Annotated in this window: 64 protein-coding genes and 1 pseudogene (2 of these 65 cut by a window edge); 38 read left to right on the top strand and 27 right to left on the bottom strand. The window is 62.9% G+C overall.

All coding sequences use genetic code 11. The annotated features are described in order from the left end of the window. The 4 genes from NKH49_RS00645 to NKH49_RS00630 form a co-directional block, all read right to left on the bottom strand. Positions 1–89, bottom strand: partial view of a hypothetical protein gene (locus NKH49_RS00645; RefSeq protein ID WP_352472894.1) — the 5' end (the start) only. The gene continues 91 nt to the left of window position 1, outside the view; only the first 89 of its 180 coding nucleotides appear in the window; its start codon is at positions 87–89; its stop codon lies beyond the left edge, outside the window. 125 nt (positions 90–214) lie between these two features. Beyond that, positions 215–373 carry a hypothetical protein gene (locus NKH49_RS00640; RefSeq protein ID WP_023716639.1) on the bottom strand — a complete coding sequence of 53 codons (159 nt, stop codon included), beginning with the start codon at positions 371–373 and terminating at the stop codon, positions 215–217. A gap of 148 nt (positions 374–521) precedes the next feature. Then, positions 522–959, bottom strand: coding sequence for a GFA family protein (locus NKH49_RS00635; protein WP_352472893.1), 438 nt, complete (start codon positions 957–959; stop codon positions 522–524). Between the two features lie 26 nt (positions 960–985). Beyond that, positions 986–1204, bottom strand: a complete 219-nt coding sequence (locus NKH49_RS00630) for a hypothetical protein (RefSeq protein WP_352472892.1) — start codon at positions 1202–1204, stop codon at positions 986–988. 134 nt (positions 1205–1338) lie between these two features. Between NKH49_RS00630 and NKH49_RS00625 the strand changes: the two genes are divergently transcribed. Continuing rightward, complete coding sequence (locus tag NKH49_RS00625) at positions 1339–3639, top strand: FdhF/YdeP family oxidoreductase (protein ID WP_352612134.1); 2301 nt, start codon at positions 1339–1341, stop codon at positions 3637–3639. Positions 3640–3705: 66 nt separating this feature from the next. On the opposite strand, the gene NKH49_RS00620 is transcribed toward NKH49_RS00625, so the two are convergent. Both NKH49_RS00620 and NKH49_RS00615 read right to left on the bottom strand, forming a co-directional pair. After that, the gene (locus NKH49_RS00620) at positions 3706–4053 is read right to left on the bottom strand and encodes a response regulator (protein ID WP_352612698.1); all 348 of its coding nucleotides are present in this window, start codon (positions 4051–4053) and stop codon (positions 3706–3708) included. A gap of 8 nt (positions 4054–4061) precedes the next feature. Then, complete coding sequence (locus NKH49_RS00615; protein WP_352612133.1) at positions 4062–7166, bottom strand: CheR family methyltransferase; 3105 nt, start codon at positions 7164–7166, stop codon at positions 4062–4064. A 166-nt stretch (positions 7167–7332) separates the two neighbouring features. Here NKH49_RS00615 and NKH49_RS00610 point away from each other — a divergent pair, with 166 nt between their 5' ends. Both NKH49_RS00610 and NKH49_RS00605 read left to right on the top strand, forming a co-directional pair. After that, on the top strand, positions 7333–7530 hold the full coding sequence (locus NKH49_RS00610) for a hypothetical protein (RefSeq protein ID WP_352472888.1): 198 nt from the start codon (positions 7333–7335) through the stop codon (positions 7528–7530). 1 nt (position 7531) lies between these two features. Further along, the gene (locus NKH49_RS00605; protein ID WP_352612131.1) at positions 7532–8128 is read left to right on the top strand and encodes a response regulator; all 597 of its coding nucleotides are present in this window, start codon (positions 7532–7534) and stop codon (positions 8126–8128) included. A 24-nt stretch (positions 8129–8152) separates the two neighbouring features. Here the strand turns inward: NKH49_RS00605 and NKH49_RS00600 are convergent, their stop codons facing one another. After that, complete coding sequence (locus NKH49_RS00600; protein ID WP_352472886.1) at positions 8153–8422, bottom strand: hypothetical protein; 270 nt, start codon at positions 8420–8422, stop codon at positions 8153–8155. Between the two features lie 271 nt (positions 8423–8693). Here NKH49_RS00600 and NKH49_RS00595 point away from each other — a divergent pair, with 271 nt between their 5' ends. The 9 genes from NKH49_RS00595 to NKH49_RS00555 are packed head-to-tail and all read left to right on the top strand — an operon-like array spanning position 8694 to position 17954. Further along, a complete protein-coding gene (locus NKH49_RS00595; RefSeq protein WP_352612129.1) occupies positions 8694–9800 on the top strand; it encodes an NAD-dependent epimerase/dehydratase family protein in 1107 nt (368 codons plus the stop codon). Then, positions 9797–10873 (top strand): NAD-dependent epimerase/dehydratase family protein, encoded by a 1077-nt coding sequence (locus NKH49_RS00590; RefSeq protein WP_352612127.1) that lies wholly within the window; start codon positions 9797–9799, stop codon positions 10871–10873. Before NKH49_RS00595 ends, NKH49_RS00590 begins: the two co-directional genes overlap by 4 nt. Beyond that, on the top strand, positions 10870–12162 hold the full coding sequence (locus tag NKH49_RS00585) for a TIGR04295 family B12-binding domain-containing radical SAM protein (protein WP_352612125.1): 1293 nt from the start codon (positions 10870–10872) through the stop codon (positions 12160–12162). The genes NKH49_RS00590 and NKH49_RS00585 overlap by 4 nt, the downstream gene beginning before the upstream one ends. Continuing rightward, entirely contained in the window at positions 12147–13247 is a 1101-nt protein-coding gene (locus NKH49_RS00580) for a glycosyltransferase family 4 protein (RefSeq protein ID WP_352612123.1), read from the top strand. The genes NKH49_RS00585 and NKH49_RS00580 overlap by 16 nt, the downstream gene beginning before the upstream one ends. 2 nt (positions 13248–13249) lie before the next feature. Beyond that, on the top strand, positions 13250–14380 hold the full coding sequence (locus NKH49_RS00575; protein WP_352612121.1) for a CgeB family protein: 1131 nt from the start codon (positions 13250–13252) through the stop codon (positions 14378–14380). After that, a complete protein-coding gene (locus NKH49_RS00570) occupies positions 14377–15471 on the top strand; it encodes a CgeB family protein (RefSeq protein ID WP_352612119.1) in 1095 nt (364 codons plus the stop codon). Before NKH49_RS00575 ends, NKH49_RS00570 begins: the two co-directional genes overlap by 4 nt. Continuing rightward, a complete protein-coding gene (locus tag NKH49_RS00565; protein WP_352612118.1) occupies positions 15468–16577 on the top strand; it encodes a CgeB family protein in 1110 nt (369 codons plus the stop codon). Before NKH49_RS00570 ends, NKH49_RS00565 begins: the two co-directional genes overlap by 4 nt. 23 nt (positions 16578–16600) lie before the next feature. Beyond that, a complete protein-coding gene (locus NKH49_RS00560) occupies positions 16601–17647 on the top strand; it encodes a UDP-glucuronic acid decarboxylase family protein (RefSeq protein ID WP_352472879.1) in 1047 nt (348 codons plus the stop codon). Then, a complete protein-coding gene (locus tag NKH49_RS00555) occupies positions 17595–17954 on the top strand; it encodes a hypothetical protein (RefSeq protein ID WP_352472931.1) in 360 nt (119 codons plus the stop codon). The genes NKH49_RS00560 and NKH49_RS00555 overlap by 53 nt, the downstream gene beginning before the upstream one ends. Here the strand turns inward: NKH49_RS00555 and NKH49_RS00550 are convergent. After that, entirely contained in the window at positions 17891–19723 is a 1833-nt protein-coding gene (locus NKH49_RS00550) for a hypothetical protein (RefSeq protein ID WP_352612116.1), read from the bottom strand. The two genes, NKH49_RS00555 and NKH49_RS00550, sit on opposite strands and share 64 nt — an antisense overlap. 152 nt (positions 19724–19875) lie before the next feature. Between NKH49_RS00550 and NKH49_RS00545 the strand changes: the two genes are divergently transcribed. The 10 genes and pseudogenes from NKH49_RS00545 to NKH49_RS00500 all read left to right on the top strand — a co-directional run bounded on the left by NKH49_RS00545 (position 19876) and on the right by NKH49_RS00500 (position 28466). Further along, entirely contained in the window at positions 19876–20979 is a 1104-nt protein-coding gene (locus NKH49_RS00545; RefSeq protein WP_352488477.1) for an inositol-3-phosphate synthase, read from the top strand. After that, positions 20976–21572 carry a histidine phosphatase family protein gene (locus tag NKH49_RS00540; protein WP_352612114.1) on the top strand — a complete coding sequence of 199 codons (597 nt, stop codon included), beginning with the start codon at positions 20976–20978 and terminating at the stop codon, positions 21570–21572. Before NKH49_RS00545 ends, NKH49_RS00540 begins: the two co-directional genes overlap by 4 nt. Positions 21573–21586: 14 nt before the next feature. Continuing rightward, positions 21587–22690: a CgeB family protein gene (locus tag NKH49_RS00535; protein ID WP_352472875.1), complete on the top strand. Its 1104-nt coding sequence runs from the start codon at positions 21587–21589 to the stop codon at positions 22688–22690. Next, positions 22690–23490: a nucleotidyltransferase family protein gene (locus tag NKH49_RS00530; protein WP_352612112.1), complete on the top strand. Its 801-nt coding sequence runs from the start codon at positions 22690–22692 to the stop codon at positions 23488–23490. Before NKH49_RS00535 ends, NKH49_RS00530 begins: the two co-directional genes overlap by 1 nt. A 2-nt stretch (positions 23491–23492) precedes the next feature. Next, positions 23493–24254 carry a TIGR04290 family methyltransferase gene (locus NKH49_RS00525; RefSeq protein WP_352612110.1) on the top strand — a complete coding sequence of 254 codons (762 nt, stop codon included), beginning with the start codon at positions 23493–23495 and terminating at the stop codon, positions 24252–24254. Next, positions 24247–25179 (top strand): glycoside hydrolase 5 family protein, encoded by a 933-nt coding sequence (locus NKH49_RS00520; RefSeq protein ID WP_352502177.1) that lies wholly within the window; start codon positions 24247–24249, stop codon positions 25177–25179. Before NKH49_RS00525 ends, NKH49_RS00520 begins: the two co-directional genes overlap by 8 nt. A gap of 20 nt (positions 25180–25199) precedes the next feature. After that, positions 25200–26264: a glycosyltransferase family 4 protein gene (locus NKH49_RS00515; protein WP_352612108.1), complete on the top strand. Its 1065-nt coding sequence runs from the start codon at positions 25200–25202 to the stop codon at positions 26262–26264. 7 nt (positions 26265–26271) lie between these two features. Further along, on the top strand, positions 26272–27261 hold the full coding sequence (locus NKH49_RS00510) for a GNAT family N-acetyltransferase (protein WP_352872149.1): 990 nt from the start codon (positions 26272–26274) through the stop codon (positions 27259–27261). Further along, positions 27258–28022 (top strand): annotated as a pseudogene (locus tag NKH49_RS00505) (class I SAM-dependent methyltransferase); the annotation flags it as partial. The gene NKH49_RS00510 and the pseudogene NKH49_RS00505, both read left to right, overlap by 4 nt. A gap of 225 nt (positions 28023–28247) precedes the next feature. After that, positions 28248–28466 carry a hypothetical protein gene (locus NKH49_RS00500; protein ID WP_023676213.1) on the top strand — a complete coding sequence of 73 codons (219 nt, stop codon included), beginning with the start codon at positions 28248–28250 and terminating at the stop codon, positions 28464–28466. A 188-nt stretch (positions 28467–28654) separates the two neighbouring features. Here NKH49_RS00500 and NKH49_RS00495 read toward each other — a convergent pair whose 3' ends face one another. Both NKH49_RS00495 and NKH49_RS00490 read right to left on the bottom strand, forming a co-directional pair. After that, complete coding sequence (locus tag NKH49_RS00495; RefSeq protein WP_352502174.1) at positions 28655–28783, bottom strand: hypothetical protein; 129 nt, start codon at positions 28781–28783, stop codon at positions 28655–28657. A gap of 50 nt (positions 28784–28833) precedes the next feature. Then, positions 28834–29397 (bottom strand): sigma-70 family RNA polymerase sigma factor, encoded by a 564-nt coding sequence (locus NKH49_RS00490; RefSeq protein WP_352488584.1) that lies wholly within the window; start codon positions 29395–29397, stop codon positions 28834–28836. A gap of 317 nt (positions 29398–29714) precedes the next feature. Between NKH49_RS00490 and NKH49_RS00485 the strand changes: the two genes are divergently transcribed. The 3 genes from NKH49_RS00485 to NKH49_RS00475 all read left to right on the top strand — a co-directional run bounded on the left by NKH49_RS00485 (position 29715) and on the right by NKH49_RS00475 (position 30716). Beyond that, positions 29715–29918 (top strand): hypothetical protein, encoded by a 204-nt coding sequence (locus NKH49_RS00485; RefSeq protein WP_292657608.1) that lies wholly within the window; start codon positions 29715–29717, stop codon positions 29916–29918. A gap of 118 nt (positions 29919–30036) precedes the next feature. Beyond that, complete coding sequence (locus NKH49_RS00480) at positions 30037–30384, top strand: DUF982 domain-containing protein (protein ID WP_352612104.1); 348 nt, start codon at positions 30037–30039, stop codon at positions 30382–30384. Between the two features lie 41 nt (positions 30385–30425). Further along, positions 30426–30716, top strand: coding sequence for a DUF982 domain-containing protein (locus NKH49_RS00475; RefSeq protein WP_352612102.1), 291 nt, complete (start codon positions 30426–30428; stop codon positions 30714–30716). Positions 30717–30757: 41 nt separating this feature from the next. Here NKH49_RS00475 and NKH49_RS00470 read toward each other — a convergent pair whose 3' ends face one another. The 4 genes from NKH49_RS00470 to NKH49_RS00455 form a co-directional block, all read right to left on the bottom strand. Next, the gene (locus NKH49_RS00470) at positions 30758–31255 is read right to left on the bottom strand and encodes a hypothetical protein (RefSeq protein WP_254818816.1); all 498 of its coding nucleotides are present in this window, start codon (positions 31253–31255) and stop codon (positions 30758–30760) included. Between the two features lie 82 nt (positions 31256–31337). Next, entirely contained in the window at positions 31338–31973 is a 636-nt protein-coding gene (locus NKH49_RS00465; protein ID WP_352476452.1) for a LysE family translocator, read from the bottom strand. 4 nt (positions 31974–31977) lie between these two features. Continuing rightward, positions 31978–32136, bottom strand: coding sequence for a hypothetical protein (locus NKH49_RS00460; protein WP_352612099.1), 159 nt, complete (start codon positions 32134–32136; stop codon positions 31978–31980). Between the two features lie 118 nt (positions 32137–32254). Next, positions 32255–33085, bottom strand: a complete 831-nt coding sequence (locus NKH49_RS00455) for an SIR2 family NAD-dependent protein deacylase (RefSeq protein ID WP_352612097.1) — start codon at positions 33083–33085, stop codon at positions 32255–32257. A gap of 215 nt (positions 33086–33300) precedes the next feature. Between NKH49_RS00455 and NKH49_RS00450 the strand changes: the two genes are divergently transcribed. The 10 genes from NKH49_RS00450 (at position 33301) to NKH49_RS00405 (ending at position 42684) form a co-directional block, all read left to right on the top strand. Further along, on the top strand, positions 33301–34080 hold the full coding sequence (locus NKH49_RS00450) for a heme-binding protein (RefSeq protein ID WP_352612095.1): 780 nt from the start codon (positions 33301–33303) through the stop codon (positions 34078–34080). A 104-nt stretch (positions 34081–34184) separates the two neighbouring features. Continuing rightward, positions 34185–35942, top strand: coding sequence for a methanol/ethanol family PQQ-dependent dehydrogenase (locus tag NKH49_RS00445; protein ID WP_352612696.1), 1758 nt, complete (start codon positions 34185–34187; stop codon positions 35940–35942). Between the two features lie 16 nt (positions 35943–35958). After that, positions 35959–36792 (top strand): substrate-binding domain-containing protein, encoded by an 834-nt coding sequence (locus NKH49_RS00440; protein ID WP_352612093.1) that lies wholly within the window; start codon positions 35959–35961, stop codon positions 36790–36792. Continuing rightward, positions 36789–37322, top strand: coding sequence for a c-type cytochrome (locus tag NKH49_RS00435; RefSeq protein ID WP_254818823.1), 534 nt, complete (start codon positions 36789–36791; stop codon positions 37320–37322). Before NKH49_RS00440 ends, NKH49_RS00435 begins: the two co-directional genes overlap by 4 nt. A gap of 38 nt (positions 37323–37360) precedes the next feature. Continuing rightward, positions 37361–38335, top strand: a complete 975-nt coding sequence (gene coxB, locus NKH49_RS00430) for a cytochrome c oxidase subunit II (RefSeq protein WP_352612091.1) — start codon at positions 37361–37363, stop codon at positions 38333–38335. Continuing rightward, positions 38332–40308 (top strand): cytochrome c oxidase subunit I, encoded by a 1977-nt coding sequence (gene ctaD / locus NKH49_RS00425; RefSeq protein ID WP_352612089.1) that lies wholly within the window; start codon positions 38332–38334, stop codon positions 40306–40308. The genes coxB and ctaD overlap by 4 nt, the downstream gene beginning before the upstream one ends. Further along, the gene (locus NKH49_RS00420; RefSeq protein WP_352612087.1) at positions 40305–40910 is read left to right on the top strand and encodes a cytochrome c oxidase subunit 3; all 606 of its coding nucleotides are present in this window, start codon (positions 40305–40307) and stop codon (positions 40908–40910) included. The genes ctaD and NKH49_RS00420 overlap by 4 nt, the downstream gene beginning before the upstream one ends. 1 nt (position 40911) lies before the next feature. Then, positions 40912–41253 (top strand): hypothetical protein, encoded by a 342-nt coding sequence (locus tag NKH49_RS00415; RefSeq protein ID WP_352612694.1) that lies wholly within the window; start codon positions 40912–40914, stop codon positions 41251–41253. Next, complete coding sequence (locus tag NKH49_RS00410; protein ID WP_352612085.1) at positions 41250–42134, top strand: cytochrome c oxidase assembly protein; 885 nt, start codon at positions 41250–41252, stop codon at positions 42132–42134. Before NKH49_RS00415 ends, NKH49_RS00410 begins: the two co-directional genes overlap by 4 nt. Further along, entirely contained in the window at positions 42115–42684 is a 570-nt protein-coding gene (locus tag NKH49_RS00405; protein ID WP_352476444.1) for a c-type cytochrome, read from the top strand. Before NKH49_RS00410 ends, NKH49_RS00405 begins: the two co-directional genes overlap by 20 nt. A gap of 538 nt (positions 42685–43222) precedes the next feature. Here NKH49_RS00405 and NKH49_RS00400 read toward each other — a convergent pair. The 9 genes from NKH49_RS00400 to NKH49_RS00360 all read right to left on the bottom strand — a co-directional run bounded on the left by NKH49_RS00400 (position 43223) and on the right by NKH49_RS00360 (position 49628). Further along, positions 43223–44152 carry a hypothetical protein gene (locus NKH49_RS00400; protein WP_254818830.1) on the bottom strand — a complete coding sequence of 310 codons (930 nt, stop codon included), beginning with the start codon at positions 44150–44152 and terminating at the stop codon, positions 43223–43225. After that, positions 44149–44544, bottom strand: coding sequence for a phage holin family protein (locus NKH49_RS00395; RefSeq protein ID WP_254818831.1), 396 nt, complete (start codon positions 44542–44544; stop codon positions 44149–44151). The genes NKH49_RS00400 and NKH49_RS00395 overlap by 4 nt, the downstream gene beginning before the upstream one ends. Next, positions 44541–45269: a WXG100 family type VII secretion target gene (locus NKH49_RS00390; RefSeq protein ID WP_254818832.1), complete on the bottom strand. Its 729-nt coding sequence runs from the start codon at positions 45267–45269 to the stop codon at positions 44541–44543. Before NKH49_RS00390 ends, NKH49_RS00395 begins: the two co-directional genes overlap by 4 nt. A 270-nt stretch (positions 45270–45539) precedes the next feature. Then, a complete protein-coding gene (locus NKH49_RS00385) occupies positions 45540–46013 on the bottom strand; it encodes a DUF2269 family protein (RefSeq protein ID WP_352612080.1) in 474 nt (157 codons plus the stop codon). Then, positions 46013–47299 carry an SDR family oxidoreductase gene (locus NKH49_RS00380; RefSeq protein WP_352612078.1) on the bottom strand — a complete coding sequence of 429 codons (1287 nt, stop codon included), beginning with the start codon at positions 47297–47299 and terminating at the stop codon, positions 46013–46015. Before NKH49_RS00380 ends, NKH49_RS00385 begins: the two co-directional genes overlap by 1 nt. Before the next feature lie 34 nt (positions 47300–47333). Beyond that, positions 47334–47672, bottom strand: a complete 339-nt coding sequence (locus tag NKH49_RS00375) for a hypothetical protein (protein ID WP_352612076.1) — start codon at positions 47670–47672, stop codon at positions 47334–47336. Continuing rightward, entirely contained in the window at positions 47672–48034 is a 363-nt protein-coding gene (locus tag NKH49_RS00370; protein ID WP_352612074.1) for a hypothetical protein, read from the bottom strand. The genes NKH49_RS00375 and NKH49_RS00370 overlap by 1 nt, the downstream gene beginning before the upstream one ends. After that, positions 48034–49254, bottom strand: coding sequence for an NRAMP family divalent metal transporter (locus tag NKH49_RS00365; RefSeq protein ID WP_352925093.1), 1221 nt, complete (start codon positions 49252–49254; stop codon positions 48034–48036). Before NKH49_RS00365 ends, NKH49_RS00370 begins: the two co-directional genes overlap by 1 nt. Beyond that, positions 49251–49628 carry a hypothetical protein gene (locus tag NKH49_RS00360; protein ID WP_352925092.1) on the bottom strand — a complete coding sequence of 126 codons (378 nt, stop codon included), beginning with the start codon at positions 49626–49628 and terminating at the stop codon, positions 49251–49253. The genes NKH49_RS00365 and NKH49_RS00360 overlap by 4 nt, the downstream gene beginning before the upstream one ends. Positions 49629–49867: 239 nt before the next feature. Here NKH49_RS00360 and NKH49_RS00355 point away from each other — a divergent pair, with 239 nt between their 5' ends. From NKH49_RS00355 to NKH49_RS00345, 3 genes are read left to right on the top strand one after another with little or no spacing between them, the layout of a single operon-like run. Then, entirely contained in the window at positions 49868–50083 is a 216-nt protein-coding gene (locus NKH49_RS00355) for a DUF2934 domain-containing protein (RefSeq protein ID WP_352612068.1), read from the top strand. Positions 50084–50088: 5 nt separating this feature from the next. Next, on the top strand, positions 50089–50217 hold the full coding sequence (locus NKH49_RS00350; protein WP_280952094.1) for a hypothetical protein: 129 nt from the start codon (positions 50089–50091) through the stop codon (positions 50215–50217). 8 nt (positions 50218–50225) lie between these two features. Beyond that, positions 50226–50414 (top strand): hypothetical protein, encoded by a 189-nt coding sequence (locus tag NKH49_RS00345; protein ID WP_352612066.1) that lies wholly within the window; start codon positions 50226–50228, stop codon positions 50412–50414. On the opposite strand, the gene NKH49_RS00340 is transcribed toward NKH49_RS00345, so the two are convergent. The 4 genes from NKH49_RS00340 to uxuA all read right to left on the bottom strand — a co-directional run. Next, positions 50400–51161 carry a GntR family transcriptional regulator gene (locus NKH49_RS00340; RefSeq protein WP_352925090.1) on the bottom strand — a complete coding sequence of 254 codons (762 nt, stop codon included), beginning with the start codon at positions 51159–51161 and terminating at the stop codon, positions 50400–50402. The two genes, NKH49_RS00345 and NKH49_RS00340, sit on opposite strands and share 15 nt — an antisense overlap. Before the next feature lie 70 nt (positions 51162–51231). Then, positions 51232–52014, bottom strand: coding sequence for an SDR family NAD(P)-dependent oxidoreductase (locus tag NKH49_RS00335; protein ID WP_352451506.1), 783 nt, complete (start codon positions 52012–52014; stop codon positions 51232–51234). 99 nt (positions 52015–52113) lie between these two features. Next, positions 52114–53028 (bottom strand): PfkB family carbohydrate kinase, encoded by a 915-nt coding sequence (locus NKH49_RS00330; RefSeq protein WP_352612062.1) that lies wholly within the window; start codon positions 53026–53028, stop codon positions 52114–52116. Next, positions 53025–53816: the 3' portion of a mannonate dehydratase gene (uxuA, locus tag NKH49_RS00325; RefSeq protein ID WP_352925088.1), read on the bottom strand. Its footprint extends 408 nt past the window's final position; the window shows 792 of its 1200 coding nt (coding positions 409–1200); the start codon falls outside the window, past its right edge; its stop codon occupies positions 53025–53027. Before uxuA ends, NKH49_RS00330 begins: the two co-directional genes overlap by 4 nt.

The following is a 53816-nucleotide window of genomic DNA, read 5'->3' as shown; positions in this document are numbered from 1 at the left end:
GGTGCCTGGTCGGCTGCTACCGGTTTTTTGTCACCGGTGCCCTTTGGGCTCAGATTCTTCGGCGGCACAGGGGGAGGTTTTGTGCTCATGGCGTTTCTCCTTCCGTCACCCAAACAAGCGGCTCGGGAGAAAGGTTCCCGATGGCCCGGTCCGAACGGCAATTGCCGCGAATAGCCGGGCCCGCAGGCCGTGGCTTGGCCGGCGGGATCCAGGATTATTTCTTGATGATGTTTCCGTTGTTCAGATCGAAGGCCTGGGCACCGAACGCCTGCCTGAAGAAATCCTCCTGCAGATCGCCCCATTCGCCGAGATAGGCGCCGCAATTGCTGCAATAGATCGGCGTCGAATCCTTCGGGTTGTCGGGAATTTCCATCAGGATCGTCCCGCACGCCTTGCAATCGAGCTTGTCATCCAAACGGCGGCCCATTGGCCTATAATTGCGCGTTTTCGGCCGCGCGCCAATTGTCGTATTCGTACGAAACTGCGAACGGTACGTTTTCCACCTGCAAGCGGGCAGCAGGCTAGCGGTCCGCCGGATTTCCGAAAGCGGGATCGCGCCGCCTCGAATACCTTCCCACCCGCGGCAGCTCGTCTGGAAAGTCGACCCAGGGAAGCCTCATGTCCCAATATGCGTGGGCCTGCGGCGGAAACCGTTCGGGGTGGTCGAGAAAGCCGATCGACAGATAGAGTTCGTCGGGCAGGCCCTGGTCGACATAGCCGATCGATGTTCCGCAATCCGCACAGAAGGACCGGAGCACGCCGGGGGTTTTCGAAAAGGTCTTGGGCGTGCCGGTGAGCAATGTGAATTCAGAAGGCCGATAGCCGACCCACACCGTTAGCGGGCTTCCTATCGCCTTGCGGCAGTCGTCATCGTGATCGGAGCAAATCCAGAACGGCTCGCCGCGCATCTCCGCCGTTATGGCGCCGCAAAAACAGGACCCCGTTTCAGTTCGTGGCATTGCCTGCCTTCATTGCTGAGTCTCACTCATTGCTGGCCTGGCATTTCGGTATTTTCCTTGGGGTTCTTCTTGATGCCGGCGGCAGGCGAGGTGTCGGCCGGAGCATTGCCACCCTGGTTCTGCTCAGGGGCTCTTTTGAGCGGCGAAGTTCGCCAGCCCATATCGCCGTACAAAAAGCCGATGAGAAAGCCGACGATGATGATGGCCGAAATCACCATCGCAATTAACGCGTTACGTCGCTCCATTTCGCGCGGCTCCTTTCTTCGGGCCGAACAAACGATGGCGGAAATGGTTCCGGCGAGACGGAACGGACCCGGCCCGGAACATTCAGCCTTACGGCGGGTTCTTATGCATGCTCTTCTTACAGGGAGTGGCTCGCATGAAACCCGCCGTAACCGATCGCATCGAAACCAAGAAATACGACCACCCGACAGGCGGCTGGGGATCGCTCAAATCCCTGGTCCGCAAGGCGCGCGGCGAAGGCCTGCTGTTGTCCGGGATATGGAGCACGCTGCTCAAGCAGAACAAGGCCGACGGCTATATGTGCGTGTCTTGCTCATGGGCAAAGCCAGCCCAGCCGAGGCCTTTCGAATTCTGTGAAAACGGCGCCAAGGCGACGATGTGGGACCAGACCAAGCTGCGCTGCGAACCCGCTTTCTTCGCCGAGCATTCGGTGACGGAACTACTCGATTGGCCGGACCACGATCTTGAGAAGCAGGGCAGGCTTACCGAGCCCATGCGCTACAATGCCGCCACCGACCGTTACGAGCCGGTTTCCTGGGACGATGCATTCCGCGACATAGCTGCCGAACTGCGGCGGCTCGATCCAAAATCGGTGGTGTTCTACACGTCCGGCCGGGCCTCGCTCGAGGCCTCGTTCATGTACCAGCTTTTTGCGCGGATCTATGGCTCTTCGAACCTGCCCGATTCGTCCAACATGTGTCATGAATCGACCTCGGTCGGCTTGCCGGAATCGATCGGCTCGCCGGTGGGGACCGTGCAGCTCGAAGACTTTGCGAAATGCGACATGATGTTCTTCTTCGGGCACAACACCGGGGTGACGGCGCCGCGCCTGCTGCATCCGCTGCAGGAGGCACGTCAACGCAACGTGCCCGTCTTCACTTTCAATCCCTTGCCCGAGCGGGGACTGAAGCGCTTCAAGAATCCGCAAAACCCCCTCGACATGCTGTCGCCCGGACCGGGTACCAAAATGTCCAGCGACTACTTCCAGGTTCGTTCGGGCGGCGATATCGCCGCGATGACGGGTATCGCCAAGGCGTTGCTGGCGCTCGACGACGACGCCCGCGAAAGCGGCAGGACGCGTGTCCTCGACACGGCTTTCATCGCCGAACACACGCATGGCTTCGCCGAATTCGAAGCCTTCCTGCGCAAAACCCAGTGGAGCGATATCGTCGCGCGATCCGGCATTGCGCAGACCGACCTGGAGCATGTCGCCGAGGTCTACAGCCATGCCAACGCGGTGATCGGCAATTACGGCATGGGCCTGACCCAGCATCGGCACGGCACCGAGAACGTCCAGATGCTGTGCAACCTTTTGATGCTGCGCGGCAATATCGGAAAACCCGGCGCCGGCATTTCGCCGCTGCGCGGCCATTCCAATGTCCAGGGGCAGCGCACCGTCGGCATATCGGAAAAACCCGAGCTCGTCCCGCTCGACAAGTTCGCCGAATTCTACGCCTTTGAACCGCCGCGCGAGAAAGGTCTCGATACGGTCGAGACCTGCGAAGGCGTCATCGACGGATCGGTCAAGGGCTTTGTCGGGCTCGGCGGCAATTTCGTGCGGGCCGTGCCGGAAACCGGCCTGGTCGAGAAAGCCTGGCGTGGGCTCGACCTGCATGTCGAGATCGCGACCAAGCTCAACCGCAGTCACCTGATCGCCGGCCGGGCAACCTATTTGCTGCCTTGCCTGTCACGGCTGGAAAGAGACCATCAGGCAAGCGGCGACCAAAGGGTGTCGGTAGAGGATTCCACCGCCTGTATCCACGGCTCGTTCGGATCGCGACCTCCGGCTTCGCCGCATCTGCTTTCAGAGCCCAGGATCGTCGCCGAACTCGCCAAGGCCATGGTGCCGGGCAGGAGTTCGATCCCATGGGATGAGTGGGTTGGGGATTATTCCCGCATCCGCGACGAAATCGAGCGCTGCTACCCCCAACATTTCCGCGACTTCAACGAGCGTTTCCTGACGCCCGGCGGCTTCCATCGCGACATCAAGGCGAGCGAGCGGGTGTGGGAGACGCCGAACAAGAAGGCCAATTTCAAGCTGCCAAGTGGCCTTGAAACCGATCCTGACATCGATGTCGCCTGCGATGATGTGCTGACACTGATCACGGTCCGCTCCAACGACCAGTTCAACACGACCGTCTACGGCTACAACGACCGGCTGCGCGGCATCAGCGGCACACGCATGGTGCTGTTGATGAATGAAAAGGATATCCAGCGCCTCGGTTTGAGCGCGGGACAGGAGGTTGATCTCGAAGCCAACGCGCGGGACGGTGTGGAGCGCCGCGTGCACGGACTGCGCATCACGCCTTACTCGGTGCCGGAGGGAAATTGCGCCGGTTACTACCCCGAGCTCAACCCGCTGGTTCCTTTGTGGCACAGAGCCGAGAGGGCTCATGTTCCGGCGGTCAAATCGGTACCGGTGCGGATATTGCCATAGGCGTTCGTCGTTCGCGGCAGGCACGCACCACGCCGATGTGACCTGGCGCGACTTTCAATCGCGACCTCAGCCGGCTCGCGCGAGTTCATCCACGGCATTCAGGATCGCACTCTGGCTCGCCGGCTTCTGCACCATCCTGCAAGCGCGGAACCCGGCTGGAATTTCGCGTTCGCCATACCCGGAAAGGAAGGCGAACGGAACACCGCGCGTCCGTAACGCTTCCGCGATCGGATAGCTGGTCTCGTCGTTCAACTGGATATCCAGCAACGCGGCGTCGATCCCGCCTTCGCCAACGAGCCGGAGTGCCGCCGTTACCGACGAAACAGGTCCAACCACCTGATGGCCGGCTTTGCGCAGGTAAGCCGCCGCGTCGTCGGCGATCAGCCATTCGTCCTCGACGATCAGCACACGCATCTTTCCGGTCACGACGAGCCCTCACGGGTCAGAGGGAATGCGATTTCCGCCTCCAAACCATTTGAGTGGAAAGTTGTTTCAACCTTTCCGCCCAGCCGGTAGCCGATTTCTCCGCGCAGAAGGGTAAGGCCGAAGCCGCTGTCGGTTGGCTCCTTGATGCGGGGGCCGCCCTTCTCGCGCCAAGTGAGCCTGAAGGTTCCGTCCGCCACCGACCATTTCACGACTATCCGCCCGGCAGGTTTCGAAAGGGCACCATATTTAGCGGCATTCGTCGCCAGTTCATGGATTGCCATGCCGAAGGAAAGCCCTTGTACCGGCTTGAGGCTCACCCGTTTGCCATGGAGTTCGAACCGTTCGGCCCCGAAGGGATCGAGTTCCTGGCGCAGCAGTTCCTCGACGGAAGCTTCGGTCCAGCTTTCTCGCGAGAGCAGACTGTATGCTCGTGACATCGCCTGCAGGCGGCCGATCAAGGCGTCGGCGAACTCGTCTTTCGACGCCGAGTTTTCACGGGTCCGGTTGGTGATGCTGGCGACGACCGCCAGCATGTTCTTGACGCGATGGTTCAGCTCCGAGATGAGCACCTGCTGACGCTCTTCCGCCTGCGCCAGCGTCGTCACGTCGATCATGGTCACGACCACGCCTTGGACGCCGCCGCTCTTGTCCCGATAAGGGTTGATGCGAACCAGGTGAAACCGGCCGTTGTCATCGCGCGCAAGGTGATGGTTCAGGGTCTCTCCCGTCTCGAACACCGCCTGGATGTGCCGCTTCAACTCGGGGTAATCGAGTCGGCTCGAAAGATCGGTCAGCGGGCGGCCGACATCGGACGGACGCAAGTTGAAGAACGATGACGCGGCGGGAGTGAAGGTCCGCACCACAAGGTTGCGGTCGAGGAAGATGGTGGCGATTTCCGTGCTTTCGAACAAGTTTCTGAGATCGCTGTTGGCGCGATCGAGTTCCTCTATCTTGCCGGTCAGCTCCGCGTTGATGGTGTTTAGCTCTTCATTGAGCGACTGCATCTCCTCCTTCGAGGCCTCAAGCTCCTCATTGGTCGACTGCGCCTCTTCATTGACGGAGACGAGTTCCTCGTTCGAAGATTTTACTTCCTCCAGCGCGGTTTCGTATTCCTCGATGGTCGATTGCAGCCGCTCGCGTGTGTCGCGCAACTCCCGCTCGAGATCGGCCGCGTCGTCGGTGCCGCGGCTTTCGTGTGCCGGCTCGGAGCGGATCTGGGACTGTCCCACCGGATTGAACAGGACGAGGTAGAGGGGCTCGCCATTACTGCGTTCCGTGTATGGCTCGACCGTCAATGTAATGAACTGAAGCTGTCCGTCGTCTTCCTCGACCGCTATGTTCTCCCGCACGACCGTGCGGCGCGTCGTGGCTGCTTCCCGCAATGCGGCGCGCAGTTCCAGTCTCAGCCCGTGGCGGGCCTGGGTCAGCAACTGCCGGCTCGGGGCGCCTTGCGGCGCTTCCAGATATTTGCCCGTCCGCGCCGAATAGTAGACGATGTCGCCATCGCCATTGACAAGAACGTGAGGCGGGGCGAACCGCTCCAGCACCTGAGCCTCGATCGCCTGGCGCAGTGAATGGCTGGCCGCATCCTTCTTCGAGCCGCCGCGTCCGACCGGAAGGGCACCCGTGCGGCCATTGCCGATCAGGACCGGCGGCCGCGGCGTGGCATGTTCCCGCGCCTGGAATATCCGCTGCTTCTTGTCGACCGTGGCAAACAGGTCACCGTGCTGACCGATGGTTTCCGAGGTCCCGAGGAACAGATAGCCGCCCGGGCGCAGCGCGTAGTGGAAGATCGGGATGACCCGGTTCTGGATCTGCGGGCCGAAATAGATCAGCAGGTTGCGACACGAAATCATGTCGATGCGCGAGAAGGGAGGGTCGCGGATAATGCTGTGCGGCGAAAAGATGCACAGTTCGCGCACCTCCTTGCCGAGCACATAGCTCTCGCCGTCACTGTGGAAAAAGCGTTGCCTGCGCTCGGGCGAAAGCCCGTGCAGCAGCGCTTCTGGATAACGTGCCGCACGCGCCACCGCGAGCGCCGGCTCATCCATGTCGGTCGCGAATATCTGGACGCGCGGCGGCGCCGAAAGCTTCTCCATGCGCTCGCGCATCAGCATGCCGATCGAGAACACCTCCTCGCCGGTGGCGCAGCCGGGCACCCACACACGCACCGCATCGGAGGCGTTCTTGCCTTCGAAAATCTGCGGTATGATCTTGTCCTCCAGCAATTTGAACGCGTCGGCGTCGCGAAAAAAGCTGGTGACGTTGATGAGGAGGTCGCGAAACAGCTTCGCCACCTCGTCCGGATCCCTTTTCAGCCGTTCTGTGTAGGTGGTGATCGACTGCAGCTGCGTTATCTGCATGCGCCGCTTTACGCGACGCAGGAACGTCTTGGCCTTGTAGCCGGAAAAGTCGTGACCGGAATGGCTGCGCAAAATGGCGTAGATTTCATCGCGGGCTCGATCCATCTCGGCCTTGTGTTCGTCGTCTGCTTCGGTCAGGCCGTTCAGCACGTCGAAACCGCGGACAAACGCCTGAAGCTTTGCACCGATCTGCTCGGCGGGCGCCGCTATGTCGATCAGGCCGCTCGAAATCGCGCTCTGCGGCATGGCTGGATTGCGCGGGCCGGAACCGTTGGAGGCCTGGGCAATGGTCAGCCCGCCATGCTCCTTGATTGCCCTGGCGCCGAGCGTGCCGTCCGAATCGCCACCCGACAAGATAATGCCGACGGCATACTCGCCCTGGTCCTCGGCCAATGCGCTGAAGAAGATGTCGATCGGCTTGCGCTCGCGGCTGAACGTGTTCGGCCGGCGCAGCGAAAGCGCGCCCTTACGGATGGTGAGGACGACGTTTTGCGGCATCACATAGACCTGGTCGGGTTGGACCGCTGCCCCCTCCTCGGCCACCAAGACCGGCATTTCGGTATAACGTCGGATGACCTCGTGCAGCAGGCTTTCCCGCTCCGGGCTGAGGTGCGTGACGACGACGAACGCCATGCCGGTGCCGCCGGTCATTCCCTTGAACAGGCCCTCCATCGCCGGAATGCCGCCGGCCGATGCACCGACGCCGACTATGGGAAACCTTCCATTCTGGGATGCCACGCCAAGCCCCTGGTAACAGCCGCGAACACAAAGCCGTCAAATCGGGCCTCAGACCCTAATCACGCCTCAGACTAAGACCGGGCCGAGCCTGAGGCCAGTAAATAGTCCAGTAACGGAACAAAGCACCGCGGCTGGGCATTAACATTTGACTTCGGAGGCGGTTCCAATGGCAAGACGACCACCTGAAATAAAGCCGGCCAAGCGAATCCTGTTGCCCTCGCCGGATCTGACCAAGTTCCCGGTATCTGAAAACATCCCGCCTCGCCTGCTCGCGCTCGCGGAACGGTTGCAAGAGGTCCTGGCCCGCCATTTTGCGGAAGTCCGCGCCGACAGCCGTAAATCCCGCAGGAAGAAGGAACAATGAGGTGCGCGACCTGCAAGGCTTGCATATCCTGATCGTCGAGGACGAATGGATGCTGGCGGGCGATCTTGCACGTTACTTCAGCAAGATGGGCGCCGTGGTGCTTGGCCCGGTGGCGACGGTCGAACAGGCATCAAAACATACGGACGAGGCGGAGGCCGCGATCCTGGACGTCAATCTCAACGGACGACGGGTATTCCCGATCGCCGACGAGTTGATGCGCCGTGGCGTGCCGTTCGTGTTTTTCAGCGGCGACGAAGACATCGTTATTCCTGAGCGCCTTCGCTATGCCAGCAGCCTCCGAAAATCCTCGAACGGCCAGGCTGTCTTCGATGCTCTCTTCCCAGCCGAGACGTCGGCATCGAAAGGAGGCCGATCGTCGGAGCCCTCGGACGACGTATTTTCGCTGCTGCCCAAGCTCAGGCTCGCGGCGCGCCTGCTGCTGGGAGATGTGGAGGCCTCCGACCGGCTGGTCGAGCGAACGCTCGAACAGGCCATCCGCGAAATCGACAAGAGACGATCCGGCTCCTCCACGGAGGACTGGCTCAACGGCATCATGCGAAACATCGTCAGGGCACGCGGGCCAAACCTGCTGCACTGACCGTGGCCGCTGTTTGCCGCGATCCTACTTCCGGCTGCGTTCGACGAATTTGTTGAAGCGGCTGGTCTTTCCGCCGCTGGTCTCATCCTGGTAGAGGAAGGCCAGTTCGTTCTCATCGAAGATCCTGAAGAACTCGTCCCATTCGACAGGCTCGAACGTCTCTTCAGGCTCGCCGAAGTCGATGCGCAGTATGCCTCCCTCGCCCTTGGTGCGCACCACCGCCGGTCGCCCGTCGCGGTCCTCGGCCCAACGGCGGATTTCGTCGTGATCGGTGGTCGTCCTGGATTCAGACATCGCAATCTCCCTTCGATTCCACCGCAGGCCGCGAGATCTCACGCGTTGCTCCGGTCTGCCTCACACAACCAGCAGATGCATTGCTGCCCGGCATGTGCGCGCGGTTGGTTGATTATGGCTCCTAACACCAAGCGCGCTTCGATGTTCCCGTGCCCAGCCCAAGGCGGGGTCGCTTTCGGAGCGCAGCGTTCCGGGAACTTTGTTGAAGCAAGGGAACAAACCTTTCGCCCGGAAGTTTGGGGCGGCAAAGCCATTCGTATGAGGAGTTGTCGTGAAACGTATACTGGTCACGGGAGGCTGCGGTTTTATCGGCCGCCACGTCGCCCAGGAACTCGTTGAACATGGCTATGGGGTTTCAATTCTCGATGCGCTGCTGGACCAGGTGCATGGTGGCGAGGCAATCAGCCTGCCGCCAGGCGCCAAGCTGATCAAAGGCGACGTTCGCGATCGCGACGCCATCGCAGAGGCGGTCGACGATGTCGACGCGATCATTCACCTGGCGGCTGAAGTGGGCGTCGGCCAGTCCATGTACGAGATCGCCCGCTATGTCGGCGCCAACGACCTCGGCACCGCCACGTTGCTGGAAGCGCTGATCAAACGCCCGATCGAACGGATCGTCGTTGCTTCGTCGATGAGCGTCTATGGCGAGGGTCTCTATGCCACGCCGGACGGCCGGCGCATCGACAATGCAAGACGGCAGCCGGACGACATCCGCAGCGGCCAATGGAATCCCCTGTCGCCGGAAGGTGAAGTTCTGTCGCCGCTGCCGACCGACGAACAGAAACCGGTCGATCTCGCCTCAATTTACGCGCTGACGAAATACGCCCAGGAACGCGCCGTACTGATCTTCGGCGAAGCCTATGGGGTCGATGCGGTGGCGCTGCGCCTGTTCAATGTCTTCGGCGCCGGACAGGCGCTCTCGAACCCGTATACCGGTGTCCTGGCGAACTTCGCCTCGCGCATCGCCAACGGCCAGCGGCCGCTGATCTTCGAGGACGGCGAACAGCAGCGCGATTTCGTGCATGTACGCGACGTCGCGCGCGCCTTCCGGCTGGCGCTGGAACAGCCGCAGGCGCGCGGGCACGTCATCAACATCGGCAGCGGCCGGGCCTACGCGGTCAGCGACGTCGCCCGGCTGCTCGCCGAAGCGATGGGCGTGCCTGGCCGCCAGCCGGAAATCCTCGGCAAGGCACGCTCCGGCGATATCCGCAATTGCTTTGCCGACATCTCCAAGGCGCGCGAACTGCTCGGCTTCCAGCCGCAGTACCGGCTGGAGCATTCGCTCGGCGATTTCGTCGCCTGGGTGCGCAACACGGTCGCCATCGATCGCAGCGCCGAGATGAAGCGGGAACTCGAAGCGCGAGGGCTGGTATCATGAGACCGGAGTCACCCGATTTTCGCGAAATGCCCATCGCCATTATCGGCGGCAGCGGCTTCATCGGCTCCAACCTCGCCGACAGCCTGTTGTCGGATGGCGAACTGGTGCTGGTCATCGACAACCTGAGCCGTCCCGGCGTCGAGCAGAACCTGGAATGGCTGACGCAAAAGCACGGCAGCCGCCTGACCATCGAAATCGCCGATATCCGCGACGCAGAGGCGCTCGCGCCGCTGGTGGCGCGTTCGAAAGCGGTTTTCCACTTTGCCGCGCAGACCGCCGTCACCACGAGCCTGGTTCGACCGGACGAAGATTTCGACATCAACCTGCGCGGAACGTTCAACGTCCTGGAAGCCGCTCGCCGCGGCGGCAAGCGCATTCCCGTCGTTTTCGCCAGCACCAACAAGGTCTATGGCCGCCTCGCCGACCTCGCCATGGGCGAAGAAGACGGCAGATACGCGCCTCGCGACGCGGCCATCCATGCGCACGGCATCGACGAGACGCGCGGCCTCGATTTCTGCACGCCCTATGGCTGCTCCAAGGGCGCGGCGGACCAGTATGTCCTCGACTACGCCAAGTCATACGACCTGCCGACGGCGGTGCTGCGCATGAGCTGCATCTATGGACCGCGCCAGTTCGGGACGGAGGATCAGGGCTGGGTCGCCCACTTCCTGCTTAGCGCCTTCTCCGACCGGCCGATCACCATCTATGGCGACGGCAAGCAGGTGCGCGACATCCTCCACGTTGCCGATGCGGTCGCGGCCTATCGCGCCGTGCTCGACCGGATCGAGGAAATCAGCGGCCAGGCATTCAATCTCGGCGGCGGACCACAAAACGCCGTCAGCCTGCGCATGCTGCTGAAGGAGATTCGCGACATAACGAAACGGGACGTTTCGATACGTTACGACCGCGAACGCACCGGCGACCAACCGTTCTTCGTCGCCGACACACGCGCGATCGAGGCGCTGGGATGGAAAGCGCACGTCCCGTGGCAAAATGGCATCCGCGACCTCGCCGACTGGCTGCAGCGTCATCGCCTCGACCCGCATCCCGAACCGGCGAGGTACGTGGCATGAAGGTCGCCCTGGTCAATCCGTCCTGGACGTACCAGGACAGCATCTATTTCGGCTGCCGCCAGCCGCATCTGCCGCTCGAACTCGGCTATTCGAAAGCGCTGCTCGAAGCCACCGGCCACGAGGTGCTGATACTGGACGGGCAGATCCAGAAGCTCGACAACGCCGCGCTCGCCGATCGCGTCGCCGCATTCGAGCCTGGCATGACCGTCGTCAGCACCGCGCCGACCTACCTGTTCTGGCGCTGCGCACCGCCCGAGTTGCGCGTGCCGGCCGATTTCCTCAATCATCTTGCCGGGCGCGGCGGTCGCACCGTCGCCGTCGGGCCGCATGGCTCGGCGACGCCGACGCCGACTTTGCGCAAGCTTGGCGTCGACATCGTCGTGCGCGGCGAATGCGAGGAAGTGGTCGCGGAACTTGCCCGGCGCGACGACTGGACTGCGGTGCCGTCCACCGCCCATTTCGAGGATGGAGAACTGGTCTCGAACGGCGGCGTGCATGCGAGCTCGTTCATCGATCACCCGCCGCTCGAATGGCCATCGGACTGGATTGCCGCGCATTCGCACCACCATCACCGCTTCGACGACAACCAGGTCGGCTTTGGCGCGGAGGTCGAGGCGTCACGCGGCTGCCCGTATAATTGCAGCTTCTGCGCCAAGATCGATTTCCGCGATGCCTATCGCCGCCGGAACCACGAAGCAGTGATCGCCGAGATCGACCGGCTGATCGCACAGGGTGTCGGCTACATCTACTTCATCGACGAGATCTTCCTGCCGCAAAAGGCATTGCTGGAGGCGCTGGTCGATCGCGATGTGAAGTTCGGCGTGCAGACCCGTATCGACCTCTGGAAGCCGGAATTGCTGAAGCTGCTCGGTGCCGCCGGCTGCGTCTCGATCGAGGCGGGCCTGGAAAGCCTGACTGTGGAAGGCCGCGCCATGCTGGCAAAACGCTGCCGTTTGGGCACCGAGGAGCTGGCCGCGTTGCTGGTCGACGCAAGGCGCCACGTGCCGTTCGTCCAAGCCAATCTGATCGGCGTGGTCGAGGACGATCCCGCGCTCGTCGATTATTGGCGAAAGCACCTGATCGACAACGGCGTTTGGGCCAACGAACCGGTGCCGCTCTACCCTTATCCGAGTTCGCCCAGCTATCGCGAACTTTGGGGCGAGCCGGACGATCTCGCCTGGGAGCGCGCGCATGAACATTACCTCGCATCCTTCCGAACGTTCAGCGACATCCAGGAGAAGCGTCCGCGTCCGCTGGCTGAATTGGAGGCCACATGTTGCGGACACTGAGCCCGCCGCGTCGCATACTGATGACCGTCGATGCCGTCGGTGGCGTCTGGCGCTATGCGCTCGATCTGGCCAGGCAACTGGTCGCCGGCGGCGACAGCGTCGTGCTTGCCGGGCTTGGTCCGGAACCGTCCAGGCAGCAGGCGGAGGAGGCCCGGTCATTCGCGGCGCTGACTTGGCTCAACACGCCGCCCGACTGGATGACCCGCAACGAGCACGACCTCGACACATTACAGCAGGAGCTGCACCCGCTCATACGTGACTACGCCGTCGAAATCGTCCATCTCAACGCGCCGACGCAGGCCGCGGGGCTCGATGTGCCCTGCCCGGTCGTGACGGTGTCGCATTCCTGCGTGGTGACATGGTTCCACGCCGTCAAGGGACAGGCGGCGGACGGCGAATGGGCCTGGCAGAAGGACCGCAACCGGCGCGGTTTCGACAAAGCAGGCATTATCGTTGCACCCAGCCGCAGCCATGCCGACATGCTCGAAACCTGCTACGGGCCGATCGCGCGCCTGAGCGTCGTCGGCAACGGGGCGCGGCCCGGCGCGAAGAGCGAAAGACGGGAATCGGTGGTTTTCGCCGCCGCGCGCTGGTGGGACGAAGGAAAGAATGCGGCGGTGCTGGACCAGGCCGCCTCCCTGACGCAATGGCCGGTCTTCGTCGCCGGCTCCTTGCAAGGCCCGGACGGCCAGCATGTTGGCTTCAGTCACGCCGTTCCCGTCGGACCGGTGCCACATGAGGAAGTGCGCTCGCTGATGGCCCGGGCAGGCATTTTCGTATCGCCGTCGCTCTACGAACCGTTCGGCTTGGCCACGCTGGAAGCCGCGATGTCGAAGACGCCTTTGGTGCTCGCGGATATCTCGACCTATCGCGAATTGTGGGACGGGGCGGCCATGTTCTTCGACGCGCGCGATCCGGGCGATCTCGCCAGATGCGTCAACAGCGTTTGCAGCGACGCGCAGCGCCGGCGAGAGCTCGGTGAAGCAGCGGCTCGCCGAAGCCGCAGATTTTCATTGGCAAGACAGGCGACCGCCATGCGCGGCGTCTACGACAAGGCGGCCCTGGCCACCATGGCGGATAATTGATTATGCGATTTTTATTCTACACCCATTCGATCGTGTCCGACTGGAACCACGGCAACGCACATTTCCTGCGCGGCATCATGCGTGAGCTGGTCGCGCGCGGGCACCAGGCTATCGCGCTGGAGCCCGCCGACGGCTGGAGCCGGTCGAACCTGCTGGCCGAGAAAGGGTCCTTCGCAATCGAGCGATTCCGGAAGGACTTTCCCGAGTTGATGCCGGTGACCTACGATGCCGCTTTCGACCACGAAGCCTGGATCTCCGACGCCGATGTGGTGATCGTGCATGAGTGGACCGAGCCGGACCTTGTTGCGCGGCTGGGCAGGGCGAAAGCAACTGGCGGGCGTTTCACGCTGCTGTTCCACGACACGCACCATCGCGCTATCTCGGCTACGCAAGCGATTTCCGCCTTGCGGCTTGAACATTACGACGGCGTGCTCGCCTTCGGCGAGGCGCTGCGGGAAAGCTATCTTCGCGCCGGATGGGGCAAGCGGGTCTTCACCTGGCATGAAGCAGCCGATGACCACCTGTTCCAGCCGCATCCTGAAATCGAGCGTAGTTCCGACCTTATCTGGATCGGCAATTGGGGCGACGACGAGCGCAGTGCCGAAATCAGGGAGTTCCTGGTCGGCCCGGTGCGTGAACTCGGCCTGAGCGGAACCGTCCACGGCGTTCGCTATCCGCGGGAGGCGCTCGCCGACCTTGCGGCCGCCGGCCTGCGCTGCGAAGGCTGGATCGCCAATGCCGACGTGCCGAAGGCGTTCGCGGCGAACCGCATCACGATTCACATCCCGCGGCGTCCATACCGCGAAAGCCTGCCCGGCATCCCGACCATCCGCATGTTCGAGGCGCTCGCCTGCGGCATCCCGCTGGTTTCGGCGCCGTGGTCCGATGTCGAATGCCTGTTCAGGCCAGGCGTAGATTTTCTGTTTGCAAACAACGGTTCCGAGATGCGGCGTCATCTTCGCGCCGTGCTGCACGACGCGGATCTCGCCGCTTCTCTGGCGACGTCGGGCCTCGAGACCATTCGCTTGCGGCACACATGCCGGCACCGGGCGGATGAGCTGTTCGGCGTGCTCGCCGAATGCGGGCACCGCCAAGCCGCCGACACGATCCTTGCAAAGGAGGCCGCCGAATGAAGATCGCATTTTACGGGTCGAGCCTGCTGTCGTCCTATTGGAACGGCGCGGCCACCTATTACCGCGGACTGCTCAAGGCCCTGGCAAGGCTCGGCTACGACATCACCTTCTACGAGCCGGACGTCTACGATCGCCAGAAGAACCGCGATATCGAGGCGCCGGACTGGTGTGCCGTCGTCGTCTACGAGGCCACTCCGCATGCCATGATGCAGGTGGCGGCGCGAGCGGCGGAGGCAGATATCGTCGTCAAGGCGAGCGGCGTCGGTTTCGCCGACGACGCGCTCCTGCGGGCGGTGCTCGATCACGCCCGTGCCGATGCGCTCACCGTATTCTGGGATGTCGATGCGCCGGCGACGCTTGGCCAGTTGCGCGACGAGCCCGACCATCCGCTGCATCGCGCGCTGCAGGAAATCGACCTCGTGCTGACCTATGGCGGCGGCGACCCGGTGGTCTGGGCCTATCGGGCAATGGGGGCGGCCGAATGCGTGCCGATCTACAATGCGCTCGATCCGGAAACGCATCATCCGGTCGGCAAGGATATGCGCTTTGCCTGCGATCTCGCCTTTCTCGGCAACCGGCTGCCGGATCGCGAGGCGCGCGTCGAGGCCTTCTTCCTCGACCCGGCCGGCCGCTCCGCCGATCAGCGCTTCCTGCTCGGCGGATCGGGCTGGGGCGACAAGCAGATGCCCGCCAATGTCCGATGGCTCGGCCATGTCGGCACGCGTGACCACAATGCATTGAACGTCACGGCCAAGGCGGTGCTGAACATCAGCCGCGACAGCATGGCGGCCAATGGCTTTTCACCTGCGACGCGCGTTTTCGAGGCGGCGGGCGCCGGCGCATGCCTCATCACCGACGCCTGGCTCGGCGTGGACCTGTTCCTGAAATCCGGCGAGGAAATCCTCGTCGCGCGCGATGGCGAGGACGTCGCCGAGATCATGCAAAGCCTTAGTGCCGAACGGGCTAAGGCGATCGGGACATCGGCGCTTCGGCGCGTGCTTGGCGAACATACCTATACGACACGTGCCGTTTTAGCCGACGCCATCTTTAGGCGCCATTTCGAGCGTCCGACCGTGGAGGCGGCCGAATGACAAAGCCACTCGACATCGTCTTTCTTGGCCTGTCGCTCTCCTCATCCTGGGGAAACGGCCACGCCACCACCTTTCGGGGGCTGCTTAAAGGTATCCACGAACTCGGCCACCGCGTCACTTTTCTCGAACGCGACGTGCCGTGGTACGCAAGTCACCGGGATCTGCGCGATCCCGATTTCTGCGCCTTGCGCTATTATGAAACGATCGATGATCTTCGCCGCAATTTTGCGCGCTGCCTGCGCGACGCCGATATCGTGGTCGTCGGCTCCTTCGTTCCCGAAGGCCCTGAAATCATCGACGTCGTGGCTTCGCTGTGCACCGGTCAGTTCTGCTTCTACGACATCGACACGCCGATCACGCTGGCCAAGCTTTCGAGCGATGATTGCGAGTACATTGCCAAGCGGCAGGTCCCGTATTTCGACGTCTACTTCTCCTTCACCGGCGGGCCGACGCTTGCCCGTCTGACGGCGGAATTCTGCGCGAGGCGGGCCGAGCCGCTCTACTGCTCCGTCGACCCTGAACGGCATCACGGAACCGGTGATCCAATCCGCTGGGATCTCGGCTATCTCGGCACCTACAGCCCCGACCGCCAGGCGACGCTGGAGGCGCTGCTGTTCGAACCGGCGCGTCGCATGCCGGAGCGCCGCTTCGTCGTGGCAGGCTCGCAATATCCGCGCGAAATCGCCTGGCCGGACAATGTGGATCGCATCGAACACCTGCCGCCGGCAGATCACGCCGCCTTTTACAGCCGCCAACGCTACACGTTGAACGTCACGCGCAGTTCCATGATCGCGGCCGGATGGTCGCCCAGCGTGCGCCTCTTCGAGGCAGCCGCCTGCGGTACGGCGATCATCAGCGATAGCTGGGCCGGACTGGACAGCCTGTTTCCAGAGCGGACGATCCACACGGCGCGCAGGACCGAGGACGTAGTCGGTATCCTGTCCGGGGAATCCGACGGCGCCCGGCTTGCCATGGCCAGGCAGGCGCGCGTGCTCATCCTCGCAGCTCACACAAGCATCGCAAGAGCCCGCGAATTCGTTTCGCTGCTGGCGCAGGCCAAATCGCCACGTTCTGTTCTCGATCTGGACGTCGAGAGCGCAGCATGACCCGCAGACGGGAGAAGATAGAGATGCAGCTATCAAGAAAGGCGCAACGGACCAAGACCGTGCTTGTCGCCGGCGGCGCAGGTTTCCTCGGTTCGCATCTTTGCGAGACAATGTTCCAGGCTGGCTGGCGCGTGATCTGCGTCGACAATTTCCTTACCGGCCGCATGGAGAACATAGCATCGATCGCCGATCGTCCGGATTTTCGGCTGATCAAGCAAGACATTTGCCGACCGTTGGAGCTTGGCGAACCGGTTGACCGCATCTTCAACATGGCGTGCGCGGCCTCGCCGCCGCGTTACCAGGCCGACCCCGTCCATACGACGCGGACTTGCGTCATCGGAACGCTCAATCTGCTGGAGCTCGCCGCCCGCAATGGCGCCCGGTTCCTGCAGGCGTCCACCAGCGAAATTTACGGCGATCCCGAACAGCATCCGCAGAAGGAAGACTATGTCGGCCACGTGAACTGCATCGGGCCCCGCGCCTGCTATGACGAAGGCAAGCGCACCGCCGAAACCTTATGCTTCGATTATTTGAGAATGGGAAAGGCCGATATCCGTGTCGCGCGCATCTTCAACACCTATGGTCCCAGGATGGACCCTGCGGACGGACGGATCGTTTCCAATCTGATCATGCAGGCACTCGAGAGACGGCCGCTGACGATATTCGGCGACGGGCTGCAGACCAGGTCGTTCTGCTACGTTTCCGATCTGGTCGACGGCTTGATCCGGCTGATGGAGGTCGATCCCAATCCACGCCAGCCGGTTAATCTGGGCAATCCGGGGGAGTTCACCATCCTGCAACTGGCGAGCCTGGTGAGAGGCATGACCGCAACCAAATCGGGCCTGAAATTCCTGCCGCTGCCGCAAGACGATCCTCGTCGTCGGCAACCCGACATTTCCCGCGCAAGAAAGCTTCTCGGCTGGTCGCCAAAAGTGCCGCTCAGGCAGGGTTTGATGCACACGATCGGCTATTTTGCCGAGCTTGAGACGGCGCAGATGATCGACAGAAGACGTCGAATTGCCGCCACCGTGCGTTCTGCATCAGGCCGGCTGCAAAACCTGCCGGCCTGAGGCGAGGAGCGTCTGGCCGCTGTATGATCGCGCGGTCGTTTCGGATTTGGTCACTTTTTCTCGTCGCGGGAACAACCCGTCCAGCTTCTGGTTCTGCCAAGGTACCGGCATGGAGACGACTGTGCATCCGAAGCGATCCGCCAAAGACATCGAACAAATGGCCGCAAAGGAGACGGCTGCCTTCCTGCGGCGCGCCTCTATCACCTATCTGGAATGTTGTGTGAGCCTGATGATGACGCATCTTCAGCGCGAGGAGGTAGCCGCCATCCTCGAAAAGGAAGCGGATATGCTGCGCCGGCTGGATTGATCGGGCTCGAAGGGCCGCAGGTCGCCTTGGCTTTCCAGGAAACGAAGCAGCGCGGCAGCGTAACGTCTTGCCGCGGCCGCCAGCCGGATCTGTTCCCGATCATCGCCCGATCGCTCAGCCATGCTCCACAAGCCAAGCTGGAAGGCGAGATAGCAGGGCTCGTAGTAGTGGACCAGTTTGGCATCGACGGGACGAGACGTAGTCGCCTCGACAGCTTTGCACAGTGCCGCAGTCGCCGCATCGGAGAGGCTGTACTCGACACGGGCGCCGGCAATGTCCCAGGCGATGTCCTGGCAGCCGATCAGATCGTGCGATCGGCAATGGTCGAGGGCGTCCGTCTTGATCAGCGTTCCGCCGCGCGAAAGGATGAACTCCCACGGATGAAGCCGCCCGTCGATTTCGACCCGCTGCATGGTCTTTGGTGAAGCCTGTTTCGAGAACCAGTTCCGCAGCTCCGCCGCGCGGCTTTCGCCCAGCGCCTCGCTGGTATTCCGCACGGCCATGTCGGCAAGCGCCTCCAGCGAGGCACCCGGCCCGGAGGCGGGCAGATTGGCTGCGCGCCAGGCGAGATAGCGCGCCAGATGAGCGACCATTTTTTGTTTCGAATGCCTTGCCCGCTCCAGCGTTGCACCGTCGCTCCAGCGTTCGACGAGAAAGCCATGGCACAGCCCGGCAATTTCCGGGCCAAAGCCTGCGTCATGCAGCCTCCTGGCAGTCTCGGCCTTGTGCATTCCGATTTCACCGAGGCCGACGAATTTGACCGACCATTTTTCCCGGCCCGCAGAAGCAAGAAACTTTCGCCGCTCGAAGCCGCGGTGGACGGGTGGCCAATGATCCTGCGAGCCATAATGCAAGCGACGCCACTCTCCGGCGGATATTTCCATCAGGCTGACCGCTGTGCGGCCGATCGTCCTGGCCACCCAATCCCGCAGCGCCGGCAGAGCGGATCCCGCGGGGAAAGTCCGTTCGAAATGCGCGGTGTGTTTTTGGCAAACCGTCCATGCCTCACGGATGTCCGCCGATGCCTCGGGACCCGGCCCACCCGAATGGCTGGGGAACAGATGGATGCGCCCGGCATCGATATCCAGCGCTTGCAGCCATGCGACGACGGCGTGAAACGAGCTGCCGGACAGGCCCGGGCCCTCATCGACGACAGCGAAATGGGCCGATGGCCTTGTCCTCCAGCCGCCGATCAGTTCCGGATCGGCGGCAAGCCGCCTGCGAAACGGATGACCGATCGGACGGACACCGACGGGTGCCTGTGCGCCGATGGCTGCAGCCACCATCGCTGCAAGCCCCAGGCCGATGCTGCGGATGCCGATTACGCATGTGTTCGCATCGAGACCCGACTGCCGCGCGGCGACCAAATAGCTTTCCGGATAGAGCGCGTAATGGGCGTAGCCCTCGGCCGTGCCGATGAGGATTTCGCCGTCGCAATCGAGTTCGGCCAGCATTCGCGGCACGTCGGCATCGATCGGGCCGTCGACGGCGAATCCGGCCCTCCACGATCTGCCCACGTCCCGGGCCAAGCCGACCAGGAGATTTGCGCCCGCGATCCGCTGTCGGGAATTCCTGTCCATGCCGTTGGCCTCGAATTCAGCATCGGCAAGGCCCTGGACCAATTCCGAGGTCTTGATGAACAGGCCGACCAGGGCTGCGTGGCGTTCGATCCCGCTGGGCATCTCCGCAATGTGCCCGGCCGCTTCGCAGGCCGAGCTGCGAACATGTCGCGCGCTCTCAATTCGCTTGTGGTCGCCATAGACGATCATTGTCCCGTCCCGGTTGGCCTCACTGCACAACTCGGCGAGCGCTACTTTGATCCACCATCGGTTGCACGATTTTTGCAGCCGGCAAGGAACAATCAGCGAGGCAGGCGGTTTGGCACGAAGAACTTACCTTCAACAGCATAGGCAGCGGTTTCGTGGGATCGAAGAAAGTTCGGATCGGAATAGTCGGCGTCGGCAACTGCGCCTCCTCCCTTGTTCAGGGCATCACCTATTACCGCGACGCAAGAAGCAATGAGCCCATACCCGGGCTGATGCATGCCGATCTTGGCGGCTACCATGTCAAGGACATCGAGGTGGTCTGCGCTTTCGACGTCGCCAAGGGCAAGGTCGGACGCGATGTGGCCGACGCGATCTACAGCGCGCCGAACAATACTTTCCGCTTTGCCAATGTAGCGCCTACCGGCGCCCGCGTCGAACGCGGACCGACGCTGGATGGCATCGGCAAATATCTGCGTGACGAGATCGTGGAGGCCGACGAACCCGTCGCCAACATCAGCAAGATCCTCGCCGAAAGCGGCGCCGAAATCCTGGTGTCATATCTGCCTGTCGGTTCGGAGGAGGCAACGCGCTTTTATGCCGAGTGCGCGCTCGAGGCGGGCTGTGCCTTCGTCAACTGCATACCCGTCTTCATCGCCTCGCGGCCGGAGTGGCGCCGGCGCTTCGAGCAGCACGGCCTGCCGCTGATCGGCGACGACATCAAGAGCCAGGTCGGTGCGACGATCGTCCACCGGCTGCTCGCCAACCTGTTCCGCGAGCGCGGCGTGCGCATCGATCGCACCTACCAGCTCAATTTCGGCGGCAACACCGACTTCCTCAACATGCTGGAGCGCGAGCGGCTGGAATCGAAGAAGATCTCAAAGACGCAATCCGTCACCAGCCAGATCGACGTTCCCCTGGAGCCCGGCAACATTCACGTCGGGCCGAGCGACCATGTCCCGTGGCTGACCGATCGCAAGTGGGCCTATATCCGGGTCGAAGGCACGACCTTTGGCGGCGTACCGCTCAATGCCGAGCTCAAGCTGGAAGTGTGGGATTCGCCCAATTCGGCCGGCGTCGTCATCGATGCGGTGCGTTGCGCCAAGCTGGCGCTCGACCGCGGTATCGCGGGCGCGCTGACCGGTCCCTGCAGCTATTTCATGAAATCGCCGCCCGAGCAGTTCACCGACGCGGAAGCGCGCCAGCGCACGCTCTCTTTTATCGCCGGCAAGGACGAGCCGATGCTCGATGCCGCGGAATGACGACGACGTTCTTTCTGGTGCGCCACGCCGCGCACGACAATGTCGGCTGTTATCTTGCCGGAAGGATGGCCGGCGTTTGCCTCGGCGAAGCCGGCAAGGCACAGGCCTCGCATCTGGCAGACCGCATGGCACGTGAGGCGATAGCGGCAATCTTCAGCAGCCCGCGCGAACGCACGCAGGAGACTGCCAATCCGATCGCGCTCGCCTGCAATGCCGGTGAAATCGCGATCCGCGAGGAGATCGATGAGATCGACTTCGGCACCTGGTCGGGGAAGACCTTCGAGGAGCTGAACCAGGATGCCGACTGGCGGGTGTGGAACGACCAGCGTCAGCAGGCGAGAACACCGAGCGGCGAGACCATGCTGGACGTGCAGCAACGCGTCGTCTCATTGATCGAGCAGGTCCGCGGCACCTACCAGAACCAGGGCGTCGCACTGGTCAGCCATGCCGACGTCATCAAGGCCGCCGTGTGCAAGGTGCTCGGCCTGTCGCTGGGGAACTGCTTTCGCTTCGATATCGACCCAGCCTCGATCACCACGGTTGTTTGGGGGGACTGGGGGTCGAAGCTGATCAGACTCAACGAAGCTGCCTGACGAGGAATTGCCGGATGCGCATGGCTATTTTCGGTCTTACCGTGACATCGTCGTGGGGCAATGGGCACGCCACACTGTGGCGCGGATTGATCCGGGCGATGGCCGGGCTGGGCTGGTCCATCACCTTCTTCGAACGCAACACTCCCTATTATGCCGGGACGCGCGACCTCGATCAGTTGGATGGCGGCAGCATTGTCCTTTATCCGGACTGGCAGGACATCCAGAGCGTTGCCGAGCAGGCGATGAGTGAGGCCGATGTCGTCATCGTCACCTCCTATTGCCCCGATGCCGTGAGCGCGTCGCGCCTTGCCCACCAGGCCTGCCGCGGACTGAAGGTGTTCTACGATCTGGACACGCCGGTGACGCTGGCGCGGATCGAACAAGGTGAGCCTCCGGCCTATTTCGGGCCGGAAGGGCTTCGCGATTTCGATCTCGTGCTGAGCTACACGGGAGGAACCGCGATCGACGCATTGAGGTCGATGCTGGGTGCGCGCCACGTCATGCCGCTCTACGGCCATGTCGATCCAGAGCGACACCGGCCGGCTCCGCCCAGGCCGGAGTTTGCCGGCGACCTTTCCTATCTCGGGACCTATGCGGCAGACCGCCAGGCCGGGGTCGAGAGGCTGCTGGTCAGTCCGGCTGCGCGCCTGCCGGAGCGCCGCTTCATCATTGGCGGCGCACAATATCCGCAGGAATTCCCGTGGAGCGACAATATTTTCTTCGTCCGTCACCTGCCGCCCGCCGACCACCCCGCCTTCTTTTCATCATCACGGCTGACTCTGAATGTGACCCGCGAGGCGATGGCAGAAAGGGGCTGGTGCCCATCCGGCCGGCTGTTCGAAGCCGCCGCTTGCGGTGCCGCGATGGTGAGCGACACATGGCCGGGACTGGAGGCCTTTTTCCGGCCCGGCGAAGAGATCGTCGTGGCGAACAGCACCGACGACGTGGTCGCCGCGCTCGACCTGTCCGACGCCGAGCTTGACGCCATCCGCCGCCGAGCGCGCGAGCGGGTGCTGGAGGAACACACCTCGGCACGGCGCGCGAAGGAATTCGACCGCATCCTGTCCGATGCACTGCACGGCTCCACGCATGGCGAGCCGTTGAAGGAGGCAGTTTGATGTTGGGCATCGTGCCCGCAGCCGGACGGGGAAGCCGCATCCAGCCGCTCGGCTTTTCGAAGGAGCTTCTGCCGGTCGGCAGCCGCATCGACGGCAACACCGAGCGGCCTTGCGCGGTCAGCGAATACCTGGTGCGCCGCATGGTGCGCGCGGGGGCCGACAAGATCTGCTTCGTCATCGGCTCGGGTAAGTCGGATATCCTCGAATATTATTCTGCCGGCTATGCCGACGCGACTGCGCTGTTTGTGGTGCAGCCCTCTCCGGTCGGCCTTTGCGACGCCATCTTCCGTGCCGCACCGCTCGTCACAGCCGATGAGACCGTTCTGGTCGGGTTGCCCGATACGATCTGGTTTCCCGAAGACGGCTTCCTGGCCCTCCCGGACGACGGCCTGTCCTTCCTGCTGTTTCCGGTGGACCAGCCGGAGTTCTTCGACGCCGTCGTTGTCGACCAGGACAGCCGGGTGAAGCAAATCCAGGTCAAACAGCAGAATGCCGCGTCGAACTGGATCTGGGGTGCGTTCAAGATGCCCGGCCGCACCCTTCACCAGCTCGCCGCGCAGTGGCGGGAACGGGACCGGTGCGACGAATATATCGGCACGCTGGTCAATGCCTATCTCGCCGCCGGAGGCGATGCCTGCGGCATCAAGGCTGGCACCGCCTATGTCGACGTCGGCACCTTCAACGGCTACCGCACCGCACTTCGCCTGCTTGAAAGCGCCGCCGGTACCAGGGACGATCAAGTCGACATTACGCTGCCCGGCCACCAGCACGTCCCTGTCCTCGCAGGCGAAAGAGGCTAGCCATGCTGCATTCCGATGCCGAAATCCGCCGCCGTATCGATGCGCTCGGCCCATGGTTCCACAATATGGAACTGGCCGGCATCGAAACCGCTCCCGACCATTTCCTTGGCAACTATCCGCTGATCAAATGGCGCAAATTCGCCGACGCCATTCCCGCCGATCTTTCCGGCAAGGCGGTGCTCGACATAGGCTGCAATGCGGGTTTCTATTCGATCGAGATGAAACGCCGCGGCGCCGGCCGCGTGCTTGGCATCGATTTCGATGAGGCTTACCTGGCGCAGGCGCGCTTTGCCGCCGAGGTAGCAGACTGCGACATCGAATTCCGGCAGCTCTCGGTCTACGACGTTGGCGCCCTGCATGAGCGGTTCGACATCGTGCTGTTCATGGGCGTGCTCTACCATTTGCGCCATCCCTTGCTCGCACTCGATCTGATCCGGGAGCACGTCGCCCGGGACCTGATGATCTTCCAGTCGATGCAGCGCGGCAGCACCAACGTGCCGGCGCTCGAGCAGAATTATCATTTCTGGACCCACGACCTGTTCGACCGGCCGGAGTTCCCAAAGCTGCATTTCATCGAGCATCGCTATGCCGACGACCCGACCAACTGGTGGATTCCCAATCGCGCCTGCACCGAAGCCATGCTGCGCAGCGCCGGCTTCGAGATCGTGCTGCAACCGGAGCAGGAGGTCTATTTCTGCCGCAGCGGCGACGTGCCGGCCGGCGGCGCCGCCGTCTACCCGTCGAAAGGACAGATAAATGATTGAAGCCGCCATGATCTGGAACGAGCCCAACAACAAATCCCACTGGGATCCCGAGCTCGACCCCGACTGGAGTCGCTTCGCCGCTACGGCAATCCTGGCCGCCGACGCGATCGCGTTGGAGAATCCGGCCTTGACCAAGGTCCTTGGCGGCATCTCGCCGATCGATGCCGGCTTCATGACACGGATGAAGGAATTCGGCGTGCTCGATCATGTCGACGCAGTCGCCGTGCACGGCTTTCCGCTCGACTGGAACCTCTGGCAGATCCACGAATGGCCGCAGAAGATCGGCGAGATTTCGGCTGTCACCGATCTTCCGGTATGGGTCAGCGAGGTCGGCGTGTCGACCTTCGGCGCCGAGGAGGTACAGGTCTGGGGCCTGCGCCGGACCGCGGAATTGCTGATCGGCAACGCACCGCGCATCCAATGGTACAGCCTCTACGACCTGCCGCGCGAGTGGGAAGCGACGACGCGCCATCGCGAGGCGGAAGGCTCGTCTTACTACCGCCATTTCTACATGGGCTTGCTCCGCCAGGACGGCACGCCAAAGCCCGCGCTCGAGGAGTTCCTGCACCACACGCCGGCAATGGGACTGGTGCAGTGGTTCCATTTCGAAGATCACCGGCTGGACGATGCCGTTGCCTGGATGAAACGCCTCGGCGTCACCAATCTGCGCACCGGGCTTTCCTGGGCCGACAGCTTCAGGCCGAACGCACTTGACTGGTTCGACCGGCAGATGGAAGCTTTGGCCGACTTCGACGTGACGGTTACTTTCTGCTTCACGCCGGAACACCGCGGAATGATGCCGCACCACAGCAGTCCGCCGCTGGTGCCGGAGGAATTCGCCGACTTCTGCGCGGCAATGACGCGCCGATATGCCGGCAGCATCGCTGCCCCTTCGTTCGGCAGGCTGCGCGCCTCCGCAGCGTGAGGAGCTTCGGCTCTCCAGCCATGACGCTCACCGTCCTCAACGTCGCCTATCCCCTCGCCCCGGTCGGGCCGGATGCGGTCGGTGGTGCCGAGCAGGTGCTGTCGATGCTCGACCAGGCGCTCGTACAGGCCGGACACCGCTCGATCGTGATCGGCTGCCAGGGCTCGAGCGCTGCGGGTGTCCTCATCGAGACGCCGGCCGAACCGGGCGTGCTCGATGAAGCGGCGAAGCGCCGGGCGCAGCGTGCTCATTGCGCCGCAATTGCTACCGCGCGCGCTCGCTGGCCAATCGACGTGGTCCATTTGCACGGTATCGATTTCGATGCCTATCTGCCGGGCGACGGGCCGACATTGGTGACCCTGCATTTGCCGCTCGACTGGTATCCGGCCGACGCTCTCAATCCGGCGCGGGAGGATCTGTGGCTGCATGCGGTATCGGCGGCTCAGCAAAGAACCGCGCCGCCGGGAGCCAGGCTGATTGGGCCGATTCCCAACGGAGTGGACGTCGACGCGCTGAGCGAGCCGAAGGCCAAACACGACTTTGCGCTCGTGCTCAGCCGCGTCTGCCCGGAAAAGGGCATCCATCTGGCGCTCGACGCAGCCAAGAAGGCCAGCGTGCCGCTGGTCATCGGTGGCAAGGTCTACCCCTATGAAACTCACACAACGTATTTTCGCGACGAGGTCGAACCCCGGCTGGACGACCGGCGCCGCTTCCTTGGTCCGCTCGGCTTTGTCGCCAAGCGGCGCCTGCTGAATACAGCCCGCTGCCTAGTCATCCCGAGCCTTGCCGCGGAGACCAGTTCGCTCGTCGCAATGGAGGCGCTCGCCTGCGGCACCCCCGTGGTGGCCTTCCCGAGTGGCGCACTGCCGGATGTGGTCGAGCACGGCAAGACCGGGTATCTGGTCGGGGATGTCGACGAGATGGCCGAAGCCATCGCTGCCGCACCCAGCCTGGACCCCGAGACCTGCCGAGCCGAGGCGCGGCGGCGCTTTTCACTCGACCGCATGGTTTCCTCCTACATGGACGCCTATCGGGCGCTGGCACGGCTCGGCACAGACAGCGGGCAGCTCGCGACGGCGAGGTGAGCAGGACATGCTCCGCAGTCAGATCATCGACGATCCGGCGGACCTCGAAGCCCTCGAGCCGCACTGGTGGGAACTCTGGTCGCGCAGTCCCTCGGCGACGCCGTTCCAGTCTCCCGCATGGTTGCTGCCATGGTGGCGGACATTTGCTCCCGGCGAGCTGGCGACGGTCGCCGTCTGGCGTGGCGACGATCTGGTCGGCCTGGCGCCACTCTATCTGGAACGCCACGACGCCGGCGCGCGATTGCTTCCGCTCGGCATTTCGTTGAGCGACTATCTGGATGTCCTTTGTCTTCCCGAGATGGCCGAACCGGTCGGCGCAGTCATCGGTGGCGCCGTTCTTTCCGTCGGCTGGTCACAGTGGATCTTGCAGGACCTGCCTCCCGGCGGCGCCGGCCTTGCCATCAGGCATGCCGCGCTCGAATCGTGCCAAGCCGTCGGTCACGCCGCTTGCCCGGTGCTCGCCCTCGCCGGCGACCAGACGCTTCAAGGCTGCGTTCCGGCACGGCGGAGGCGCCAATTGCGCCGCGCCCACAGGGCCGCGTCGAGACGCGGCAGTGTCTCCATCGAACCCGCTTTGTCCGATCCGCAGACATTCCTCGACCAGCTGATCCGCCTTCACCGCGCGCGCTGGGCCGGACACGGCGACGGCGTGCTGTCCGATTCCCGCGTGGAAGAATTCCACCGTCAGGCGCTGCCGCAGCTGGTCGCACAGGTGCTTGCCCGATGCTGGCTTATCACGATCGGTAACGCGATCGTGGGCGCCTATTACGGGTTCCATCATCGTGGCCGCGCTTGCGCTTATCTCGGTGGCTTCGATCCGGCCTATGCCGAGGAAAGTCCCGGCGCGCTGCTCATCGGCCAGGCGATAAGGCAGGCGATCTGCGAAGGCGCGGAAGAGTTCGATTTTCTGCGCGGACAAGAGGCCTACAAGTACAGCTGGGGCGCCGTAGACCGGTGGACGATGCGCAAGATCTGGACGCGGAGCAAAGGGCGATGAGCGCGACCCAGCCAGAATCTCGGCGGTCGATATCAGCAAGGCGGGTGCTGGAGGATTGCATGGCAGACGGTGCCGGCGTCGAAGCCGTCATCGCCAGGCTGGCTCTCCGTTTCGAGACAGGAATCGAAGCCGCAGAACTGGCGAAGATTGCACAAACCACACATTCGGCCGATTCGCGAAAGACGGCAAAACTACAACGGATTGCCGACCTGCTGCAGCGCAGGCCCGAGATCTTCGCCACGCTGCGCAAAACAGGTGGTGCCGTTCGGCACGAGCGTGGGGAGGACGAGACCGACGATGCGGTCGTCAAACGGCTGGCGGCCGGGTTTGACGCGGCGGCGGCGATCTCCCCGGCGGCGAGCGTCCAGCTGTCATCGCTGGGCAATGAGGAAAAGCTCTCTGCCGCTACGGCTGAGATCGTTGCATGGCTGGAGAGGCGAGGCTTTACCGGTACCGACTACGACATACTGGATATCGGCTGTGGTATCGGTCGGTTCGAACAGGCGCTCTCCGCTCTGTCGCACCGGATCGTCGGCAGCGATATATCCCCAGCGATGATCTCGATCGCCCGCCGGCGATGCGCCGGGCTCGGCAATGTAGAATTCCGCCCTACGCGCGGTTTCGATCTTGCCGATTTTTGCGATGCAAGCTTCGACCGCGTGCTGGCCGTCGACAGCTTTCCCTATCTGGTGCTGGCCGGCCTTGCGGAGCGACATTTCGTGGAAATCGCGCGCGTGCTGAAGAGGCCGGGGATGGCCGCGCTTTTGAATTATTCATATCGCGGATCGCCGGCGCTGGATCGCGCCGATGTCCATAACTTCGCCAACGCAAATGGCATGCAAGTCCTCGTCGACGGCGAAAAGCCGTTCCGGCACTGGGACGGCGATGCCTTCCTGCTTACGATTTCCGGCGGAACATTGCGGCCCAACGCTGGTTCGGATGCCGAACGGGAAAAGCCGCTATTCGACGGTATGAAGGAGGACAAGATGGCGTCCGGAAGCAAGAAGCACATCGGTCGCGGCAGTCACGGCAAAGGCGCTGGCGCTGGCGCGATGACCGATCTTCCCAAGGACAAGATCGGAGAGAACGCCGTTCTGTCCAACAGAGACAAGAAGCAGCACACCAAGGAGCGTGGGCTCGACGGCAATCGGGTCAAGTCCGAGCAGTACCAGGATCATTCGGCGGATCGGCGGCCTGAAGACTGATCGTTGCGGCGGCATATGGCTTGCAGCCGGCGAGCAATTGAAACGCAGCGAGAGGCCAACCGCTGACGAAGCTGTGCAAGGACCGAAGCCGGTCGCATGGATGGCCTGCAAATTCTTGCAAACTCGCACTGTTGCCACCAGAGTGAGGTGAAGGGACCAACATTTGCCAAGAGAACGCGATGTCTCGCTCAAGGGAAGATTCTGTCAGCACGCGTGCCGATCTGACGATAGACCGGGAAATCGCTTCCTTGCTTGCGGCCATCGAACAGGAAAGGGTTCCTGACCGGCTGACCAAACTTGCGATCGAGTTGCAGCATGCGCTTGTCGAAAGGCGCTTGCGCGAGACCAGCAACTAACGTGACGTGTATTAGCGGCGCCTCTCGGCTTCGAAGTCCAGTTGTCCTTCGGACAGATAGCTGCGCCTTTCCATCAGGGTTTGCGAGGAACTTTCGCCAAGGTATTCCAGCACGCCGGCGCGTGCCCTGTTGAGCCGGCTCTTCACGGTTCCCACCGCGCAACCGCATATTTCGGCCGTTTCCTCATAGCTGACGCCCAGAACGCCTATCAACATCAGAACCTCGCGCTGGTGCTCAGGAAGGCTCTGGATGGCCTGGTGGACCTCCTTGCCCTGTACGGACCATTCCTGCGTCGCTTCCGAGATCGGCCGCAGCGAAGCGCAGTCGAGCAGGCCGGGCGCTTCCCTCACCGCGGCCCTGACACGCGTGTAGTAGGTGTTGCGCATGATCGTGAAGAGCCATGACTTCATGCGCGTTCCAGCTTCGAACTTGTCAATGTTGGCCAAGCCCTTGGTCAGCGTCTCCTGGACCAGGTCGTCGGCATCATCGGGGGTGCGGCAGAAGGTGCGGGCGAAAGCCCTCAAAGCGGGTATGAGGTCGACGATGGAAACTTCTTCGGTTTCGCGAGTCGCCAAGGCGTAGGCTGTAGGTGGCAATGGTCCAGCTCCCGTCCAGAATGAGTTCGTGAGCGCAGACCAGTTAAATGCATTGGGCGAAAGATCGTTCCGGTTGGCGAAAGCACCCGGCTCCAGAAACCGGAGAGGACTTGGCTGAGCAATCCCGGCCGACGGCGATATTTTTGACGGAACAACCATCGGGATCGCGGAGTTCAAAATCAAGGTCGTCCGACAAATTCGCGCGCCGACACTTGGCGCGTCGAAATGCGATCTCGTAGCGAGCCTTAGCTGCGACCTCAAGGGCGGCCCGCCACCTCAAGAAACAGGAGGAGTCCATGACAGGAAACAAGCACGCCAAAGGCAAAACGCCGGCCGATAGCGATCTTGCCAACGATCCCGGCATCGGCAGTTCCAGGGGCACGATCAAGGAGGGCGACCGGCTCGATCAGGGCAACAATACGTTCGAAGGCGATGTCGAGAACGACACCACGCCGCAAGGCGGTATCAATCCCCGGCAAAAGATGCGGACCAACAAGTGACCGGCTGCGCACGATCGAACAAACCTGCTGCAACCCGTGCAGCAATCCCGCGTTAAAGAGCATGAGCCTTCAGTCTGCCCCGGACGTTGATGCGACAGGCTCTTTCGCGGAGACACAGATGACAAAAAAATCGTTTGGCCGCCCCGTTCCAATTCTCGTCGGCCTTGGTTTCCCTCGCCATGTCGAGAATATCTGGCAGGCCTATGACGTCTTAAATGAATGGCCGAGCCGCGGTCCGGCGCACAAGGCGGCGTTCGACGCCTGTCGCGCCGGGCTGGCTGACGAGGTCGACGTTGAGACGGTGCGCGCGGCGTTCGATAAATTCGCCCGCAAGGTGGGCATTCTGGCCTACGATATCGCAGCCGAAACACCAGCACGCGCCAAAACAGCTGCGAAGGCCTACGACGTTTGGCTGAAACGCCCGTCGGACAGTCGTGTAGACCCTGAAGACACGCAGCTTGCTTGAAGCGACACCTTGCTTGAACCGGGAGGAATACGGTGCAGAGAATGGAGTTCGATACACCTGTTTGCATCTATTTCGGCAAGCCCGGGCGATCGCGATTGGTCAGTTCCGTTTTCGAAGCAGTACATTGCCTGAAAAGCGAGAAATGGCCGGCGCGCAATGCCCCACTGGCGCTGGCGGCCGCTGATGTATTGAATCGCGCCCGAACCGGTGAAATTACGGCCGGCAAAGCGCGGCAAGCGTTTGTCGACGCCGCGTGGGAGGCAAACATTCTTGTCGAAGGCGAGCCGCATGATGGGCATGCCACGACAGCCTTCATATCGGACTGCGGGTGAAGCGGCAGGCTGCCTCCCTGAAGTTCCGCCCAAAGCTTGGTTTATCGCGAATGATTGGCGTCCTCGGCCTTTTTCTCGCGCTGCTGCCTGAGGATTTCGTCGGTTCCGACGAGCTTCTTCGATCCGCCCGGGATCGCGGTGGAGACGACCGCCGGTGGGTCGCTTGCCGGGAAGGAATCTTCCAGGCCTGCCTGCAATTGGTCTTCCAGCGTTTGCGGCTCTTCAGAGCGGCCGGGGGTCCTTCGGGTATCTACGCTCTCCAGCGGCTGTGTCATGTCCGGCGAAGACCTGACTTCTCGAATCCAGCCATAGAGCTGTTCGATGGCAAATTCCTTCATCGTGTCGAAATCGGCCTTTTCGTCACGCAATGCCTCGATTTGGTCGACCATGGTCTTCTCGAAACGTTCGAGGCTATCGCTTCCGCAGGCCCGGCAGAGACGCACCAGCGCCTGGCGCAGTATGAGTGGCGCAAAGTGCGCCGTTGCCTCAAGCCTGAGCTGCTGCAAACGCTCCGGGGTAGCGGCTTGGAACTTCGACATGCTCGACCTCTTCGCCTTGTGGAGCATGTCAACGAAAATTGTCGGCGGATGTTCCATCGGCGGCCGCTGCATCGCTCGATCCTCAGCGGTGCGCGCCACCACCGACTGCCATGCGGATACCGAGACCGACGACGACGCAGCCTGCCACCCGCTGCTGCCAGAGCCTTACCTTCGGTCGTTTCATAATCCAGGCCCCGAGCGTGCCGGATGCGAGTGCATATGTGCCCAGCACCAGCACACCGGTCATTTTCTGGGTGCCACCGAGCAGCAGCAATTGCAGCGTGACCGATCCGCGAGCAGGATCGACGAACTGCGGAAGGAATGCCACCATAAAGGTTATCGGCCAAGGATTTATCAGATTGGCGATCATTCCTTCGCGTGCGGCCACAAGCGGTCCGACATTGCGCGCCTCCTCGACGGCGACGCTGGCTGACGGCAACAGCACCAGACGCGATCCAAGCCAAACGAGATAAGCTGCACCCGCCCAGCGAAGCATGGCAAAGGCAAGCGGCGATGCCTGGAGCAGCGACGATATGCCGAGGGCAAGGAGCGGCAGCTGGACCATACCGGCGCCGAGGGTCATTCCGAGGACGGTGAACAGGGCAATATCACGGCCCTGCCCGATGCCGCGCGCAATCACCAGCAGACTGTCGGGCCCCGGCGGCATCTGCATCAGGATGACCGTTCCGACAAAAGCCGTCCACGAAGCGGGATCCACGCCGCTACTTCGCCCCGGTTTCGTAAGATGCCTTCGCGCTGTCCTTCAACTGGCCGGCATCTCGCATCGTCTTGAGTGCTTCGTCCCTCGTCAGGCCGCACCTGCGGGCAAAAAAATCGATCTCATAGGCCAACTCGGCCGACAGGTCGTGTTTGGCATGCATTCTTCGCTTGTGTTTGCGTGCGCCCATTCAGGCTCGGTCCCGGATACGTTAGTCTTCCCGAACTCACATCGGATCAGTCGGTTCCACTGCCGGACCAATCCACTTTCCGCAGGTTTTCTCACGCGCTGTCTGGCCGGCCCACCCTATCCTTGAGTTCGTTCAGGAACGCGAGCAGCGCGTCCTCAGGATCGTCGGCCTCTTCGGTCAGCATATCGATGCCCCAGTGGCCGAGAACAGCCTCCTGGACGATGCTCGGCTGCGACATGAAGATGAAGGATTTCGGGCGGCTCTTTTCGTAGCCCGACCGCCGCCAGGTCTGCCAAAGCCTGTGCAACAGCAGACGGATGTTCATATCAGACATGCTGTAGCCGATGAACAGGAGGGTGCGCCCCAGTGCGTCGGCGCGAAACTTCACGTCGAGCGGCGAATCGAACGAAAGCCGGTCGAAATAGTCGGTCTCCGCCAGGACCAGCGATTTGTCGTCGTCGAAATCGCCGTGGAATTTGATAATCTGCGTCACCTCGCCGGTCGTCTTGGGCAAGTCCTTTGCGTTGGCCACCTTCACAAAGGGCCGGCCATGAATCTCGAAGGCAACCTCGAGGTTGCGATCATAATTGGTGGTGTAGATGATCGGAAAATCGAGCGATACGATGAGCTTGTGGATTGCCGACCGCTGCACTTCTTCCCGCGAGACGCTCCATTCACGATCCATCCAACTGCGCAAAGGGCCGAGGCTCCCCTGCTTCAGCCGGTAATATTCGGCAAGCGCCTGATAGCTGGCCTCCGGTGCGCCGATCATGTCCTCGTCAAGGCCGAGCTCGTTTTGCATGTGTTCGATGAGCTTTTGCCAAGACGGCAAGCCGACGCTCATCGACACCCCGGCTCCAACGAACAAGATAGCTCGTCGCTCTTTCACCGATTGAGCCAGTTGCTCGACTGCGGACAGCATTCGACACAACTGCCAGAAGTGCTGCTCTGTTCCGACGGCGCCTGGACCATCGCAAGAATAACTCCGATTTCCGGTTGAGTGCCAACACCCAGATCGGCTGTCCCGAGTTCCGGTCGCCCGAGTTTGTCCGACCGAATCCGATATTTATTTCGTTCCCTTTGGCACTTCTGCGCCTCCTACGCGTTGGAGAGTGTTCAACAAAGACGGCGCAGCTAATGGATCGCCATCGGATTGTCTCGGTAGCATTATGTCTGTTCCTGCTTACGATCGGCGCCGTCCAGCAAAAGGCTTGGGCTCAAGCACCTTGCCCGGCCGACCATGACAAGTTGCTGGCCGCCCTCAAGGCCAACGTCAAATCCAGCGGCGGTCCCGGCAATGGCGGCTTCGACACTAATGAATGGGCGGCAGTCGTGGCTCGCGACGGAACTGTCTGCGCCGTCGCCTTCAGTGGGCCTACCGCCGACGCCCAGTGGCCTGGCAGCCGGCTGATCGCCGCCGAAAAAGCCAATACCGCCAACGGGCTCAGCCTCGCCCACATGGCGTTGTCCACCGCGAACCTCTATGCGCCGGTGCAGCCCGGCGGTCCTCTATTCGGCCTGCAGGCCACCAATCCGGTCAATCCAGCGGTGGCCTATGCCGGCGATCCTTCGACGTTTGGAAGCTCCAGCGATCCATTGCTGGGAAAGCCTATCGGCGGTGTCGTCGTGTTTGGCGGCGGCCTGGCTCTCTACGACGGCAAGGGGATCGTCGGGGCCCTCGGGATAAGCGGCGATTCCCCCTGTGCCGACCACAATGTCGCCTGGCGTGTGCGCGCCGCGCTCGGGCTGGACAAGGTACCGGCAGGCGTCAACCCAAACCGCAAGGACGCTATCATTTTCGACCTCGATCCCGGCGGCAAGAGCGCTTCCGGCTGGGGCCATCCATTGTGTGCCGGAAGCGAGGCGGACGTGGCGGCGGAGCTTGGCGCCGGGGTCGGCGGCTCGATACGCAAATGAGGAAAGGGCGACAAGTGGCGGCGAAAACTCGTGTGTCAGCCAAAGGCGGAAACAGGCCAATGGCTGCGAGGCTGGGATGGACGCTGCTGGCGGGGTTTGCACTGATGACGGCGGCGGTTGCTCAGTCTTTATCAGGCCCTGCGATAAATCCGCCGGCCGCGGCTGCTCCGCCCGACGACGGCCAGTGGGCGATGCCGGCAAAGAACTACGCCTCGACCCGCTACAGCGAACTTGCGGAGATCACCGAAGACAACATCAAAAACCTGCAGGTGGCCTTCACCTTCTCGACCGGCGTCAACAAGGGCCAGGAGGCTGCGCCTCTGGTCGTCGGCAACACGATGTACATCGTGACGCCGTTTCCCAACATCCTCTATGCGCTTGACCTTACCAAGCCCGGCGCGCCGATGAAGTGGAAATTCGAGCCCAATCCCGAGCCCGCCGCGCAGGGCGTTGCCTGTTGCGACGTGGTCAACCGTGGTGCGGCCTTCTTCGACGGGCACATCTATTTCAACACGCTCGATGGTCATGCCATCGCCGTCGATGCGGCCACCGGCAAACCGGTCTGGAACACCCATATCGGCAACATCAATATCGGCGAGACCATCACCATGGCGCCGCTGGTGGTGAAGGGGAAGGTACTGGTCGGCAATTCCGGCGGCGAAATGGGCGTACGCGGCTGGATCAAGGCGCTCGACGCCGGCGACGGGCACGTCGTCTGGACGGCCTACAATACCGGCCCGGACGCCGACGTGCTGATCGGCCCCGATTTCAAGCCGCATTACGACATGGACAAGGGCAAGGATCTCGGGGTGACATCGTGGCCGCCCGACGCCTGGAAGATCGGCGGCGGCAATGTGTGGGGCTGGATTTCCTATGACCCGGACCTCAACCTGATCTTCCACGGCACCGGAAATCCCGGTCCGTGGAATCCGGATCTGCGGCCCGGCGACAACAAATGGACCGCCGGCATCTTTGCCCGCGATCCCGACACCGGCGCAGCAAAATGGTTTTATCAATGGACCCCGCACGATTTGCACGACTACGACGGCATCAACGAACAGGTGCTGCTCGACATGACCTGGCAGGGCAAGCCCCGCAAGGTGCTGGTCCGACCGGAACGCAACGGCTACGTCTATCTGTTGGACCGCACTACGGGCGAAGTACTGTCGGCAGTGCCGTTCGGGCCTGTCAATTCCAGCAAGGGCGTCGACCTGAAGACCGGCCGGCTGATTGTAAATCCGGACAAGAAGACCGGCACCGGCAAGGTCGTCCGCGACATCTGTCCCACCGCATCGGGCCTCAAGGACTGGCAACCTTCGGCGTTCTCGCCCAAGACCGGCCTGCTCTACATCCCGCATAATAACATGTGCATGGACGAAGAAGGCGTCGAGGTGAATTACATCGCCGGCACGCCCTATGTCGGCATGAACGTGCGCATGATTCCCGGGCCGGGCGGCAATCGCGGTGCATTTACTGCCTGGGATGTCGCCGCCGCCAAGCCGGCGTGGAGCCTGAAGGAGAACTTTCCGGTGTGGAGCGGCGCGGTCGCCACCGCCGGCAACGTCGTGTTCTATGGCACGATGGAAGGCTGGTTCAAGGCGGTCAGCGCCAGGACCGGCGAACTGCTTTGGCAGTTCAAGACGTCGTCCGGCATCATCGGCCAGCCGATCACCTATCGCGGCCCGGACGGGCACCAATATGTTGCGGTTCTTTCGGGCGTCGGCGGCTGGGCCGGTGCGATCGTATCCGGCGATCTCGACCCGCGCGACGCCACCGCTGCGCTCGGCTTCGTCAACGTCATGAAGGATCTGAAGGATGTAACCACGGCGGGAGGTACGCTGTATGTGTTCCGGCTGCCTTGAGACGATCGGCCGCGTTATGTGCTCACGGAAAACGCGTTCGCGGCGGCTTGCCGCCGCGGTTGGCGCACTGGCGCTCTCGCTTGTGGCCGCCGTTGCCGATGCGCGCGAGTTGAGGATCTGCGCAGATCCCAACAACATGCCGTTCTCCAATGCCACCCGGGAAGGCTTTGAAAACAAGATTGCCGAACTCGTCGCCCGGGAGCTGGGTGCGACTGTTTCCTACACGTGGTGGGCACAGCGGCGCGGCTTCGTCCGCAACACGCTGAAAGCCGGCCTGTGCGATCTGGTGCCCGGGACGCCCACCAATCTCGAGATGCTGCGCACCACCGCGCCCTACTACCGGTCTTCCTACGTCTTCGTGACACGCAGAGATGCGCCGGAAATCGCGTCCTTCAACGATCCTCGCCTGCGCGATCTGCACATCGGCGTCCAGCTGATCGGCGACGACGGCGCCAACTCGCCACCCGTCCAGGCGCTCGGCAGTCGCGGCATCGTCGGCCATCTCGTCGGTTTCCCCGTCTATGGCGACTATTCGGCGCCAAACCCGCCAGCGCGCATCATTGAGGCGGTCGCGAATGGCGACATCGATATGGCCGTCGTCTGGGGGCCGTTGGCCGGCTACTTCGGTGCCAGGCAAAAAGTACCGTTGCGGATTACGCCGGTTGCACCGCGCATCGACGGTCCGCTGCTGCCGATGATCTACGACATCTCGATGGGCGTGCGCCACGACGACGATGCGCTGCGCAGCGAGGTAGACGCAGCGCTCGCCAAACACCGCGCCGAGATCGATGCAATCCTGGCGGCATATGACGTGCCTCGCCTCGACATCGCCGGGGCGGCAGCGCGATGAACCGCGGCCTTCCATGCGTGCTGTCGGCGATGCTCGTTCTTGCCGCCTGCCAGCGTGAGGAACGCGACACGCGTCCACAGTCGGCGCTCGGCTCGGGCGACCAACCGGCAGCCGTAACGGCCCTCGAGCCGGGCGGCCAGCGGCCAGCCTCGTCCAACAACAAGGCCGGAGTGTTCGAGGCCAACGCCTTCCACCTCAGCGAGGGCAAGCGTCTGTTCAACTGGTTTAACTGTTCCGGCTGCCATGCCAATGGCGGTGGCGGCATGGGCCCGGCGCTCATGGACCAGAAGTGGCTCTATGGCAGCTCGATCGAAAGCATCCACGCCACGATCAGGGACGGTCGGCCAAACGGCATGCCGAGCTTCCGGGACAAGATCCCGGACGACCAGATCTGGGAGCTTGCGGCCTTCGTCCGCGCGTTGAGCGGCAACGCGCCAAAATCGGCTGCGCCGAGCCGCGACGACGACATGATGCCCCATCCGTCCGAAAATCGCCTGCCGGATGCCGCGACTCTGGGGAAGTCGCCGTGAACCGCCTTGTTTGCAGCGTGTGCTGCGGCGCAGCCTGCATGCTGCTCCTTGCAGGATGCAGCGGCTGGCAATCCGCGCTTGACCCAAAAGGCCCGGCCGCGAGCGAGCTTGCATGGCTGATCTGGTTCTTCACAGCACTGTGCACGGTGGTCTGGCTTTTGGTGATGGCCGTGCTGATCCTGCCATTGGCCCGACGCCCCGCGCCGGTCGGCGATCCGCTTGTCCTCGACGCTGCCGCCGAGCGCGGCAAGATGCGAATTGTCGTCGCCGCACTCGCCGCTACCGCCCTGATCCTGGTCGGCCTGACGCTGCTGAGCTACGTCGCTAACCGGACGCTTGCCGCCATCGGCTTGGATGCGGCGCTGACGATCCGGGTGACCGGGCATCAATGGTGGTGGGAGGTGCGCTACGAAAACGATCAGCCGAACCGCATCCTGACGACCGCCAATGAAATCCACATCCCGGCGGGCGAGCCGGTGCGGCTTGTAGTAACCTCGACCGACGTCATCCATTCCTTCTGGGTGCCGAACCTCTCGGGCAAGCTGGACCTCATTCCAGGCCACGAGAACGTTCTCGATCTGAAGGCTGACAAGCCCGGCGTCTATCGCGGCCAGTGCGCCGAGTTCTGCGGCGCGCAGCACGCCAATATGAGCACCTTCATCATCGCCGAACCTCGGCCCGTCTTCGACGCGTGGCTGAACGATCAGCTGCGGCCGGCAGCTGCTCCCGTGTCGACCGAGGCCAAAGCCGGCCACGACCTGTTCCTCAAACGACCATGCGTGATGTGCCACAAGATCGGCGGCACCATCGCCGGCGGTACGGTCGCTCCCGACCTTACACATATCGCAAGCCGGCGGACGCTCGCTGCCGGAACGCTGGCGATGAGCCGCGGCAATCTCGCAGCCTGGATAGCCGATCCGCAAGGGATCAAGCCAGGTGCCCACATGCCCGTGGTGGGACTGAACGGGGACGAGCTGAACGCGATAGTAGCCTATCTCGAGGGCTTGAAATGAGCAGCGCCGACCTAGCCCATGGGCGAGACCTCGCCCCGCAACGCGCCGCAGCACAAAAGGGTGACCTGGCTCCCGAGCGCGACGGCCCTCGCGATACCGGCCTCGACGACGCCAGCCTCGAGCGCTGGCTGGCGCGGACATGGCAGACCGTGCCGGGCATCATCGGTGCGCTCTCGAGCGTCGACCACAAAATTGTCGCGCGGCGGTACCTGATCACCGCTTTCGTCTTCCTGTGCCTCGGTGGCCTCAGCGCCGTTGCCATGCGCATCCAACTGTCGGGGCCGGAGCGCGGGCTGATCGGGCCGGACCGCTACAACCAGCTATTCACCATGCATGGCGTGACCATGATGTTCCTGTTTGCAGTGCCAATCGTTCAGGCGACCGGCATCTATCTCGTGCCGCTGATGGTCGGCACCCGCAACATCGCCTTTCCGCGCCTCAATGCATTCAGCTTCTGGATTTATCTCTCCGGTGGCCTCTTCGCCTGGGTGTCGTTTGCACTCGACATGGCGCCCGACGTCGGCTGGTTTTCTTACGTGCCGCTGTCCGGTCCTGAATTCGGGCCAGGCAAACGTTCCGACGTGTGGGCGCAGATGATCACCTATACCGAAGTGTCGTCGTTGGCGGTCGCGGTTGCCACCATCGTCACCGTGCTGAAGCAACGCGCGCCGGGCATGTCGCTGGACAAGATTCCGCTCTATGTCTGGGCGATGCTGGTCACCTCCTTCGTCATCGTGTTCGCCATGCCGGCGGTCATGATCACGTCGACCTTCCTGATCCTCGACCGTCTGGTCGGCACCCATATCTTCAATCCCGCCGAGGGTGGCGACGTACTGCTGTTCCAGCACCTGTTCTGGTTCTTCGGCCACCCCGAAGTCTACATCATTTTCCTGCCGGCCACCGGCATGGTGTCCTCGATCATCGCCGCTTTCGCCCGGCGTCCGGTATTCGGCTATCTGGGCATGGTTCTGTCGCTGATTTCGGTCGGCTTCCTGTCGTTCGGCCTGTGGGTTCACCACATGTTCGCAACTGGCCTGCCCAAGCTCGGCGCGAGCTTCTTCACCGCCTCGAGCATGCTGATCGCCATCCCGAACGGGCTGCAGATCTTCTGCTGGCTGGCGACATTGTGGGACGAACGCCCGATAATGAGGACGCCGCTGCTGTTCGTGTTCGGCTTCTTCTTCACGTTCGTCGCGGGCGGCCTGACCGGCGTGATGCTGGCGTCGGTGCCATTGGACCTGCAAGTACACGACACCTATTTCGTTACCGCGCATTTCCACTACGTGCTGATCGGCGGGTCGGTGTTCCCGCTGCTTGGCGCGACCTATTTCTGGTTCCCCAAGATCACCGGCCGGATGATGAGCGAGCGTCTTGGACGCTGGCACTTCTGGCTTGCCTTCATAGGCTTCAATGCGGCGTTCTTTCCGATGCACATTGTCGGCCTGTGGGGCATGCCGCGCCGGGTCTACACCTATCCGGTGGAGCTCGGCTGGGGCAACATCAACCTGTTCATCACAGCCGGCGCGGTCGTCCTGTTCCTAAGCTTCGTTCTGTTCACCATAAACCTGGTGTACAGCGCCTCGAGGGGCGCCCCGGCCGGGGACAATCCCTGGAATGCGGGCACGCTTGAATGGGCGACAAGCTCCCCGCCGCCGAGCTATAATTTCGCTCGGATTCCGGTGGTTACCCACTCCGAGCCGCTCTGGGCCGAACGTGACACGCTGCCTGTCGCGACCGGGCTTCGCGTCGACGCGCGCGAACTTGTCATTTCGACGGTGGCAGAGGCGCATCCAGATGTGCGCGAGAAGTCGGCGACGCCGTCGATCTGGCCATTGTTCGCCGCGCTCGCCGTCGGCGCCACCTTTCTCTATTCGATCTTCAGCCCGTGGGCGGTGGTCTGGGGAGCCGGGCCAATCGCCATCACTTTGATCGGTTGGTTCTGGCCGAAAGGCGATCCGGAGGATGAGGAATGAAACAGCGTCCTGCCGCCGATCTTTCCAAACTCCCGACCTTCGGGATCGGACCGCGCAGCCCGACCTGGTGGGGCACTCTCGCTTTCATGGCGCTGGAGGGCACCGGCTTCGCGCTCGCCGCAGGCGCCTATCTTTACCTCGCCTATCTGTCGCCCGACTGGCCATTGGGCGTGCCGCCGCCCAACCATTGGCCAGGCACCATCGTCACACTGTTGCTGCTCGCCAGCGTGGTGCCCAATCACATACTGAACCGCTACGCCGAAGCCTGTGCCATGGTGCCCGTGCGCATCGGCCTGATCGTCATGACGCTGCTCGGTATCGCACCGCTTGTCGTGCGGTGGTTCGAATTTCCGGCCCTCAACATCTATTGGGATACCAATGCGTACGGCTCAATGCTGTGGGTCCTGCTCGGCCTCCACACCACACACCTGATCACCGACGTCGGCGACACGCTGGTGCTGACGGTCCTGATGTTCACGCGCCATGGCTATAGCGGCCGGCGTTTCGGGGATGTTGGCGACAACGTCTTCTACTGGGATTTCGTGGTCGCGACCTGGATCCCGATCTATCTGTTGATCTATTGGATGCCGAGGCTTGACTGAGATGCGTGCGCTTCGCTTGGGCACATCATGGGGCGGGCTGTTGTCCGGGCCTTTGGCCTGGGCGGTGTCGACGCAGCTGAATTACGCGGTCGTGGAGTGGCAGTGCGCCCACGGCATTCCTGTCATACCGGTCGTTGCGCTGATGCTGACGGTGCTGGCCTTGCTCGGCGGGGCGCTGTCGTGGCGGGCGCGACAGCAAGGTGGCGCCGCCTTTAAACCGGACCGTGCGCGCGGCACCGAGGATTTCGTCGCCAATATCGGCATTCTCAGCGCGTTGCTGTTTGCGCTGGTAATCGTCATGCAAGGCGCCGCCTCGCTCATTCTCGACGGCTGTCTGCGATGAGCTTCGACGCGCTCTTCTCGACCTCGATCTGCTACGGTGCCGGTGCCCCGCAGGCCGGCTGGACACTGGCGTTGCCGATCACGCTGCCGCTAGGCGTGGTCGCACTGCTTTACGCGGCAGGCGCCTTTCGGCTGTGGCGGCGGAGCGCCCGCAGCCGCCCGTTGCGGATGCGACAAGCCCTGCTGTTCGCGACCGGCTGGGCCATTTTGGCGGCAGCACTGGTCAGTCCGCTCCATGCATTGGGTGAGCGCGTCTTCACCGCCCACATGATCGAGCATGAGCTGTTGATGGCGGTGGTGGCACCCCTGCTGGTCGCCTCCCGTCCGGCGGCGGCGATGATGTGGGCATTGCCGATCAAGCTGCGGCTGGCATTTGGCGCAGCCGGGCAGGCGAAGATGCTTCGAACCGTTTGGGCCGCCATCAGCCGCCCTGTTGCCGCGACCTTCCTGCACGGCGTCGCGATATGGGCGTGGCACGTTCCGGCGCTGTTCGAGGCGGCGCTTGCACGGGGTGTCCTGCATTATGCGCAACATGCCTGGTTCTTCGGCACAGGGCTGCTGTTCTGGTGGGTGCTGCTGCCGCGTTCAGGCCGCGAACAAGCCTATGGCAGCGCAGTCATGCACCTCTTCTTCACCTCGCTGCATACCGGCCTGCTCGGGGTGCTGCTGCTGGTCTCGCCAAGGCTGTGGTATCCGGTGAACGCAGCCGGTGCGAAATTGTGGAACCTTAGTCCGCTCGAGGACCAGCAGCTCGCCGGTCTGGTGATGTGGGTTCCGGCCGGCCTGATCTATGGCGGCGCGGCTTTGCTGCTGGCCGGCCTGTGGATCCGCTCCAGTGGACAGAGAAGATGGGAGACGTCGCATGCGCTCCAAGCTGTCTAAGCTGGTCATTGGTGCCGGGACGGCAATTGTCGTGCTGGCCGCAGCTTGGACGGCGCTGACGTTGTGGCCGGAGCGCCTCATCAGGGTCGCGCATAAAACGGACAATGCCACCAGCAGCATCGGTGTGCGCGCCACATCGCGCTTTACTCCGTCCGGACCCATACTCGGCGCCGCAGCAATTGTCTTGCTCGTTGCAGTCCTGGCCGGGATCGCGTTGTACTTCGAGCAAAGCCGTCGAGTGGAGCAGAAGGCCGACAATGCAACCGGCGGTGTTGGCGCCCGCGCTATACCCATCATGATGGCCAATGGCTGTGCTGGATGCCACACGATCACCGGCGTTCCCGGCGCGCAGGGAATGGTCGGTCCACGCCTCGACGCCAGCTTGGCCACCCGGGTCTATATCGGCGGCGTATTGTCCAACAACCCGCGAAACATGGTCCGTTGGATACGGGCCGCAAGGGAGATCAATCCGCACGCGGCAATGCCTTCGACAAGGATTTCCGAGCAGGAGGCGCGGGACGTCGCTGCCTACCTCTATTCGCTGAAATGACATCGTTGCTCGCCTAGTCGAGATCAAACCCTGCCGGCAGTCTACCGATGCCGGTTTGCCGGGACCGGCAATCGTCACCGCCTTCGGCTCGATGCCTTAGTTGCCGACGAACCTTTCGGAACCGGCCCGCATCGGCGAGGCTGCCCGCGATTAGTCGGACATCGCCGAGCGCCGCTATGCCCGGTAATCTGCTGTGCGGATTGTTTCGCGGGCATCTCGGATATGAGCTTCTTTGGCGAGTGGGCCGAGTGCAATCTCGACGTCGTCGTCCCAGTCGAATTGACGGGGTGGTTGTTTTTTTCAGAATTGGACAGTGCTGCTGAGAATTGCGTGCCACGCCGTGGGCAGACACGCCTCATGGAGCCGAAGAACCGAACGGATTTAGAGCGAAGAATCGGAACGGACCGGAGCGCCTCGGCTAATGACTTGAGCGCCGCAATCACCTTTGTCAGCGGAAGGTTGCGGGCTCCTAGCCGACTTCGATGTTCCAACCGCGAGGCGACCGCGGTCGGAGTCGCCACGAACGACCGTAGCGCAATCACGTCGTTTCGGGAGACTCGTTCGATTTGGGAGCCTCGTCGGTCTCCGGCAAACGATCGCGAATGGCTTCCTCGGTTTTGCTTGCCGTCTTTTTCACGACTTTCTCGACGCGGTCGACCAACGTCTCGGCGTCGCCGCTGGAACCCTGTCGGTCAGCCTCTTCCTTTACAGTCTCATATGCTTCGGCGGCGACCTGCTTGGCTTGCTCCACGCCTTCTTCAAAGACTTCCTCGGCACTGTCACGAAGCTTGTCGCGGTAGGGGCCGAGTTGCGCGTCCTCAGCGGCGGTGTGAGGCAGCATCACGCCAATGGCGGTGCCCACGGCAAGGCCTACCGCGGCCATTGCCAGAGGTTCGCGCTGGAACAGGTCCTGAGCCGACTGCCGCACCCGCCCCGTCCTATCGGTGGCGGCCGAGCCGACCTGCCCGGCTGTGCTTCTCAATCTTTCTTTGGCGCCGCTCGCAACGTCTGCCACAGCCTCAGCCGCACCGCCTGCCACGGACGCAACCGAACGGGCGGTATCGGAGAGCATGGAGCCGGCGGAACCTTCGCCCTCGGCACCGTACTCATCGCCGCGTGAGTCCTGCCAGGCCCCGCCCAAGCCCCTCTGGTCAGAGAAGTTTCGGGTGCCGTCAGGTTCCCTGCCGGTCGAATAGGCACCAAGTGCTGAACTGTCTACCGACGTGCCCTTGCCTAGCATCAGCCAGGCCAGGCCCGCGCCGACCAATGTAAGCGGCAACGGATTGTCCCTGACCTGAGTCTTAAGATTGCTGAGCATGGCGGATCCCTCGCCGCTGAACATCCCGGTGAATTCGTCGATCAGCTGACCTGGTGTCATCTTGCTCCGGATCGAGTCTGCCGTGTCCGTTATCTTGGCACGGGCAATGTCGGCATCGCGTTCGAGTTCGGCTGCGGATTTGTCGGTCATCTTATCTGGTCCTTGATCACGCGTGCGTCGCGTTTAAGTTGGTCTTGGGTCCGGTCGGGGGTCAACTCTGAGGGAGCCATGCTTGCCTTGCCGGAGCGCAGGAGTATGACGCCCAGTACTGCCACCACGACGCCGACGAGCAGCGAGGACCATCCGGCTCCCAGGCCGGCGCTCGCCAAGGCAATCACCAGCGCCTGCAAAAGCACCATCAGGGCGGCAAGCAGGCAAATGACGCCTCCCATTACCTCCACGGCGCCGGCGCCGGCCTTGCTTAACTTTTCTGACATTTCAGCCCGCAACAGCCTGCTTTCGGTTTGAAGCAGTGTTGTGACCTGCTGTGCCAGATCGCTGACAAGGGTTGTCAGGCTGCGAGTGTCCTGGTTGTCAGTCATGGGTTTCGCTCCAGGCTTGCATTGGCCCAGTCATCGCCGGACTGATCGGATCCTAACGGGGCTGGTTCAACTGGCTCTGCCGATCGCCATCCCGACTCATTCGAGCTAGGACCCGTCTCGGGCGCCCGGCCTTTTCCCGACTGGCCCGGTGCTCCGGTTTGGGCAGAGGGTGGCGAGCTCTTGATGAACCGCCCCAAAGCCAGGCCTGCCAATACCGAGCCGGCGATCAGCGCCCCCGAGTTTTCGCGGCCGAACGACTGAATTTCGCCAAGCACCTCGTCGAAGGGTTTATCCTTCAGGGACGAGGAAAGCCGCTCGAGCCCGCCTGCGGCGTCAAGGGCGAATTTCGAAGCGGTCCGTTGATCATTGTTGGCAAGATGCTCGCTTGCCGCGCGCAATGCGCCGCTGAAGGCCTTGAGACTGGCGCTCATGTCGCGCTGCGTTCCCTCCGCCTTGTTGAACAATGCTTGCTTTGCTTCCGATGCGTAATCTCCGGCTTTCCTGGTGATCTCGTCACGCGCATCGTGGAGCGCTTCCGTCGCGGTCTGCTTTTCCCGTTGTAGTCTTTCCGAAAGCTCGCTTCTGGCTGTCTCGAAATCGGCCGTCTGACGGCCTTGATCGTCTTTGTCCTGCATGGTGTCTCCTAGTGGAATCCGAGGAAGGAGAGGATCGCAAGCACGACGACGACAAGGCCGATGAGATAAATAACACTGTTCATGGCGCAATCTCCTCCACTGCGCACCGAACTTGCCTGTGCTTCCCGTGTTCCCCCAGACGTCATCTTTTTTGGTAAGCGAAGCCTAACCAGCCTCAAGACGAGCTCTTGTCCTGTGCCGATAGGGGTGAGCGCGCGGTTGGAAATGATACGAGACCGGACTCCGGTGCGACTTACAGGTCGAGACGCACGTCCGCTCCGGCAGATATTCGCGGTGCAGGGGCCGGAATTTTCCGCAGTGCTTTGACAGGGCATTATCGCAGTGGGACCTGCCTGCGACCTACCACTCGATTGCTGGCCGAGCGACCATCAGCCAGAAAATCCCGAGCACGGCAGCGAAGGCGGGGAAGCCGAAGGCGAACCACAACCAGAAGAGCCGATGGTAGCGCGGCGGCAACGGCGCGCCTGCAGCGGCGGCTTGCGATGCCAGCTTGCGCATCTCCATTTGCATCCAGACGACCGGGAGCCAGAACATTCCGGTGAAGATATAGAGCGCGATCGAAAGTACGATCCAGCCCTCCGACAGCGAGTAGCCTGCCTGCCAGGCGAGCGCGGCTCCGGTCAAAGGTTGCGCGACCACGGCCGTCGCTGTGAAAAGGAAGTCGGCGACGACAACGATACGCGCCACCGCCGCAACCGTCGCGGCATTGCCGGTCCTGTGCGCGAACAGCATGAAGAAAGCGATGCCGGCGCCGGTGCCGAGCAGCACAGATGCGCCGATGACATGCAGAAATTTCAGCAGGAAATAGAGCATCAACGCTCCTCCAGCACTGCCAAGGCCACAAAGTGCAGCACCAGGATCGGCAACACCTTGAGGAATGGCCCAAGCGGGTCGTTCCACAGATCGGGGCTCAGGAAGCTTCCGACGACCAGATAGAAGAGCGAGAGCGCGATGCCGCCATAGAGGCCTTTTCGCGCCGCCGGCCGCCAGGCTAGGAGCGCGCCGACGGCGATGTCGGCAAGAGCACCGGCTATCACGGTCGGCACCGACAATATGCCACCCCCCGTGCTTTGCATCAGCTCGACGCCACCGTTATAGCCGGTGGTCAGCGACACAATACCCGTCACGATCCAGAAGAAGGGCAGGACGACGAAGATCGCAGGCTTGATGAAATACAGCCGGGCAAACCATTTTTCCTGCACCGTTGCCGGATTGAGCGCGAGGAAACCCGCCAGGGTTTGCGGGCGTATGCCGGTCGTGGCGGTCCAGTCCGAGGGATCTCCAACCGCTCCTCGGGCAATCTCTCTGGCCGCGTTGGTGCGCATCGGTGGACGCCAGCCGAACATCGCGGCAAGGTCGCCGAGGCGGTAGAGAAGCCTCGCAACAGCCGCCGGCAAGACAAACCTGGCTGCAGGAGCCCAGCCGAGCCATCGGCGATAGCTGCCGACGACCTCGTCCATGCTCAGCTGTTCGGGACCGACAAGTTCCAGCACGATGCGAGACGGACTGGCGGGATCGAGAAGGAAGACGACGGTTGAGACCACGTCGTCGAGCTGCACCACTTGGAGCCGGCCGGTGCCGGGCATGGACGGCAGCACCGGCAGCGAGGCGAGACCCCTAAACAATGCGCTGGCCCCAAACACCGGCCGGCCGAGCACCACGGACGGGCGCAGGATCACCCAATCCAGATCAAGCGCCATAAGCGCTTGGTCGCCAGCCAGCTTCGTCGCCGAGAATGCCGAAGGCTGCGCCCGATCGACGCCGATTGCCGAGAAGTGGATCACCCGGGTAACCCCTGCCCGCGCACAGGCGAGGAAGAGTGCTGCCGCCGCCTCGCGATGGACTTCGCGCGTCTTTTCACGAGGGCTATCCTGCAGAACGCCGGCACAATTGACGACGGCGTCTATGCCCCTGAGATGCGGTAGCCAGTCTTCGGGCTGCAGCGCCACCGCCATGTCCAGCACCAGCAATTGATAATTGCCGGTCCGGTTTGCGCCGGGGCTGCGGACCAATCCGATCACCTCATGTCCTTCGGAAAGAAGGCGTGCTACAACGGAGGCACCGATTAGGCCGGTGGCGCCGGTAACCAGGACTTTCACTGGACCCCATTCTCCGACGGCGGGAAAATATCGTTCATTCCGGTTTATCGCGCTCGATACTCCCCTTCATACCGGAAAGTTCTTCCGTCGTGCATAACAACCGCGGCCGCGCCGGATCGGAGATGTCGAGCTTGTCCCAAGGGATGCGGTACATGCTGTCGCGACTGCGCAGTCGAAAGACATTGAGGACCGCAATGCCGATGGCCGAAGCGGACAGACGCTCGAAGGCCGCGTAGATGCCGACATAGTACTCAGCAATCACCAGGTCGTCGCCATCCGATTCTGCGCGTATCTCCTCGATATGACCGATGCTTTTGCCGCGCTGCGAAAGCACATTCCTGCCAGCCAATTGCTCGAGATTGATAGTAGCCATCATCCAGCTCCCGGGATACGCCCAATGACATGATCGCGCAGCCAGTCCTGCCAGTCGAAAATCGCCGTTTCGCGGACGTCGATATCGAACTCGATGTCGACGCCGATGTCGCGCACCTTGTTCCAGGCGATGCGGTGCGGCTCGGCATGGCGCTTGCCGCCGAGCCTTGCCGCAAGCCGCGCCATCCAGCGCCCCGGCCGCTGGCCAAGCCGGCGCGCCAGCGTGATCGAGCCGAGCTCGACCGCAATGATTTTTGGCGGCTTGCCTGGCCTGAGTTCGGCCACCAGCCCGTCAACCTTGCCGATCTTGACCTGCTTGCGGTCGACCACTTGCTTGTCCAGGATGTCGCGCAGCAAATCCATCACGTGCCTCCGAATATCTGCAAAGGAATGGTCACGATCGCGAGCACGAAACCGAGCGCGATGATGAAGATTACCGCGGCATTCGCGATGATGCCATTGCGGTGCTCGCCGACATAACGCTCGTCGTTCAGCAGGAAGAGGAACGGCACCACGGTCAGCGGCAGGCTGGCGGCCGTCAGCGCCATGGAAAAGATGGTGAGCTTCAGCGGATCGAGACCCAGTGCGATCGGAATGGCGGCGAGAAACAGCGAGACCGTATACACGGTGCTGAAACCCGGGTCGTCGCGCGGTTTCAGGTTCTCGCCCCAGGTCCAGCCGAAACCCTGCGCCACAAGGTAGGCTTGCTGCAGGCCGATTTCGAGCGCGGCGCCGAAGCAGGCAATGCCTAGTGACGCAACGAACAGGACGAACCCCCAGAAACCGAAGATCTGGATCAGCATCAGCGGCAGTTGGTGGTAGTCGTCGACCTGCACTATGCCGTGTGCTGCCAGAACGAGCGCCGCCACAATCAGCACACCCATAGCGATTGTGCCGCCAAAACTCATGCCCAGGCCGGCAATCGCCCGATTGGCTCCGAGATAGCTCTTGTCCCACTCGTCCTCGATCGCTCCCGACGAATAGAACATGAACAGATAGGGCGAGATCGACGCACCAAGAATGCTGACCGCCATGAACCAGTAGTTGGCCGCGTCGTGATCCGGCAGTGTTGGCACGGCCCCGGCCGCGACCTGCCTCCAATCGGGCTTCAGCATGACGGCGCCAACCACGAAGCACAGCGTGACCAGCCCGAGGATCGCGACGCCTTTTTCGATGAGTCCGAACGTGCCTTTCCAAAGGAACAGCCATGCCAGAAAAGCGACCGGCAGCGCCCACCACTGAAAGCCGATGCCGGTGGCGAGCTCGAGCGCAATGGCAACACCGCCGATTTCGGCTGCCATGACCAGGAAGTTAACCAGCAAAGTGGCGAGCAACGGCCACAGAAAGGCGTTGAAGCCAAACCGTTCCCGGATCCCGTCGGCGATGGTGTGATGACTAACTGCGGCGAAGCGTCCGGCCATTTCGACCAGGAAGATGATGCAGATCGTGCCCAGGACGACGGCCCATATCAGCTGAAACCTGAAGGCGGCGCCGGCCTGAGCGGCGGTCGCCATTGATCCGACCTCAAGAAAGCCGCCAACGCTGGTGACGACGCCGAGCGATATTTCGAGCAGCTTCTTCATGATTTCGGCGCGAAATATTTCGCGTAGGACGTGCTCAGGTCGGCGGCGGCGGCCCGCAGATCCTGCTGCGCGTGTTCCACTTCCGAGCGGTTGCCGTACTGCACGGCCGTCGCCGCGCGAATTGCCGCTGCCGAAAGCCGTCCAACTGCCATCGTCAGACCGGCTTGCCCGCCGGGCTCAGGCGACTTGGCGGACTGGATTTGCGCACCGGCATCGGCGAGCGCCTTGCCGGCCGATTGCAAAGTGCGCGACGTGTATTCCGACGGGGCTCCCCCAGCGATCCAGCTCTCCAGGACCAGCGATGCGGTCTGTGTGGCGGAAGCCGCGGTTTTCGACTGCTGCTCGACCTGGCCGGAAGGCGAGCATGCCGTCACTACAAATATTATCAGCAGCAAGCACAGGCGGTCTGGTCGAGGACCGACGGCTGTAACGGCATTTACAATAGGTGCTTGTAGCGTTGCTGCCACACGATTGTTCTCCCCGCACCAAGCGACTTCGGCGCGAAGTTTGATCTAGAGCGCTGGGTGATCAGGTCAACTGAACCGCGATGAACGGCGCTGGCACCGCGGAACAAACCAGCGATCGCCGGATTAGGGGATGAGGAGGCAAAGCCATGGACAGGGAAGAGCGTATCAGGCAGCGAGCCCACGAGATCTGGGAGCGCGAAGGCCGTCCGCAAGGACGCGAGCGCGAGCACTGGGATCAGGCCGTGCAGGAGATCGAAGCTGAGGGTTCCGAGGCCGAACGCGGCCCGGTCGTGCCCGATCCAACGTTCGAGGCCGGCTCCGATCCGGAGGCACGCGGCAGCAAGCGGCGGCGAGGGACATGAGACCGATGCCTCGTTTCGTCGCCTGGATCGTGGTCGTACTGGTCGTGCTGTTCGCCGCCTGGCTGATGATCGGGCGCGACAGAACCGGCGGCGGAGGTCAGCCCACGCCGCACGCAATTGATCAAAATGGATAGGAGCCGACATGACGGGAACCGATACTCATCCTGAACAAGACCCGGCGGAAGGATCGCGATCGATTGTGGAAAAGCAGCTCCGCAACGAGCAAGGCGGCGAGGGTCAAGATCGCAAAGCCGAGCCAGCTTCCGACAAATCCGGCAGCAAGACCAAGACACCTTCGGAAGCGCGCAAGAAAGGCTCAGGCTTGGATTGAGCCGGCCGAAAGCGGGCTCACACTGCCGTTTGCCTCGAAATAATAGGGATAGCGCTCCTGGACGATTTCGAGCACCTCGAAGATGCGGCGAAGATGCGTTCGCATCGCCTCTTCCGCCGCAAACGCGTCGGCCTGCTCAAGCGCATCGACAATCCGCCGATGCTGGCCGAGGACCACCGACATGCTGTCGAGGCGCGGAAAAGACAGGAAGCGGAAGCGGTCCATGTGCAGCTTTGCCGCGCTGATGTCGGCCCAGATTCCGGGAAACCCGGCATGGCTGGCGATGTGCTGGTGGAACAGCCCGTCCGACTGGAAGAAGCGCCTGTCGTCCGCGATGGAGGCGAACGTCTCCTGGACGGCCAGTTCGCCTTTGAGCACGGCAAGCAGGTCGGCACGGCGCGGGCTCTCGACCGCGCGCTTGATCAGGCCGACTTCGAGCGCTTCGCGCAGAAACTGCGATTTTTCGAGATCGGCAATTCGGAGCGGCGCCACCATGCTGCCGCGCTGCGGATAAATGTCGATCAAGCCAAGACCGGCCAACCGGGCGAGCGCCTCCCTGACCGGCGTGCGGCTCACGCCGAGGGCTTCCGACATCGCCTTTTCAGAAATCAGCTCGTGCGGCTTCAGGCGGAAGGTCAGGATCTGGTCGAGCAAAACCTCGAACGTCCTAGCCGCGACTGAAGCGCCGGGGGCGGTTTCGTCGAGCCGCCCCTCGGTGATGGTCCGCGTTCCCAAAAGCCGTGCCATCGGCGACCCCTTATAGGCTCTGCAGCTTCAAGCCGTTCATGAAATGCCTGCGCAAGCAGCAGCGCCGACGTTATTCCTTGCGCGGAGAACCGCCGATGCGCGCCAGCAGGCCGCCATCGACGCGTACGACCTCGCCGGTGACGAAGGAGGCATCGTCGGACAGCAGGAAGGCGACGACTGCGGCAATCTCTTGCGGCTGGGCGGTACGGCCGAGCGGATGCATGTTGTCGAGGATGCGCAGGATCTCGTCGGGCTTATCGTTGAGCTTGACCGCATCCCGCAGCATCGGCGTGTCGACCGCGCCCGGAGCGACGGCATTGACGCGCACACCGAGCGGCGCATAATCGACGGCCATCGATTTGACCAGCCCGATCAGGCCGTGCTTGGCCGTGCTGTAGGCCAGAACCCCTTCCTGGCTGGCCAGACCCTGCACCGAGCTCATATGGACGATGGCGCCGCGGCTTTGCCGCAGCAGCGGCATCGCCGCGCGGGAGAGCAGGTAGGCAGCCTTGAGGTTGACGTTCATCACCTCGTCCCAAAGCGCCTCGTCCGTGGTCTCCACCGTTCCGTAACGCTGGATGCCGGCATTGTGGGAGAGCATGTCGAGCCCGCCGAACGCGGACCGGGCAAGCTCGACGGCGCGGCCACAGGCTTCAGTGTCGGCGGTCGAGCCAAGCACGGTGTGCACGGTCACGCCGCGCGCCGAAAGCTGCGCCGCGACGTCATCCAGCTGATCGCCCGCCCGGTCGAACAGAATCAGGTCGACGCCTTGCCCGGCCAGTCTTTCGGCGACAGCACGGCCGATGCCCATGGCCGCTCCCGTGACCAGTGCGCGTTTTTTGAACTCAGCCATTTATCCTCCCTCGAACAGTTGCGCAGCGACTGCCATGGTAGTCGATCGGCGCCACTTGACGTGCCCTTCTTTGCCGAACCGGCCCAAGCGTGTTCGGCGTCATGTCGATCCTTGCATGAAAGCCAGCGTTTCCGCGCGCGTCGGTGCGCCGAGCCGTCCGCCAAAGCGCAGGCACTTTAGCGCGGCGGCGGCGCTGGCCACTGCTATCGCCCGCTCTTCGTCCCAACCTTCGGCCAGGCCGAGAGCGAAGGTGCCGTGAAACACGTCGCCTGCCGCCAGGGTGTCGACGGCTTCGACCCGCGGCGACGGCAGATGACGGACATCATTGCCGCCCGGGTGCCGGAACGCGGTGCCGTTCGCCCCATCGGTGACCGCCACGAAGGCGCCGGTCCGTTCGCCGAGAATGGCGACGGCGGAACCGGCGGAAACCTCTGGACCGCAAAGGATGCGTGCCGCCGGCAGCGAAGCAACGACATGCGAGGCGAGCGGAAGTAGCCGGTCGAGCACCGGTCGCGACGCGACATCGGCGTCAAGGATCGCCGGGATGCCGCACTCGCGAGCCTTCGCCAGCGCCAGGGCCGCGGCTCCGGGCCAGCGGACATCAACCAGCACGGCGTCGAAGCGGGAAAAATCCGCGGGCGGAAGACGGTCAGGATCGGCTTGCGTGACGGCATCGTAGAAGGGCACAATCATACGCTCGCCGGCGGCATCGACCAGGATCGTGGCAATGGCCGAGCGGCCACCTTCAACCCTGCGCACCAACGAACAGTCGACCCGCTCCGCCTCCATCTGGCCGATGACATCGCGGCCGACAGCATCGTCGCCGACGCTTGCCCATAGCCAGACCTGCCCGCCCTGGCGGCTGGCTGACGCAGCGGCACTTGCCGCCATGCCGGCCGCGATCTGCACGGCCTCGCTCGGCAGGAACTTGCCGGCGCCGGAGGGCAGGACATCGAGGCGCAAGATCGTGTCGTAGGTGAGCGCGCCGACGCAGAGCAGGCGGGGCGCCGTCATTGCAGCCGGTAGCCGCGCTGATGGGCAATCGCCGTCATTACGCCTCTCAGTTCGGCGAGGCCGCGAAGACGGCCGACCACGGGGTAGCCCGGATGGGTGTGCCGCGCAGCGTCATCAATCAGCTCGTGGCCATGATCCGGGCGAAACGGCAGCAGCGCCGACGGTTCGCCGGCGTCGCGGCGGCGTTGCTGCTCGTCGAGCAAGATCGAGACCACCGAGACCATGTCGACATCGCCGCTCAGATGCTCGGATTCCATGAACGAGCCGTCCGGGTCCTTGCTGACGTTGCGCAGATGCACGAAGTTTATCTTGTGCGCAAAGCGCCTGGCGATGGCGGGCACGTCATTGGCCGGGTTGGCGCCCAGTGACCCGGTGCACAAGGTGAGGCCGCTATGGGCCGATGGCACGGCGTCCAGGATAAGGGCGATGTCGTCGGCGTTCTTGACGATCCGGCACAGGCCGACGAGATCGCGCGGCGGATCGTCCGGGTGGATCGCCAACGTGACGCCCGCCTCTTCGGCCGCCGGCAGCACGTTTTCGAGAAAACGGACGAGGTTCTCGCGCAGCCGGTCGTGCGACAGGCCCGACTGCTCGGCCACCACTTCGCGCAATTCTGCTATGTCGTAGCGCTTGAAGGCGCCCGGCAGGCCGGCCATGATGTTGGCGAGCAGACGCTCTTTTGACGTATCCGGCGTCGTCTCGAACCATTCGCTCGCCCGCTGGAGAACATCGGACGCATAGTCGCGCTCCGATCCCTTGCGCTGCAGCATGTAGCAATCGAACGCGGC

This window comes from Mesorhizobium sp. M1088 (assembly GCF_040318575.1).
GTDB lineage: Bacteria > Pseudomonadota > Alphaproteobacteria > Rhizobiales > Rhizobiaceae > Mesorhizobium.
Note: the sequence above shows the minus strand (reverse complement) of the source record. Positions and strands in the feature narration are given on the sequence as shown.

Coding starts and splice junctions, on each gene's coding strand:
- NKH49_RS00625 (WP_352612134.1), top strand. CDS start 1,339: ATGAAACCCGCCGTAACCGATCGCATCGAAACCAAGAAATACGACCAC.
- NKH49_RS00570 (WP_352612119.1), top strand. CDS start 14,377: ATGAAGATCGCATTTTACGGGTCGAGCCTGCTGTCGTCCTATTGGAAC.
- NKH49_RS00480 (WP_352612104.1), top strand. CDS start 30,037: ATGACAAAAAAATCGTTTGGCCGCCCCGTTCCAATTCTCGTCGGCCTT.
- NKH49_RS00395 (WP_254818831.1), bottom strand. CDS start 44,544: ATGACTGACAACCAGGACACTCGCAGCCTGACAACCCTTGTCAGCGAT.
- NKH49_RS00370 (WP_352612074.1), bottom strand. CDS start 48,034: ATGGATTTGCTGCGCGACATCCTGGACAAGCAAGTGGTCGACCGCAAG.
- NKH49_RS00585 (WP_352612125.1), top strand. CDS start 10,870: ATGAAGGTCGCCCTGGTCAATCCGTCCTGGACGTACCAGGACAGCATC.
- NKH49_RS00600 (WP_352472886.1), bottom strand. CDS start 8,422: ATGTCTGAATCCAGGACGACCACCGATCACGACGAAATCCGCCGTTGG.
- NKH49_RS00520 (WP_352502177.1), top strand. CDS start 24,247: ATGATTGAAGCCGCCATGATCTGGAACGAGCCCAACAACAAATCCCAC.
- NKH49_RS00365 (WP_352925093.1), bottom strand. CDS start 49,254: ATGAAGAAGCTGCTCGAAATATCGCTCGGCGTCGTCACCAGCGTTGGC.
- NKH49_RS00410 (WP_352612085.1), top strand. CDS start 41,250: ATGAGCTTCGACGCGCTCTTCTCGACCTCGATCTGCTACGGTGCCGGT.
- NKH49_RS00340 (WP_352925090.1), bottom strand. CDS start 51,161: ATGGCACGGCTTTTGGGAACGCGGACCATCACCGAGGGGCGGCTCGAC.
- NKH49_RS00440 (WP_352612093.1), top strand. CDS start 35,959: ATGTGCTCACGGAAAACGCGTTCGCGGCGGCTTGCCGCCGCGGTTGGC.
- NKH49_RS00495 (WP_352502174.1), bottom strand. CDS start 28,783: ATGCTGCAACTCGATCGCAAGTTTGGTCAGCCGGTCAGGAACCCTTTC.
- NKH49_RS00460 (WP_352612099.1), bottom strand. CDS start 32,136: ATGCATGCCAAACACGACCTGTCGGCCGAGTTGGCCTATGAGATCGAT.
- NKH49_RS00610 (WP_352472888.1), top strand. CDS start 7,333: ATGGCAAGACGACCACCTGAAATAAAGCCGGCCAAGCGAATCCTGTTG.
- NKH49_RS00630 (WP_352472892.1), bottom strand. CDS start 1,204: ATGGAGCGACGTAACGCGTTAATTGCGATGGTGATTTCGGCCATCATC.
- NKH49_RS00640 (WP_023716639.1), bottom strand. CDS start 373: ATGGAAATTCCCGACAACCCGAAGGATTCGACGCCGATCTATTGCAGC.
- NKH49_RS00535 (WP_352472875.1), top strand. CDS start 21,587: ATGCGCATGGCTATTTTCGGTCTTACCGTGACATCGTCGTGGGGCAAT.
- NKH49_RS00515 (WP_352612108.1), top strand. CDS start 25,200: ATGACGCTCACCGTCCTCAACGTCGCCTATCCCCTCGCCCCGGTCGGG.
- NKH49_RS00345 (WP_352612066.1), top strand. CDS start 50,226: ATGACGGGAACCGATACTCATCCTGAACAAGACCCGGCGGAAGGATCG.
- coxB (WP_352612091.1), top strand. CDS start 37,361: ATGCTGCTCCTTGCAGGATGCAGCGGCTGGCAATCCGCGCTTGACCCA.
- NKH49_RS00445 (WP_352612696.1), top strand. CDS start 34,185: ATGACGGCGGCGGTTGCTCAGTCTTTATCAGGCCCTGCGATAAATCCG.
- NKH49_RS00500 (WP_023676213.1), top strand. CDS start 28,248: ATGGCGTCCGGAAGCAAGAAGCACATCGGTCGCGGCAGTCACGGCAAA.
- NKH49_RS00470 (WP_254818816.1), bottom strand. CDS start 31,255: ATGTCGAAGTTCCAAGCCGCTACCCCGGAGCGTTTGCAGCAGCTCAGG.
- NKH49_RS00620 (WP_352612698.1), bottom strand. CDS start 4,053: ATGCGTGTGCTGATCGTCGAGGACGAATGGCTGATCGCCGACGACGCG.
- NKH49_RS00415 (WP_352612694.1), top strand. CDS start 40,912: ATGCGTGCGCTTCGCTTGGGCACATCATGGGGCGGGCTGTTGTCCGGG.
- NKH49_RS00475 (WP_352612102.1), top strand. CDS start 30,426: ATGGAGTTCGATACACCTGTTTGCATCTATTTCGGCAAGCCCGGGCGA.
- NKH49_RS00400 (WP_254818830.1), bottom strand. CDS start 44,152: ATGACCGACAAATCCGCAGCCGAACTCGAACGCGATGCCGACATTGCC.
- NKH49_RS00330 (WP_352612062.1), bottom strand. CDS start 53,028: ATGACGGCGCCCCGCCTGCTCTGCGTCGGCGCGCTCACCTACGACACG.
- NKH49_RS00590 (WP_352612127.1), top strand. CDS start 9,797: ATGAGACCGGAGTCACCCGATTTTCGCGAAATGCCCATCGCCATTATC.
- NKH49_RS00510 (WP_352872149.1), top strand. CDS start 26,272: ATGCTCCGCAGTCAGATCATCGACGATCCGGCGGACCTCGAAGCCCTC.
- NKH49_RS00485 (WP_292657608.1), top strand. CDS start 29,715: ATGACAGGAAACAAGCACGCCAAAGGCAAAACGCCGGCCGATAGCGAT.
- NKH49_RS00525 (WP_352612110.1), top strand. CDS start 23,493: ATGCTGCATTCCGATGCCGAAATCCGCCGCCGTATCGATGCGCTCGGC.
- NKH49_RS00530 (WP_352612112.1), top strand. CDS start 22,690: ATGTTGGGCATCGTGCCCGCAGCCGGACGGGGAAGCCGCATCCAGCCG.
- NKH49_RS00375 (WP_352612076.1), bottom strand. CDS start 47,672: ATGGCTACTATCAATCTCGAGCAATTGGCTGGCAGGAATGTGCTTTCG.
- NKH49_RS00560 (WP_352472879.1), top strand. CDS start 16,601: ATGCAGCTATCAAGAAAGGCGCAACGGACCAAGACCGTGCTTGTCGCC.
- NKH49_RS00355 (WP_352612068.1), top strand. CDS start 49,868: ATGGACAGGGAAGAGCGTATCAGGCAGCGAGCCCACGAGATCTGGGAG.
- NKH49_RS00575 (WP_352612121.1), top strand. CDS start 13,250: ATGCGATTTTTATTCTACACCCATTCGATCGTGTCCGACTGGAACCAC.
- NKH49_RS00455 (WP_352612097.1), bottom strand. CDS start 33,085: ATGCTGTCCGCAGTCGAGCAACTGGCTCAATCGGTGAAAGAGCGACGA.
- NKH49_RS00550 (WP_352612116.1), bottom strand. CDS start 19,723: ATGATCGTCTATGGCGACCACAAGCGAATTGAGAGCGCGCGACATGTT.
- NKH49_RS00540 (WP_352612114.1), top strand. CDS start 20,976: ATGACGACGACGTTCTTTCTGGTGCGCCACGCCGCGCACGACAATGTC.
- NKH49_RS00635 (WP_352472893.1), bottom strand. CDS start 959: ATGCCACGAACTGAAACGGGGTCCTGTTTTTGCGGCGCCATAACGGCG.
- NKH49_RS00565 (WP_352612118.1), top strand. CDS start 15,468: ATGACAAAGCCACTCGACATCGTCTTTCTTGGCCTGTCGCTCTCCTCA.
- NKH49_RS00435 (WP_254818823.1), top strand. CDS start 36,789: ATGAACCGCGGCCTTCCATGCGTGCTGTCGGCGATGCTCGTTCTTGCC.
- NKH49_RS00580 (WP_352612123.1), top strand. CDS start 12,147: ATGTTGCGGACACTGAGCCCGCCGCGTCGCATACTGATGACCGTCGAT.
- NKH49_RS00335 (WP_352451506.1), bottom strand. CDS start 52,014: ATGGCTGAGTTCAAAAAACGCGCACTGGTCACGGGAGCGGCCATGGGC.
- NKH49_RS00385 (WP_352612080.1), bottom strand. CDS start 46,013: ATGCTCTATTTCCTGCTGAAATTTCTGCATGTCATCGGCGCATCTGTG.
- NKH49_RS00350 (WP_280952094.1), top strand. CDS start 50,089: ATGCCTCGTTTCGTCGCCTGGATCGTGGTCGTACTGGTCGTGCTGTTC.
- ctaD (WP_352612089.1), top strand. CDS start 38,332: ATGAGCAGCGCCGACCTAGCCCATGGGCGAGACCTCGCCCCGCAACGC.
- NKH49_RS00420 (WP_352612087.1), top strand. CDS start 40,305: ATGAAACAGCGTCCTGCCGCCGATCTTTCCAAACTCCCGACCTTCGGG.
- NKH49_RS00405 (WP_352476444.1), top strand. CDS start 42,115: ATGCGCTCCAAGCTGTCTAAGCTGGTCATTGGTGCCGGGACGGCAATT.
- NKH49_RS00450 (WP_352612095.1), top strand. CDS start 33,301: ATGGATCGCCATCGGATTGTCTCGGTAGCATTATGTCTGTTCCTGCTT.